Annotated in this window: 55 protein-coding genes (2 of these 55 cut by a window edge); 32 read left to right on the top strand and 23 right to left on the bottom strand. The window is 33.9% G+C overall.

Annotated elements, in window-relative coordinates; translation table 11 throughout:
• The 7 genes from IPN31_13025 to IPN31_12995 all read right to left on the bottom strand — a co-directional run.
• Positions 1 to 454 carry the 5' portion of an aminotransferase class I/II-fold pyridoxal phosphate-dependent enzyme gene (locus tag IPN31_13025; protein ID MBK8682796.1) on the bottom strand. Its footprint begins 569 nt before the window's first position, so only the first 454 of its 1,023 coding nucleotides appear in the window; it begins with the start codon at positions 452 to 454; the stop codon falls past the left edge of the window.
• Positions 451 to 1,086 (bottom strand): rhomboid family intramembrane serine protease, encoded by a 636-nt coding sequence (locus IPN31_13020; GenBank protein ID MBK8682795.1) that lies wholly within the window; start codon positions 1,084 to 1,086, stop codon positions 451 to 453. Before IPN31_13020 ends, IPN31_13025 begins: the two co-directional genes overlap by 4 nt.
• Positions 1,087 to 1,092: 6 nt before the next feature.
• A complete protein-coding gene (locus IPN31_13015) occupies positions 1,093 to 1,566 on the bottom strand; it encodes a 23S rRNA (pseudouridine(1915)-N(3))-methyltransferase RlmH (protein MBK8682794.1) in 474 nt (157 codons plus the stop codon).
• A gap of 233 nt (positions 1,567 to 1,799) precedes the next feature.
• The gene (locus tag IPN31_13010; GenBank protein ID MBK8682793.1) at positions 1,800 to 2,177 is read right to left on the bottom strand and encodes a GxxExxY protein; all 378 of its coding nucleotides are present in this window, start codon (positions 2,175 to 2,177) and stop codon (positions 1,800 to 1,802) included.
• A gap of 332 nt (positions 2,178 to 2,509) precedes the next feature.
• On the bottom strand, positions 2,510 to 2,869 hold the full coding sequence (locus IPN31_13005; protein ID MBK8682792.1) for a hypothetical protein: 360 nt from the start codon (positions 2,867 to 2,869) through the stop codon (positions 2,510 to 2,512).
• A gap of 12 nt (positions 2,870 to 2,881) precedes the next feature.
• Positions 2,882 to 4,438 (bottom strand): signal peptidase I, encoded by a 1,557-nt coding sequence (gene lepB, locus IPN31_13000; GenBank protein ID MBK8682791.1) that lies wholly within the window; start codon positions 4,436 to 4,438, stop codon positions 2,882 to 2,884.
• Positions 4,439 to 4,526: 88 nt separating this feature from the next.
• On the bottom strand, positions 4,527 to 5,972 hold the full coding sequence (locus tag IPN31_12995; protein ID MBK8682790.1) for a hypothetical protein: 1,446 nt from the start codon (positions 5,970 to 5,972) through the stop codon (positions 4,527 to 4,529).
• Positions 5,973 to 6,029: 57 nt separating this feature from the next.
• Between IPN31_12995 and miaB the strand changes: the two genes are divergently transcribed.
• Genes miaB through secG form a run of 5 tightly spaced genes read left to right on the top strand, consistent with a single transcriptional unit; the run spans position 6,030 to position 10,379 of the window.
• Positions 6,030 to 7,472 (top strand): tRNA (N6-isopentenyl adenosine(37)-C2)-methylthiotransferase MiaB, encoded by a 1,443-nt coding sequence (gene miaB / locus IPN31_12990; protein ID MBK8682789.1) that lies wholly within the window; start codon positions 6,030 to 6,032, stop codon positions 7,470 to 7,472.
• 2 nt (positions 7,473 to 7,474) lie between these two features.
• A complete protein-coding gene (locus tag IPN31_12985) occupies positions 7,475 to 8,713 on the top strand; it encodes a sigma-54-dependent Fis family transcriptional regulator (GenBank protein ID MBK8682788.1) in 1,239 nt (412 codons plus the stop codon).
• Positions 8,710 to 9,216: an LptE family protein gene (locus tag IPN31_12980; GenBank protein ID MBK8682787.1), complete on the top strand. Its 507-nt coding sequence runs from the start codon at positions 8,710 to 8,712 to the stop codon at positions 9,214 to 9,216. The genes IPN31_12985 and IPN31_12980 overlap by 4 nt, the downstream gene beginning before the upstream one ends.
• 2 nt (positions 9,217 to 9,218) lie before the next feature.
• Positions 9,219 to 10,001, top strand: a complete 783-nt coding sequence (locus IPN31_12975) for a hypothetical protein (GenBank protein MBK8682786.1) — start codon at positions 9,219 to 9,221, stop codon at positions 9,999 to 10,001.
• A gap of 3 nt (positions 10,002 to 10,004) precedes the next feature.
• On the top strand, positions 10,005 to 10,379 hold the full coding sequence (secG, locus tag IPN31_12970) for a preprotein translocase subunit SecG (GenBank protein ID MBK8682785.1): 375 nt from the start codon (positions 10,005 to 10,007) through the stop codon (positions 10,377 to 10,379).
• Between the two features lie 47 nt (positions 10,380 to 10,426).
• Here secG and IPN31_12965 read toward each other — a convergent pair whose 3' ends face one another.
• The 5 genes from IPN31_12965 to IPN31_12945 all read right to left on the bottom strand — a co-directional run bounded on the left by IPN31_12965 (position 10,427) and on the right by IPN31_12945 (position 15,589).
• Positions 10,427 to 10,990 (bottom strand): DUF4294 domain-containing protein, encoded by a 564-nt coding sequence (locus tag IPN31_12965; GenBank protein ID MBK8682784.1) that lies wholly within the window; start codon positions 10,988 to 10,990, stop codon positions 10,427 to 10,429.
• Positions 10,991 to 11,021: 31 nt separating this feature from the next.
• The gene (locus tag IPN31_12960; GenBank protein MBK8682783.1) at positions 11,022 to 12,194 is read right to left on the bottom strand and encodes a CapA family protein; all 1,173 of its coding nucleotides are present in this window, start codon (positions 12,192 to 12,194) and stop codon (positions 11,022 to 11,024) included.
• 154 nt (positions 12,195 to 12,348) lie between these two features.
• Entirely contained in the window at positions 12,349 to 13,578 is a 1,230-nt protein-coding gene (locus IPN31_12955; GenBank protein ID MBK8682782.1) for an alanine dehydrogenase, read from the bottom strand.
• The gene (gene tsaE, locus IPN31_12950) at positions 13,575 to 13,994 is read right to left on the bottom strand and encodes a tRNA (adenosine(37)-N6)-threonylcarbamoyltransferase complex ATPase subunit type 1 TsaE (protein ID MBK8682781.1); all 420 of its coding nucleotides are present in this window, start codon (positions 13,992 to 13,994) and stop codon (positions 13,575 to 13,577) included. Before tsaE ends, IPN31_12955 begins: the two co-directional genes overlap by 4 nt.
• Before the next feature lie 41 nt (positions 13,995 to 14,035).
• Positions 14,036 to 15,589 (bottom strand): PglZ domain-containing protein, encoded by a 1,554-nt coding sequence (locus IPN31_12945; protein ID MBK8682780.1) that lies wholly within the window; start codon positions 15,587 to 15,589, stop codon positions 14,036 to 14,038.
• A 46-nt stretch (positions 15,590 to 15,635) separates the two neighbouring features.
• Here IPN31_12945 and IPN31_12940 point away from each other — a divergent pair, with 46 nt between their 5' ends.
• From IPN31_12940 to IPN31_12920, 5 genes are read left to right on the top strand one after another with little or no spacing between them, the layout of a single operon-like run.
• The gene (locus IPN31_12940) at positions 15,636 to 16,871 is read left to right on the top strand and encodes an HD domain-containing protein (GenBank protein ID MBK8682779.1); all 1,236 of its coding nucleotides are present in this window, start codon (positions 15,636 to 15,638) and stop codon (positions 16,869 to 16,871) included.
• Positions 16,872 to 16,873: 2 nt separating this feature from the next.
• Positions 16,874 to 17,911 carry a UDP-3-O-(3-hydroxymyristoyl)glucosamine N-acyltransferase gene (gene lpxD, locus IPN31_12935; protein ID MBK8682778.1) on the top strand — a complete coding sequence of 346 codons (1,038 nt, stop codon included), beginning with the start codon at positions 16,874 to 16,876 and terminating at the stop codon, positions 17,909 to 17,911.
• 4 nt (positions 17,912 to 17,915) lie between these two features.
• Entirely contained in the window at positions 17,916 to 19,316 is a 1,401-nt protein-coding gene (locus tag IPN31_12930; GenBank protein ID MBK8682777.1) for a bifunctional UDP-3-O-[3-hydroxymyristoyl] N-acetylglucosamine deacetylase/3-hydroxyacyl-ACP dehydratase, read from the top strand.
• Positions 19,316 to 20,104: an acyl-ACP--UDP-N-acetylglucosamine O-acyltransferase gene (gene lpxA, locus IPN31_12925; GenBank protein MBK8682776.1), complete on the top strand. Its 789-nt coding sequence runs from the start codon at positions 19,316 to 19,318 to the stop codon at positions 20,102 to 20,104. The genes IPN31_12930 and lpxA overlap by 1 nt, the downstream gene beginning before the upstream one ends.
• Positions 20,101 to 20,721, top strand: coding sequence for an ABC transporter ATP-binding protein (locus IPN31_12920; GenBank protein ID MBK8682775.1), 621 nt, complete (start codon positions 20,101 to 20,103; stop codon positions 20,719 to 20,721). The genes lpxA and IPN31_12920 overlap by 4 nt, the downstream gene beginning before the upstream one ends.
• Here IPN31_12920 and rocD read toward each other — a convergent pair whose 3' ends face one another.
• The gene (gene rocD / locus IPN31_12915; protein ID MBK8682774.1) at positions 20,722 to 21,939 is read right to left on the bottom strand and encodes an ornithine--oxo-acid transaminase; all 1,218 of its coding nucleotides are present in this window, start codon (positions 21,937 to 21,939) and stop codon (positions 20,722 to 20,724) included. It lies immediately after the preceding gene.
• 64 nt (positions 21,940 to 22,003) lie between these two features.
• Positions 22,004 to 23,407, bottom strand: a complete 1,404-nt coding sequence (locus tag IPN31_12910) for an MATE family efflux transporter (GenBank protein MBK8682773.1) — start codon at positions 23,405 to 23,407, stop codon at positions 22,004 to 22,006.
• A 198-nt stretch (positions 23,408 to 23,605) separates the two neighbouring features.
• Between IPN31_12910 and IPN31_12905 the strand changes: the two genes are divergently transcribed.
• From IPN31_12905 to maf, 7 genes are read left to right on the top strand one after another with little or no spacing between them, the layout of a single operon-like run.
• Positions 23,606 to 23,998: a cytochrome c maturation protein CcmE gene (locus IPN31_12905; GenBank protein ID MBK8682772.1), complete on the top strand. Its 393-nt coding sequence runs from the start codon at positions 23,606 to 23,608 to the stop codon at positions 23,996 to 23,998.
• Positions 23,999 to 24,001: 3 nt separating this feature from the next.
• Complete coding sequence (gene ccsA / locus IPN31_12900) at positions 24,002 to 26,485, top strand: cytochrome c biogenesis protein CcsA (GenBank protein MBK8682771.1); 2,484 nt, start codon at positions 24,002 to 24,004, stop codon at positions 26,483 to 26,485.
• A 17-nt stretch (positions 26,486 to 26,502) separates the two neighbouring features.
• Entirely contained in the window at positions 26,503 to 27,285 is a 783-nt protein-coding gene (locus IPN31_12895; GenBank protein MBK8682770.1) for a DUF2520 domain-containing protein, read from the top strand.
• A gap of 16 nt (positions 27,286 to 27,301) precedes the next feature.
• Positions 27,302 to 27,637: a 2Fe-2S iron-sulfur cluster binding domain-containing protein gene (locus IPN31_12890; protein MBK8682769.1), complete on the top strand. Its 336-nt coding sequence runs from the start codon at positions 27,302 to 27,304 to the stop codon at positions 27,635 to 27,637.
• Between the two features lie 9 nt (positions 27,638 to 27,646).
• On the top strand, positions 27,647 to 27,886 hold the full coding sequence (gene iscX, locus IPN31_12885; GenBank protein MBK8682768.1) for a Fe-S cluster assembly protein IscX: 240 nt from the start codon (positions 27,647 to 27,649) through the stop codon (positions 27,884 to 27,886).
• Positions 27,886 to 28,839 (top strand): geranylgeranylglycerol-phosphate geranylgeranyltransferase, encoded by a 954-nt coding sequence (locus tag IPN31_12880; protein MBK8682767.1) that lies wholly within the window; start codon positions 27,886 to 27,888, stop codon positions 28,837 to 28,839. The genes iscX and IPN31_12880 overlap by 1 nt, the downstream gene beginning before the upstream one ends.
• Positions 28,836 to 29,399, top strand: a complete 564-nt coding sequence (maf, locus tag IPN31_12875; GenBank protein ID MBK8682766.1) for a septum formation protein Maf — start codon at positions 28,836 to 28,838, stop codon at positions 29,397 to 29,399. The genes IPN31_12880 and maf overlap by 4 nt, the downstream gene beginning before the upstream one ends.
• Here maf and IPN31_12870 read toward each other — a convergent pair.
• The 3 genes from IPN31_12870 to IPN31_12860 form a co-directional block, all read right to left on the bottom strand.
• Positions 29,393 to 30,580: a hypothetical protein gene (locus tag IPN31_12870; GenBank protein ID MBK8682765.1), complete on the bottom strand. Its 1,188-nt coding sequence runs from the start codon at positions 30,578 to 30,580 to the stop codon at positions 29,393 to 29,395. The two genes, maf and IPN31_12870, sit on opposite strands and share 7 nt — an antisense overlap.
• Position 30,581: 1 nt before the next feature.
• Complete coding sequence (locus tag IPN31_12865; protein MBK8682764.1) at positions 30,582 to 31,400, bottom strand: GMP synthase; 819 nt, start codon at positions 31,398 to 31,400, stop codon at positions 30,582 to 30,584.
• 84 nt (positions 31,401 to 31,484) lie between these two features.
• Positions 31,485 to 32,333, bottom strand: coding sequence for a universal stress protein (locus IPN31_12860; protein MBK8682763.1), 849 nt, complete (start codon positions 32,331 to 32,333; stop codon positions 31,485 to 31,487).
• A 119-nt stretch (positions 32,334 to 32,452) separates the two neighbouring features.
• On the opposite strand from IPN31_12860, the gene IPN31_12855 reads away from it, so the two are divergent.
• From IPN31_12855 to IPN31_12845, 3 genes are read left to right on the top strand one after another with little or no spacing between them, the layout of a single operon-like run.
• Positions 32,453 to 32,941, top strand: a complete 489-nt coding sequence (locus IPN31_12855; GenBank protein MBK8682762.1) for an RNA polymerase sigma factor — start codon at positions 32,453 to 32,455, stop codon at positions 32,939 to 32,941.
• Positions 32,938 to 33,792, top strand: coding sequence for a hypothetical protein (locus IPN31_12850; protein MBK8682761.1), 855 nt, complete (start codon positions 32,938 to 32,940; stop codon positions 33,790 to 33,792). Before IPN31_12855 ends, IPN31_12850 begins: the two co-directional genes overlap by 4 nt.
• Positions 33,793 to 33,796: 4 nt before the next feature.
• Entirely contained in the window at positions 33,797 to 34,798 is a 1,002-nt protein-coding gene (locus IPN31_12845) for a hypothetical protein (GenBank protein ID MBK8682760.1), read from the top strand.
• A gap of 48 nt (positions 34,799 to 34,846) precedes the next feature.
• Here the strand turns inward: IPN31_12845 and IPN31_12840 are convergent, their stop codons facing one another.
• A complete protein-coding gene (locus IPN31_12840; protein MBK8682759.1) occupies positions 34,847 to 36,121 on the bottom strand; it encodes a hypothetical protein in 1,275 nt (424 codons plus the stop codon).
• 44 nt (positions 36,122 to 36,165) lie between these two features.
• On the opposite strand from IPN31_12840, the gene IPN31_12835 reads away from it, so the two are divergent.
• The gene (locus IPN31_12835; protein MBK8682758.1) at positions 36,166 to 36,747 is read left to right on the top strand and encodes a tetratricopeptide repeat protein; all 582 of its coding nucleotides are present in this window, start codon (positions 36,166 to 36,168) and stop codon (positions 36,745 to 36,747) included.
• On the opposite strand, the gene folP is transcribed toward IPN31_12835, so the two are convergent.
• Positions 36,748 to 37,584 (bottom strand): dihydropteroate synthase, encoded by an 837-nt coding sequence (folP, locus tag IPN31_12830; GenBank protein ID MBK8682757.1) that lies wholly within the window; start codon positions 37,582 to 37,584, stop codon positions 36,748 to 36,750.
• A 52-nt stretch (positions 37,585 to 37,636) separates the two neighbouring features.
• Here folP and IPN31_12825 point away from each other — a divergent pair, with 52 nt between their 5' ends.
• The 4 genes from IPN31_12825 to IPN31_12810 are packed head-to-tail and all read left to right on the top strand — an operon-like array spanning position 37,637 to position 41,487.
• A complete protein-coding gene (locus tag IPN31_12825) occupies positions 37,637 to 38,197 on the top strand; it encodes a DUF1599 domain-containing protein (protein ID MBK8682756.1) in 561 nt (186 codons plus the stop codon).
• Positions 38,197 to 39,864 carry a DoxX family membrane protein gene (locus IPN31_12820; GenBank protein ID MBK8682755.1) on the top strand — a complete coding sequence of 556 codons (1,668 nt, stop codon included), beginning with the start codon at positions 38,197 to 38,199 and terminating at the stop codon, positions 39,862 to 39,864. The genes IPN31_12825 and IPN31_12820 overlap by 1 nt, the downstream gene beginning before the upstream one ends.
• A gap of 7 nt (positions 39,865 to 39,871) precedes the next feature.
• Complete coding sequence (locus tag IPN31_12815; protein ID MBK8682754.1) at positions 39,872 to 40,957, top strand: ABC transporter permease; 1,086 nt, start codon at positions 39,872 to 39,874, stop codon at positions 40,955 to 40,957.
• 5 nt (positions 40,958 to 40,962) lie between these two features.
• Positions 40,963 to 41,487: a shikimate kinase gene (locus IPN31_12810; protein ID MBK8682753.1), complete on the top strand. Its 525-nt coding sequence runs from the start codon at positions 40,963 to 40,965 to the stop codon at positions 41,485 to 41,487.
• On the opposite strand, the gene IPN31_12805 is transcribed toward IPN31_12810, so the two are convergent.
• Both IPN31_12805 and IPN31_12800 read right to left on the bottom strand, forming a co-directional pair.
• Entirely contained in the window at positions 41,475 to 41,990 is a 516-nt protein-coding gene (locus tag IPN31_12805; protein ID MBK8682752.1) for a phosphoribosyltransferase, read from the bottom strand. The genes IPN31_12810 and IPN31_12805 overlap by 13 nt on opposite strands.
• Position 41,991: 1 nt before the next feature.
• Positions 41,992 to 44,457, bottom strand: coding sequence for a S8 family serine peptidase (locus IPN31_12800; protein MBK8682751.1), 2,466 nt, complete (start codon positions 44,455 to 44,457; stop codon positions 41,992 to 41,994).
• A 67-nt stretch (positions 44,458 to 44,524) separates the two neighbouring features.
• On the opposite strand from IPN31_12800, the gene IPN31_12795 reads away from it, so the two are divergent.
• From IPN31_12795 to IPN31_12770, 6 genes are all read left to right on the top strand, one after another.
• Positions 44,525 to 45,841, top strand: coding sequence for a (Fe-S)-binding protein (locus IPN31_12795; protein MBK8682750.1), 1,317 nt, complete (start codon positions 44,525 to 44,527; stop codon positions 45,839 to 45,841).
• 89 nt (positions 45,842 to 45,930) lie between these two features.
• Positions 45,931 to 47,151, top strand: coding sequence for a T9SS type A sorting domain-containing protein (locus IPN31_12790; protein ID MBK8682749.1), 1,221 nt, complete (start codon positions 45,931 to 45,933; stop codon positions 47,149 to 47,151).
• A 610-nt stretch (positions 47,152 to 47,761) separates the two neighbouring features.
• Positions 47,762 to 51,751, top strand: coding sequence for a T9SS type A sorting domain-containing protein (locus IPN31_12785; GenBank protein MBK8682748.1), 3,990 nt, complete (start codon positions 47,762 to 47,764; stop codon positions 51,749 to 51,751).
• The gene (locus tag IPN31_12780) at positions 51,748 to 53,016 is read left to right on the top strand and encodes a T9SS type A sorting domain-containing protein (protein MBK8682747.1); all 1,269 of its coding nucleotides are present in this window, start codon (positions 51,748 to 51,750) and stop codon (positions 53,014 to 53,016) included. Before IPN31_12785 ends, IPN31_12780 begins: the two co-directional genes overlap by 4 nt.
• 189 nt (positions 53,017 to 53,205) lie before the next feature.
• Positions 53,206 to 54,459: a T9SS type A sorting domain-containing protein gene (locus tag IPN31_12775; protein ID MBK8682746.1), complete on the top strand. Its 1,254-nt coding sequence runs from the start codon at positions 53,206 to 53,208 to the stop codon at positions 54,457 to 54,459.
• Positions 54,460 to 54,639: 180 nt separating this feature from the next.
• Positions 54,640 to 55,896, top strand: a complete 1,257-nt coding sequence (locus IPN31_12770) for a T9SS type A sorting domain-containing protein (protein ID MBK8682745.1) — start codon at positions 54,640 to 54,642, stop codon at positions 55,894 to 55,896.
• Between the two features lie 120 nt (positions 55,897 to 56,016).
• Here the strand turns inward: IPN31_12770 and IPN31_12765 are convergent, their stop codons facing one another.
• Together IPN31_12765 and IPN31_12760 are read right to left on the bottom strand one after the other, a co-directional pair.
• Entirely contained in the window at positions 56,017 to 56,466 is a 450-nt protein-coding gene (locus IPN31_12765; GenBank protein ID MBK8682744.1) for a hypothetical protein, read from the bottom strand.
• A gap of 138 nt (positions 56,467 to 56,604) precedes the next feature.
• Entirely contained in the window at positions 56,605 to 57,054 is a 450-nt protein-coding gene (locus tag IPN31_12760; GenBank protein MBK8682743.1) for a hypothetical protein, read from the bottom strand.
• 504 nt (positions 57,055 to 57,558) lie between these two features.
• Here IPN31_12760 and IPN31_12755 point away from each other — a divergent pair.
• A protein-coding gene (locus tag IPN31_12755) for a (Fe-S)-binding protein (protein ID MBK8682742.1) crosses the window boundary here: on the top strand, positions 57,559 to 57,671 show its 5' end (the start). Its footprint extends 721 nt past the window's final position; the window shows 113 of its 834 coding nt (coding positions 1–113); it begins with the start codon at positions 57,559 to 57,561; its stop codon lies beyond the right edge, outside the window.

The raw sequence follows: 57,671 nt of genomic DNA, 5'->3' as shown, positions 1-57,671 counted from the left end.
TTTGATTTAATGTATAAGTGGAACCTCCGCCTTTATTACAAGAATTTTCAATGCAAACTAATCTGCTTATTGGTTTATGTATATCAATTGGGTTTATACATGTTTTAATTTGATCAGGAGAAAGTATGCCACGTTCTGTATGTATATATTTTATACTGCATCCGGATAAAAAAGCGTAACCACCAACTTCGTATTGATAAATATGAGAAAGCCAATCGCAAATAATTTCATCCATGGGTTGTGTCTGCACTTTCATTGCAATTTGATTGCACATTGTTGCTGTCGGACAAAATAATGCTGCTTCCATTCCAAACATTTCCGCAATCATTTTTTCCAATTGATTAATGGATGGATCTTCGCCAAATACATCATCACCCACAGGTGCATTGCGCATCGCATTTCGCATTTCTTCAGTGGGTGAAGTAACTGTATCGCTTCTTAAATCAATAATCATAATTTAGAAAATATTTGGTCGAAGAATGATTGAAAAATTTCCGGCTTTATAATACCCGGCAAAACAAATCCGAACAGCGCCCCAAAGAGATGTGCATCATGATTTACATTATCCATTTGCCGGCGAGACATATATACTGTGAAAATTAAATACAACACTCCAAATACAACAGGAGGTAACATAATTCCAGGAAGAAATAATAATCCGATTCCACCTTGCCAGGGATTGATAAGAATACCGGCAAATACAATTGCGGAAACAGCACCTGATGCGCCAAGAGATCTATAGGAAGGATCGTTTCTGTGCTTTATATAAGAAGGAATATCTGCTACTATCATTCCGCCAATATAAATTATTAAAAAAATCAATTTAGCTTTTTGATGGAAGTACGCAGGTAATAAATATTTTTCTAAAATATCACCGAACATATACAATACATACATATTAACTGCAAGATGAAGCCAGTCAGCATGCACAAAACCACTAGTAAGAAAGCGATGCCATTCGCCATGTTTTTTTACAAGATATGGATAGAATAAAGATGCCCCTTTCATCACTGCATTATTAAACGCCAGTATAGATGTGATAGCAGTGAGAATAATAATAATTACTGTAATGTTTGTGAATTCCATTTATTGTTATGTATGATGATATGGTTCATTATTAATTATGGTAAATGCTCTGTACAATTGTTCGCAAAAAATTAAGCGTACCATTTGATGTGTGAAGGTAAGTGTTGCGAGGCTACATTTTTCTGGAAATGCATTATATATGGATTTATGAAAACCATAAGCACCACCAATTATAAAAACCAAACTGTTTGTATTACCTACCTGCTTCTGAGCTATAAATTTTGCAAATGTATCGGAAGTATTTTGTTTTCCTGTTGAATCTAAGAGTACTACACTATCGTTAGGGGAGATGTTTTTTAATAGAAGTTCTGCTTCCTTTTTTAACAATGATTCTGTATTTAATGATGCAGCATTTTTTATATCCGGCAATTCTTTAATAATGAATTTACTATATCTATTAATGCGTTGTACATAATCTGTAATTAATGCTATAAGATGTTTATCCTTTGTTTTACCAATTGCTATAAGTGTTATTTGCATGAATAATAATTTTGAATTTACCGGAAAAAATATTTTTACCGCAAAGTGCGCAAAGTTTTTCGCAAAGCACACAAAGTTTTTTAATTCTTTTCTTAGAGTTCTTTGCGGTTATTTTTATTTTTTACCGCAAAGTGCGCAAAGATTTTTTCGCCAAGGACACAAAGTTTTAAATTGGGTACTTTTCCTTAGTGTTCTATGCGGCTATTTTTTTTTACCGTAAATGGCAAAAGCACTTATAAATTATTTACAACTCTTTTTATTCCTTTTTTAAGTAATAAAGTATTGAAGTTTATAATTAATCCAAGTTTAAAGTTTCCAATTTTCATATATGTTAATATTTGAGCTAAATGAATATCGTTTAATGCTTCCAAACTTTTTACTTCAATTACTAATTTTTGTTCAACTAAAATATCTATTCGATATCCAACTTCCAATTTTACTTCTTCAAAAATTAGTGGCAAGGGTTTTTCTTTTTCAGCCAACAAACCTGATTGAATGATTTTATAAAACAAACATTCTTGGTATGCGCTTTCAAGAAGCCCAGGGCCTAATGCATTATGCACTTCGATAGCTAAACCAATTACCTTATTTGATATTTCATTTTCTGTCATGAAGAATAATTTTGATTTTACCGGAAAAAATTTTACCGCAAAGTGCGCAAAGTTTTTCGCAAAACACACAAAATTTATTGATTCTTTTCTTAGTGTCCTTTGTGTTTTATTTTATTTTTTACCGCAAAGAGCGCAAAGTTTTTAATTGGGTTCTTTTCTTAGCGGTCTTTGCGGTTATTTTTATTTTTTACCGCAAAGCACGCAAAGTTTTTTAATTCTTTTCTTAGCGGTCTTTGCGGTTATTTTTTTTTATCATAAAACACACAAAGTTTTTTAATTCTTTTCTTAGTGTACTTTGCGTTTTTTTCCTTAGCGGTCTTTGCGGTTAAATACTACATTGGTCTTTCGTATTGACAACATTCTTCTAAACCCATATACGCTTCTTCAGTTGCACGGGTAGTTTCTGTATCATAACCGGTATTGGATATTAATACATGAATTTGATCAAGCGAATACATTGTAGAATCATATTTCACATTAATCATTTTGCTGTCTTTATTCCAGTCGGAATAATAAATGCCCTCCGTATCCAATGCAGTTTCAATTGTTTTTTTACACATTTCACAATTGCCATACACTTTAAATGTGCTGGATTTTTCTGCATGCGCAGATTTGCAGGATATAAAAGAAATACCTATGAATAAGCTTGCTATTACAGCAAACACATACATCTGAAATTGCTTGTTTTTCATTCAATTACATTTTTATAAAAAACGAAAGACACGATCCCAACGTATTGTTCCGAATCTTTGGAACATTGGTTTTTTACTATCCCAACTCCACCACACCATAGAAGCTTTTCCCACCACATGATCCTCAGGAACAAAGCCCCAAAAACGTGAGTCAAGAGAGCGGTGTCTGTTATCACCCATCATGAAATAATAATTCTGTTTAAAAGTATAAGTTGTAAGTGGAGCACCATCCATCATCGGATCTCCTTTAGAATCAAAGGTTACTATATTATCTTCATAAAATTCAATAATGCGTTGAAAGTATGCATAATTTTCTTTGGTGATTTGTACAGTTGCATCTCGTTTAGGAATATATATCGGACCGAAATCATCAATACTGTTTTTCTGTAAATCTGCATCATGCGGATAATATCTGTTAGGTGAATATTCTCTTTGATCTGCAACATTAAATTTTGATTTTGTAATCACTTCCACCAAATCAACAGAAGGATTATTTTTAAATCTTTCTAATGTTTCTTTATCAATATTTACTATCACAAACATTTGATTATCGGAATACAATCCATTGCGTTCGTAGTCCATTAAATTCACACCTTGTTCTTCTAAAAAATCCGGAGGTACTGTAATGTTTGGTTTAAAAACAATGCGATATGATTTTTGCAAATGTTCGGCTTGAAAAGCTAATTCGCCATTAATATATAAATCTCCATTTACCACTTTTAAAGAATCTCCCGGGACACCCACACAGCGCTTAATATAATTTTCTCTTTTATCAATTGGCCGTGTACCAATCTGATCCGGACGAGGTTTAAACCCAACCGGGTCTGCTCGTTTCATATCGTAATAATCCTGATCGCCAATTGGTTTAAAAATAGTATCCCCTTCAGGAAAATTAAATACAACAATATCATTGCGTTTAATAGATTGAAAACCCATTAATCGCAAATAGGGAAGTTGAATAATTGTAGAATATGCTTTACCACCAATTACCGGCATTGTGTGATGTGCAAAAGGAAATGCAATGGGTGTAATTGGGAATCGTGGACCATAATTTACTTTACTTACAAATAGAAAATCACCTGCTAATAATGTTCCTTCCATCGAAGTAGTTGGAATTGTATATGCTTCAAAAATAAATGTGCGAATAAATGTTGCAGCCACTACTGCAAATGCAATTGCATCTGCCCATTCACGCCAAAAACTTTTCTGGCGATTTTTAAATACTTCAGCAGGTATGCCCACATATTTTGTGTTCGGATCGAAACCTAAAACCGGAAAATAAAATTGAGGGAACATCATAGCAGCAACGCCCGGCCAAAATCCATCTTTGCCAAATGCTTTTACCCATTCTGTTGCCAACAAAAAAACTATTACTGCATTAATTACAGGAATAAATAATAGTATCAACCAGTAGGAAGGTTTGCCTGTAAGTTTAATCATGTACCAGGCATTATAAAAAGGTATCAATCCTTTCCATCCGGGTAAGCCGGCCTTCTCAAACATTTTATACAAACCCACTTCAAGTAAAAGAAAGGACAGGCTAAAGAAAATAACATAGCCGGCACCCATTGAATAATCCATTGGTAAAATTTTTAAGATTTAAAAACTCAGAACAGCCGCCAAAAGTATGGCTTTTTTAAGAATTAACCATTATTAACTACTTAGGCAGATGTGGGTTACGATAGATGTTAATATATAATCTACCCGATTGAAATTTGCGATTGAGTTTCCAATTTTTTTCTAAATATGTCTTTTGTTCCCAGGTAATATTATTCATGATATTGGATTCAATAAAATAATCTCCAACCGGCATTTCGATACTTTCCCAAGCCTGTGCCTTATTTGTGTTTGTCTCTTTTAAATAGGTATATTCTGTTGATTGATAAAAAGGCATACCTGCATAAATAATTTTGGCAGAATCATTTTGTAAAGTAATATTTAAAAATTGCTGTGCCTCCTTTTCTAATGTTTTGAAATAGGGAAGTGATATCACATTGCAATCCCAACTATAACCTGCGGCTTTAATAAATCTATCAGGATAAATATAAAATACACTGCCTGTCATTATTAAAATAATTATTAATAATACCTGAATGCTTTTCTTTTTTGAAAGTGTTGTAATAAAATTTCCGACAATCAATAATCCCATTAAAAAAAGCGGCAGCAGATAGCGTGTTGAAATTGGATTTGTAAATGGTAAAATTGCTAAGCCATAAAAAATAAAAGTAAACATCAGCAACACATAAATTGATTGTAATGCATTGGATGCAGAAATGTTATTACGCATTGCCAAAACAATTATCCAAATACAAATACCACCGAATTCTAATAGTCTGAATACAAAAGCTGCGATATGTATTGGCAAATGATTGATTGAAATAAAAGCACGATGTGCAGACCATATTGTATTGCTGCTTCCCAATATCCATCCTGTTTGTTTGAAGTGATAAACATTCCATAAAATACATGGTAAAGCAGCAACAATATATAATAATATTAATCTCAAACTAATAATTCTTTTTTCTTTTATTCGAAGAAAAATACCCGCAGAAAAAAAGGCTGCAAATAATGGTAAGCCACGCACTGATGTGAGCAGAATGAATGATAGCATGATATAATAAAGCAGATATTTTTTTCTGAGCCAATAATGAATTGCGCCCAAAGTGAAGGCTGTTAACGCAATATCCGGACTCATATAAATTATTTGCGCAAGTGTTACCGGAAATATTAAAAACAGTAAAGCAGCAACATATAATGTGTTATGCTTTAACCACAAACTGCTGATTTGCAAAAAATAGTAATATGCCATACAAGCAAAAGGAAGCATTAACCAATGAGATGCAGCAAGTGATTTCCCAAATACTTTCCAGATGATTGCATGTAATAAAGGTATTAGTGGAGGATGACCTGTATCCACTTCCGTTGCTGTAATAAAAGAATGGAAATCTGATTGATAAATATGTTGAGCAACATAACTTACCAGATGCACATAATCAAATGAAAAGGGAACACTTGTATTCAGCAAAATCCAAATACTATAGTAAATACATCCGGCAACAAACAGCCATGGTTTAATATTGAATTGTGTATTGATTGTTTGCATCACTTTTCAACTGTCAATCCGACAGCGCAATTTCGTAACTTTGCTTTCATTATTAAAATGGAAATGTACGACAGCAATCCGACATTAGAGGGTTTAAAAACCAACAAATTACTATCTGAGGAAAGGCAGGGAGAGGTTTATGCTAATTCCGAAATCAATCCTAACGGTAAGAAATTTTATATAGAAAGCTACGGTTGTCAAATGAATTTCAGCGACAGCGAGATAGTAGCTTCCATACTGCATGAGTCCGGTTATGGTGTAACAGGAAATTTTCTGGAAGCAGATTTAATCCTGATTAATACATGTGCCGTGCGGGATAATGCGGAACAACGGGTGCGCAATCGCCTCAAGGAATTAAAGCAAGTGAAACGCAATAATCCATCTGCATTAATAGGTATGTTGGGCTGCATGGCAGAGCGGCTTAAAGAAAATTTATTGGAAGAAGAAAAATTAGTGGATATAGTTTGCGGCCCCGATGCATATCGTGATTTACCGAAATTATTAGTTTCCGCTAATGAAGGTCAAAAGGCGGTGAATGTGTTGTTGTCTCGTGAAGAAACTTATAGTGATATTAGTCCTTTACGATTGGACTCCAATGGAATTTCTGCATTTATTTCCATTATGCGTGGCTGCGATAATATGTGTTCGTTTTGTGTAGTGCCTTTTACACGAGGAAGAGAAAGGAGTAGAGCCGTTTTTACAATTGTAGCTGAAGCAAGAGATTTATTTGAAAGAGGATACAGAGAAGTTACGCTACTTGGTCAGAATGTAGATTCTTATAAATGGAAAAATCCGGAAACAGAAAACATAGTTTCGTTTGCAGAATTATTGGTAGAAGTGGCGAAGGTTGATCCATTATTGCGTGTGCGCTTTTCTACAAGTCATCCAAAAGATATGACTAATGATGTATTATATGCTATGGCAACACACGATAATATTTGCAATTATATTCATTTGCCAGTGCAATCAGGAAGTTCTGAAGTATTGGAACGTATGAACAGAACATATAATCGTGAATGGTATAAACAACGTATAGAATCTATTCGCAACATTGTTCCTGATTGCGGTATTTCCACGGATGTTATTTCAGGATTTTGTGGTGAAACAGAAGAAGATCATCAAGAAACACTTAGCTTGATGGATTGGGTGAAATATGATATGAGTTATATGTTTTATTACAGTGAAAGACCGGGTACTCTTGCTGCAAGAAAATATGTAGATGATATTCCGGAAGATGTGAAAAAGCGAAGATTGAGTGAGATAATCGCATTGCAAAATTTACATTCCATGGAAAGAAATAATGCGGACATTGGAAAAGTATTTAAAGTATTAGTTGAAAAACCTTCCCGCCGTTCCGATGCAGATAATTGCGGAAGAAGCGACCAGAATAAGATGATAGTTTTTCCGAAAGAAAACAGTTTGCCGGGTGATTATGTTTTTGTAAAAGTTACTACAGCAACATCAGCTACATTAATTGGTAAAATTGTGGAAGGAATCTAAGCATGTCAACAGAAATTCAAAGTATTAAACAGCGATTTGGAATCATTGGAAATAATCCGGGATTAAATTATGCTATCAGTATTGCAGCACGGGTAGCTCCCACAAATCTGAATGTACTTATCATCGGTGAAAGCGGTGTAGGTAAAGAAATATTTTCGCAAATTATTCATCAATATTCAGTAAGAAAACACGGACCTTTTATAGCCGTGAACTGTGGTGCAATTCCGGAAGGAACAATTGACTCCGAATTGTTTGGTCATGTGAAAGGCTCTTTTACAAATGCGGTGGATGATAGAAAAGGATATTTTGAAACAGTGAATGGCGGCACCATATTTTTAGATGAAGTAGGTGAGTTGCCATTGGGAACACAAGCGAGATTATTGCGTGTTTTAGAAGCAGGAGAATTTATTCGTGTAGGTTCCTCAAAAGTGCAGAAAACAGATGTGCGTGTTGTAGCTGCGACGAATGTTGATTTACATCAATTAATTTCCAATGGTAAATTCCGTGAAGATTTATTTTATCGTTTAAATACTGTTCCTATTCAGGTGCCTGCATTGCGTGATCGCAAAGAAGATATTTATTTATTGTTCAGGAAATTCAGTTCTGATTTTGCGGAAAAGTATCGCACTGCTTCTATTCAATTAGAAGAATCTGCAATAGCTGAATTACAGAATTATAACTGGCCTGGGAATATCCGGGAATTAAAAAATGTAGCTGAACAAATTTCGGTGCTTGCAAAAGATCCCAAATTAAATGCGGACGAATTAAATAGTTTTTTACCCGAACAAAGAAGATCACAATTGCCGGTTATTACTACTTCGTCAAATATGAAAGCATCAGGTACAGATTTTTCAGAACGTGATATATTGTATAAGGTGCTTTTCGATATGAAAAAGGATCTAAATGATCTGAAACAATTTGTTTTTACAATGGCTGAAGCAAATGAATTGAAAACTGAATTTGCGCATGGCAACGATTTGTTTAATGATAATTTAAAGCCAAATGTAAAAGCTGTTCTGGAAAAAGATATTTCAGAAAGAAAACCAATAATAATTGATCAGGCAAAGCATTATACAGAGAATTCAGTAGAAGAGAATTTGTCCATATCTGATAATGAAAAAGAATTGATTGTAAAAGCACTTCAAAAACATAAAGGAAAAAGAAAAGATGCTTCACTTGATCTTGGGATTTCTGAACGTACCTTATACAGAAAAATAAAAGAATATAATCTGCCCGGATGAAAACAAGAGTATTGAAAGCAGTTGTATTTATTTATAGTTTGGTAACTCTACTAAGTGGATGTTATACTTTTCAGGGAAATAGAATTGATCCGCAAATTGAAACAGTTACTATTAATTATTTTCCTAATCAATCTAATTTTGTTGCTACTTCTCTAAGCCAAACATTTACAGAAACATTGAAAAATAAATTTGCTTCTGAAACAAGATTATATTTAAAAGATAACGATGGCGATTGGGAATACAGCGGTGCAATAACGCAATATGTGAGTACTCCTATAGCGCCAACAGGAAATGAAACTACGGCATTAAATCGTTTGACTATTGGAGTGAAAGTGGATTTTGTAAATCATAAAAATGAAAAGGAAAACTGGAGCCAGACTTTTTCAAGGTTTGAAGATTATCCAAGCACACAATCGCTAAGTACTGTTGAAAATGATTTGATTCAAAGAATTTCACTTCAGCTTGCAGATGATATATATTTGAAATCTGCTTCAGACTGGTAATCATGAAAAAGGAAACTTTCAATACATTAATTAATAATATCAATTCTCTTACGGAAAGACAGGAGGAAGAATTAAAGTCGTTGGTTCAGCAATATGATTACTTCCCATTGGCTCATATGCTATATGCAAAAAATTTGCACACAGATTCTAATCCTGATTTCGAAAATGCATTGGCCAAAGCGGCAATACATGCATATGATAGAGAGAGATTATTTCATCTCATTGAACGTACGCCCATTTTGCATTTAGATTCGGTTGAGTTAAATACTAATATAGAAACTGAAAAGTTGAACAGTGTTGAATCCATAATTGATCAAAAAATTGATGTGGAAGAAAAAGAACAACAATTATTTGAATCGGCACCTTACGAAATTGAAATGTTAGGCGAACTCTCTAAAATGGATGAAGTAAGTATCCATTTGCAGCCCATCGGTTTAGAAGGTGATGATACCGCAGATGCACATACGTTTACAGGTTGGCTAACATCAATTACCGGTATTTATAATGTGAGAACAGTTGAGCCAGGGGAAAATAATCAACCAATTATTATTGAAGTGGAAACAAGGTTAGAAGGAGGTAATAACTTTAGTGAAGAAGATGCACGGCAGCTTGCTTCAAAAAGTATTGCAATGGGTGATAATGTAATTACCGAAACTTTTGCTCTAGTGTTGGCAATTCAGGGAAATAAGAAGAAGGCAATAGAGGTTTATGAAAAGTTGAGTTTGAAATACCCGGAAAAAAAGCCTTACTTTGCAGGCAAAATTGAAGAACTCAGAAAGAACTAATATATGTTTACTGTAATACTGATTATAATACTTGTTATCTGCGTGATACTGTCCCTGACAGTGTTAATACAAAATCCTAAAGGCGGCGGATTAAGCGGCACATTTGGCGGAGCAGCTACTCAAATGTTTGGTTATAAGCGCACATCAGATGATGTTGAGAAAATTACATGGGGGCTGGCCATCGCTATTATTTTACTGAGTCTTGCCACTGCGGCTTTCACTCCAAGTGCTTCCACTATTCAAAACAACTCATTAACGCCACAGGCAGAACAACCAATTTTCCAAGCACCTCCTGAAAATGAAGATGGTGGATTGGATCAAAATACGCAAACTCCGGCTCCGGATCAAGGAACGCAGGAACCACTTCCAACAGAATAATTCTAATAAACAAAAGATATAAGAAGCATCAGAAATGATGCTTTTTTTTATTCTACAATTTTATTTTTCACTTCGTATTCATGAATAATAATTTCCAACATAGGATTGGCGTCAACAGTATAACCATCTTGTAAATTATAACCATAGAATTTCCCTAAACTTTGCCACCAGATGGCAGTACCTTTGTTTTTTGTTTCCCGCAATATATCATACATAGAACGGCCGGTGTTTCTTTCAATAATTTTTATTAGTACGGTTCCTTCAGTGCGTGATAAATTTTTTAACCGGTCTTCAAATTTTTCTTTTAAATCTTTCTCCAATTGTTTACGGTATTTTTTACTTTCTCTTTTTTTCATATCCATTGTACTTATTTCCACTTCATGCATCAGCATAATAGCAGTATCTGCAATGGGATACATCTTAGCAACAATGTAAGCGTATCTATTAAAATTATAATTGCGCAATGATCTTGCTTCAATGTTTACTGTGTCTAAATACACATGATACTGTGTGTCGGTGGGAGTTTCTTTTTTCTTAAAGATGCCGATTTGTGCATGCGCTTGATAAGTGACAGCACTCAGTAAAATAAATAGGATTAAACGAAATTTCATAAGTGCCATTTCAACGAATTCAATGCCAAAGTTATTTCAAAACGGGTTTTAATTTATCCGTATAAGTATTTAAAATCTTAGCTGTATTTTTTGCAGCCTGCATTATTTCCTCTTTATCTTTTTGGTTTAAATAATTTACCTGGAGATTAGTAGTATCACCTGCCGGAAAAATTACATGGAGTTTTTTTTCAGCATTAGTTCCACGATACACCCATGTTGGAACATAATCTACATCCTGCAAGTTTATTTTATTTGTGTGATTATTTTTTTCAAAATGCAAATTAATTATTACGCCTTCATAAGTAAAAGGATCTCGCTGATTGGAAATAAAATTACCCATGCTGTAAATTATAAATCCTGTATCAATATTGCCGTTATTGGTAGCAAAGAAATCTACCGGCTGCAATACATGCGAATGGCTGCCTAAGATAATATCAGCGCCTGCATCAATAGCAATCCGATTATATTTTTTTTGATATTGAGAAGGCAATCGTTGGTATTCTTCACCATAGTGATAATAGATAATAATTAATTCTGCATGTAACTGTTTTGCTACCTGAATATCTTTTACGATGGTGGCTGAGTCAATTAAATTCACCAGATACATTTTATCTGTGGGCAAATCAATACCATTTGTAGAATAGCTGTAATTTAAAATTGCAACAGAAGTTCCACTTATAGTTGTTAGTTGAATTGAGTCTCTTTCTGCTTGTGATTTAAATGTGCCGGTATGCATTAAACCCACACTGTCCAGCACATCAATAGTGCGTAAAATTCCATTTGTATAAGTATCATTCGAATGATTATTTCCGGTGGTTACAAAATCAAAACCGATTTCTTTTAATGCAGCAGCATAATCATCCGGCGTGTTGAATAATGGAAATCCACTATAAGGAATTTTCTTTCCGGCAAACGTGGTTTCTACATTCCCGATAGCAAAATCCGCAGAGGCGATATAGGATTTAATAAATTCAAAACAGGGTAAAAAATTATAACTGCCATCGGATTGTGCTACATATTTAAATTGAGAACCATGGCACATTAAGTCACCAACGGCTGCAATTGTAAACGTGGAAATACTGTCATCAATTTGTTCTTCAACTTCTATTTTTTCTATCGAGGTATTTAAAAATACAGCAGGTGTCTGCGAAATATAATCGCTGAGAATTAAACATAGTGTAAGAGATATAATTAATAGTTTCACTTGAATCATTATACATCAAAAATATATATCAAAGTACAAACAGCCATCCACTTATTATTCATAATCAATTTATTTTACCTAAATTATATGCAAACAAAGTATATAACAGTATTACATTTTTTTCTGATTAAAACTATATGGTGGTATTTCTGTATCAATGATTGCTGGTCAGCAATAAATTTATTTCGGTGTATTTCATTTCAAATTTTTGTGCAAGATATGCATTCGTCATGTGGCCTTTATAAATATAAATACCATGTCTGATTCCTTCGTTCAATTGAATCAAATTTTCCAACCCGCCGAACTCATGAAATTTCATTAAAGTACTCGCCACAATATTGCTAATTGCGTATGATGCGGTGCGGGGAACTCGTGATGGAATATTGGGAACACAATAATGAATTACATCATGTTTTATAAATGTAGGTTTTGCATGTGTAGTCACTTCACTGGTTTCTATACATCCACCTTGATCAATACTCACATCAATAATTACACTTCCCGGTTTCATTTCCATCACCATACTTTCTGTTACAATTACAGGTGTTCTTCCTGTTTCACTATGGATAGCGCCAACCACTACATCTGTGGTGCGAATATCTTTTAGCAATGTTTTCGGATTAATTGTGGATGTATAAACCCGGGTGCCAATATTATTTTGAAGGCGACTTAGTTTATATACATTGTAATCAAAAATTTTAACAGTAGCCCCTAAACCCAAAGCAGCACGGGCAGCAAATTCACCTACCACACCTGCTCCTAAAATCAAAATTTGTGTAGGAGGAATTCCGGATAATCCACCTAATAAATTTCCACGACCATGCGTGTTATCCGCAAGTAATTCCGATGCAATTAAAATAGAAGAACTACCTGCAATTTCACTCATGCATCTTACAAAAGCATAGGTATTGGATTCATCTTTTAAATATTCAAATGCAAATGCAGTAACTTTTTTATTTACAAGTGTTGTAACAATTTCTTTTTTAAGTGTAGGTAAATGTAATGGTGTAATTAAAATCTGATTCATCTGAATCAAATCAATATCGTCCAAAGTAGGAGGGGCTACTTTTAATAAAATATCCGCTTTATACACTTCCTTTTTATCATACACAATTTTGGCACCGGCCTCACTAAAATCTTTATCACTAAATCTGCTTGCCTCACCAGCCCGACTTTCAATTATGATACGCATACCATTATTCGTTAACATCTCCACACTTTCAGGAGATAGTGGTACTCGATTTTCGTAGAATGAATTTTCTTTTGGTATGCCTATGAAAATAGATTGCTTTTTCCGGCTTTGTTCAAGGCGTTGTTCCATAACTTGTATGCCTGCCTGTGAAGCTAGTTCGGAAGCTACTGTTTTGCGTGGTGAATCACTCATCTCTCTAAATTAATAATTCTTTTGTTCTTAGCAGTTATTTGGATATTTATTTTTTTAAAACCTTGCTGTTGCAAATGTTCCATTATTATTTCGGGCCATTCAATAAAAATATATGAAGGTGATTCCAAATAATCTTCAAACCCTAAATCTTCTAATTCTTGTGTGTTTTTTACTCTGTATAAATCGAAATGAAAAACTGGTGGCTCTGTACCATATTCCTGTACAATTGCAAAAGTGGGACTGCTCACCTGATCAGAAATTTTTAAGGCTCGACATATCGCAGCAATGAGTGTAGTTTTTCCTGCACCCATTACTCCTGTTATAGCAAATTTTTTATTGTGATTGGCAGCAGCTAATAATTCAACAGCAATGTGATCTATTGCTTCCGCATTTTCTACCAACCATTGTTGTTGCATTTGGCAAAACTAATTGAAAGATTGTTGTTTTAAATGCGCAATTAATAATTGGTGTAAACAGCAAATGGAATTATCATTTCTTCCAAAGAAATACCTCCGTGTTGAAATGTGTTTTTAAAATAATTCACGTAGTAATTATAATTATTCGGATAGGCAAAAAACACATCTCCTTTCCCAAAAATAAATGTACTGCTTAAATTCATTTTCGGTAATCCGGCTTCTGCAGGATTTTTTATTTCCATCACTTCCTTTTTATTGTATTGCAGATTTTTACCGCTTTTATAACGAAGATTAGTTGTTGCATTGCGATCTGCTACTACTTTGGAGGGAGTATTCACACGAATTGTTCCGTGATCTGTAGTAATTATAATTTGTACTTTTTTATCGGCTAATTTTCGCAATGCATCATATAACGGCGAATGATCGAACCAACTGCGGGTAAGCGAACGATATGCTGTTTCATCGCTGGCTAATTCCTTCAACACTTCCATTTCAGTGCGGGCATGCGATAGCATATCTACAAAATTATATACTACTACATTCAAATCATTGTGCATCAGATTCAAAATATTTTCTTCAAAATCTTTTCCTTCGGAGTGGTTTAAAATTTTTCTGTAACTGTATTTTAAATCCTTACGATTCCGTACAATATTATCTTTCAGAAATTCTTCTTCGTACATGTTTTTACCACCTTCTTCATCATCATTCAACCACATGTTCGGCATGCGTTTTTCAATTTCACTCGGCAGTAAACCTGCAAAAATTGCATTGCGGCTATACTGAGTTGCCGTTGGCAGCATACTGAAAAAATAATCTTCTTTTACTTGCTTAAAAGATTCACTTATTAAGGGTTCAATTACCTTAAATTGATCAAGACGTAAATTATCAATGAGAATAAAAAATGTGGGAATACCTTCTTTTAAAACTGGAAATACTTTTTCACTGAATAAGGTATGCGACATTACCGGTTTATTTTTTTCACTGCCCGATATCCAGCCGAGATATTTTTTATCAATGTACTTTCCAAATTCCACATTGGCTTCTGTTTTTTGCGCATTAAAAACATCCTTCATTCCGGATGCTCCTGTTTGATCTAATTGCAATTCCCAATACACTAATTTTTTATATACATCATACCATTGATCATAATCCAGATTTTCCTGAAGTGAGAAAAATATATTTTGAAATTCTTTTTGATAAGTAGAGTCTGTTTTTTCTGAAACCAATCGTTTGTTATCAATCAGTTTTTTTATTGTAAGCAGAATTTGTTGAGACTTCACCGGCTTAATCAGGTAATCACTAATCTGTGATCCAATAGCTTCCTCCATTAAATTTTCTGTTTCATTTTTGGTAATCATCACCACCGGAACAGTAGGTCGCTTTTGTTTTATTTGTTGCAATGTTTCCAAACCTGATAATCCGGGCATCATTTCATCTAAGAAAATTAAATTCACATCCGGATCATTGCACATATCAATTGCATCCTGACCATTGCTTACAGGCAGCACACTATAACCCTTATCTTCCAGAAACATTATCTGAGGTTTTAACAGATCAATTTCATCATCTGCCCAAAGTATCTTTATATTACTCATTATCTATTTTATTTTTGCTGAGAGAGGTAAAAGAAAAATTTAAAAAATTCCCGATTTGAATAAAAGAAAAATTCTAAACGATCCAATTTACGGCTTTATTACCATTCCCCATGAGATTATTTACGATATCATTGAGCATCCTTGGTTTCAAAGGTTGCGACGCATTCAACAATTGGGTTTAAGCAACTTAGTTTATCCTGGAGCAAATCATACACGGTTTCAACATGCTATTGGTGCAATGCATTTATTGGGCAAAGCAGTGCATGTATTGCGCAGTAAAGGAAATGAGATTACAGATGCCGAAGCAGAAGCAGCCGCTATCGCTGTATTATTACATGATATTGGTCATGGTCCCTTTTCGCATGCTTTGGAAAATACATTAGTGGATTCTATAAATCATGAACAACTTTCATTGATTTTTATAGACAAACTGAATAAACAATTTAATGGCAGACTCAGCCTTGCACAAAAAATTTTTACTGGGAATTATCATAAAAAATTTTTACATCAATTGGTGTCAAGTCAATTGGATGTGGACCGATTGGATTATCTGATTCGGGACAGTTATTTTACAGGAGTGCATGAAGGTGTAATTGGATATGACCGGCTGATTGAAATGATGGATGTGGCCGACGACAGTTTGGTGATTGAGCAAAAAGGAATTTATTCGGTAGAAAAATTTATTGTCTCACGCCGTATTATGTATTGGCAAGTGTATTTACATAAGACAGTTATTTGCGCAGAACAAATGCTGATTAAAGCATTGAAACGTGCAAAATATCTTTCGAAAAATAATGACCGGTTTTCAGCAACACCTGCACTCGATATGTTTTTATATGAGGATTTCACAGAGCAAAATTTTATTGAGGATGAAAATATTATAAACAACTTTGCCTTATTGGATGATTCTGATATTTATGTAGCATTAAAGACATGGCAATTTTCCGAAGATAAAGTACTTGCCTACTTATGCAGTGCATTAATAAACAGACGATTATTCCGAATTGAATTGGAGAATGATATTATTTCTCAGAAACGTATTTCAGATATTACGAAGCAAGTGCAGGAGAAATATCAGCTAACAGATGCATTTGATTTACAGTATTTCGTTTTTCATGATTCCACCTCTAACTCTGCTTATCAATTGAAAGATCAGAACATTCATATTAAATTTCGGAATGGAAATATCATTGATGTGGTAGATGCTTCTGATCATGTGAATCTGGCCTCCTTATCTGATCCTGTTGTAAAATACTATCTTTGTTATCCGAAAGACCTATAGGCATGGAGTTTTCAGCATTAGAACTAAGTGAGTTCCTACAAGGAACATTAGAGGGCAACCCTGATGTGAAGGTGCGTAAACCCGCTAAGATTGAAGAAGGACAAGAAGGCGATGTATGTTTTCTTTCCAATCCCAAGTATGTAAAATATGCATATACTACAAAAGCTTCTGTATTAATTATTAGTGAGTCGCTCATGTTCGATCAACCTGTAAATCCTTCTTTAATTCGGGTGAAAGATGTTTATACCAGTTTTTCAAAAATATTAGATCAATACAAGACAATGAATATCACATTGTCAAATGGCGTGGAAAAACTCAGTCATATTTCATCAACTGCAACCGTTGGAATTAATGTCCATGTTGGTGCATTTTCTTTTGTAGGAGATAATTCTTCTATTGGAAATAATTCGCAGATAATGGCGAATGTTTATATTGGAAATAATGTACATATCGGAGAAAATGTAATCATCTGTCCGGGGGTTTGTATTTTGGATGATTGCACAATTGGAAATAATTGTTTGATAAATGGAGGAGCGGTAATTGGCAGTGAAGGATTTGGATTTGCACCGCAAGAAGATGGCACTTATAAAAAAGTACCGCAAACAGGAAATGTTGTAATAGAAGATAATGTGGAGATAGGCGCTAATACAACTATTGATCGTGCTACATTGGGGTCAACAATTATTCGCAAAGGAGCCAAGTTGGATAATCTGATTCAGATAGCTCATAATGTAGATATTGGAGAGAATACAGTAATTGCCGCACAATCCGGAATTTCGGGAAGTACAAAAATTGGTCGCAATTGTATAATAGGTGGCCAGGTTGGTATTGTAGGTCATGTTGTAATTGCAGATGGTACACGTATCAATGCACAAAGTGGAATATCTAAAAGTATAAAGCAAAGTGGTCAGGCATTAACGGGATCACCGGCTTTCGATTATAATTTGGCGATGCGTTCTCAGGTTGTTTTTAAAAAACTGCCTGAGCTTATGCAAAAAATTAGTGAGTTAGAACAAAGACTTAAGGCATTAGAGGAATAATAAAATGAAGAAAGATTTTCAACATACCATAAAAGATAAGGTGACGGTAGCCGGTGTTGGCTTACATACGGGTCAAGATGTTATAATGACTTTTAATCCGGCACCCACAAATCATGGTATTAAATTTAAACGGGTGGATATTGATGGTCAGCCTGTTATTGAAGCAGACGTGGACAATGTAGTGGATACAGCTCGGGGAACAACCATTGCAAAGAACGGAACAAGAATAAGTACAGTGGAACATACATTGGCAGCATTAGTAGGGCTTGGTATTGACAATGTGTTAATTGAATTGAATGGAGATGAAACACCAATCATGGATGGCAGTTCCAAAGTTTTTGTAGAAGCATTGGATGGAGTAGGTATAGAAGAACAGGATGTAGAAAGAGAATACATTGTAATAACAGAGAATCTTGTTTTCAAAGATGATACTCGCAGTACAGAAATGACTTTAATGCCTGCAGATCACTATCAGGTTACTGTAATGATTGATTTTAATTCAAAAATTCTTGGACAACAACATGCAACACTCCATGAAATAAGTGAATTTAAAACTGAGTTTGCTAATAGTCGCACGTTTTGTTTTTTACATGAACTGGAAACGTTGTATGAAAACAATCTCATTCGTGGCGGAGATTTAAATAATGCAATTGTAATTGTAGATAAAGAAGTAAGCGAATCCGAAATGGCCAAGCTTAAAAAAATGTTCAACAAGGAACATGTGATGGTGAAGAAAGAAGGATTTTTAAATAATCTGGAATTGCATCATGTGAATGAACCCGCCCGTCATAAATTATTAGATGTGGTAGGTGATCTTGCTTTAGCTGGTAAACCTATTAAAGGAAAAGTGTTTGCCAGCAGGCCGGGGCATCCGGCAAATGTGGCCTTTGCTAAAATGATTAAAACATATTATAAAAACAGAAAAAATATTTCTGTGCCTTCCTATAATCCTAATTCAGAACCGATTTATGATATTAATGCGATCAACAAAATGTTGCCGCATCGTTACCCGATGTTATTGGTAGATAAAATTATTGAGGTGACCGATAAGTATATTGTTGGGTTGAAAAATGTTACTTTCAATGAAGGATTTTTTACAGGACATTTTCCGAATAATCCTATTATGCCGGGTGTGTTGCAAGTGGAAGCATTAGCGCAAACAGGAGGTATATTCGTTTTAAGTCAAGTAGCTGATCCTGAAAATTATGATACTTATTTTTTGAAAATAGATAGAGTGAAATTTAAAAGAAAAGTTTTGCCTGGCGATACACTATTATTGAAAATGGAATTAATGCATCCTATCCGCAGAGGTATTTGTGAAATGAAAGCTTCTGCTTACGTAGGGAATTATCTGGTTACCGAAGGCGAACTTACCGCTCAGGTAGTAAAAAGATCCGAAAGCTAATGAATCAACCACTGGCGTACGTACATCCTCAAGCCCAGGTGGCTGATAATGTAGTTATAGAACCTTATACTTTTATTTCTAAGAATGTAATTATTGGCGAGGGCACTTGGATAGGTCCTAACGTGACGATTATGTCGGGTGCCCGCATTGGAAAAAATTGCAGAATATTTCCCGGGGCAGTTATTTCTGCTATTCCGCAAGATTTAAAATATAATGGCGAAGACACCGAAGTAATTATTGGTGACAACACTACCATTCGTGAATGTGTAACTATTAATCGGGGAACAAAATATTTAGAAAAAACTGAAATTGGTAAGAATTGTTTGTTGATGGCCTATGTGCATGTTGCGCATGATTGTATTGTCGGTAATAATGTAATTCTTGCAAACAGTGTAAATCTTGCAGGCCATATTGAAGTGGATGATTGGGTGATTTTAGAAGGTACAGTGGCTGTTCAACAATTTATAAAAATTGGTGCGCATGCATTTATTGCGGGTGGATCTTTGGTTAGAAAAGATGTGCCTCCATATGTGAAGGCTGCAAGAGAACCGCTTTCTTATGCCGGTGTAAATTCTATTGGTTTGCGTCGCCGTGGTTTTACTCCAGAAGGAATAAATCATATTCAGGAAATTTATAGGATACTTTTTGTGAGAGGTTATAATGTTTCAAAAGCATTGAGCATCATCGAAACAGAATTGCCTGCAACAACTGAAAGAGATCAGATACTTACTTTCATACGCACATCTAAAGGCGGTGTGATGAAAGGTTTCCGCCACATGACTGAATGATGATTCAATTACATGCTGTTTCCAAAAGATTTAATTACGATTGGATATTCCGCAATATTGATTATACAATTCATGCAGGAAAAAAAATTGCAATTACCGGCTCAAACGGTTCTGGGAAATCGACACTGATGCGTATTCTTAGCGGACAACTTTCACCTTCGGAAGGCAGTGTTACTTTTGAAATAAATAATTTGAAATTATCTCCTGATAATGTGTTTTCAAATATCTCTTTCGCTGCTCCTTATCTTGAATTAATTGAGGAATTTTCTTTAAGTGAAATACTGCATTTTCAAAAACAATTTAAGCCCTTGATTAATAATATGCCGATTGAAGAATGTATTGCAATCTCCGGTTTATATCCGCATAGAAATAAATTATTAAAAAATTATTCTTCCGGAATGAAGCAACGAGTAAAACTCACTTTAGCAATTCTTGCAGATATACCCATTATTTTATTAGATGAACCTACCACAAATCTGGATGCTGCCGGTGTAGCTTGGTATCAGGATATGATAATTCGGTTTGCAGGAAATCGTAGTGTAATAGTGAGTTCAAATATTGAACGTGAATATAAATTCTGCGATGAAATAATTGTAATAGAAAATTATAAATCCTGATTAAAATTCATCCACTGTTTTGCGGATGATTTCTATACAATCCCACATTTGTTCTTCTGTAATTATAAGCGGTGGTGCAAAACGTATTTTATCCCCGTGAGTTGGTTTTGCAAGTAATCCGTTGTCTTTTAATTTCAAACAAAAATCCCATGCATCTTTTCCTTTCACCTCCGGAACAATAATCGCATTTAGTAATCCTCTTCCTCTAACCGTCTTCACAATTTCAGAATTCATGTTACTTAATTCACTGCGCAATAGTTCACCCATCTTTTCCGCATTTGCTGCAAGATTTTCATCTAATAACACTTGTAATGCTTCCATACCAACACGACATGCTAAAGGATTTCCACCAAAGGTAGAACCGTGTTCGCCGGGTTTAATACATAACATTATATAATCATCTGCTAACACGGCAGACAAGGGCAATACGCCACCTGATAATGCTTTGCCAAGAATCAAAACATCCGGCCTTATATTTTCATAATCGCATGCCAACATTTTACCTGTTCTGCATAATCCGGTTTGAATTTCATCGGCCATAAATAATACATTATGTTTTTTACACAATGCATAAGCCCCGGCAAGATAACCGTCTTCGGGAACTACAACACCTGCTTCACCTTGAATGGGTTCTATTAATAAACCTGCAACATTTGGTTTTTTTAATTCAGTTTCTAATGCATCTAAATCATTATAAGGAACAATAATATATCCCGGCATATACGGACCAAAATTGGAGGTAGAACTGGGATCGGTAGAGAATGAAATAACACCGCTTGTACGACCGTGAAAATTACTTTCTAAAACAATTATTTCCGCTTGATTAGATTCTACTCCTTTAACAGAGTACGCCCATTTTCTGCATAATTTAATTGCTGTTTCCACTGCTTCCACACCGGTATTCATCGGCAGTAATTTATCATATCCAAATAAATTGGTAACATACTTTTCGTATTCACCTAAAACATCATTATAAAAAGCTCTGCTGCTTAAAGTTAATTTCTGCGCTTGTTCTGTAAGTGCATTAATAATTCTTGGGTGACAATGACCTTGATTTACTGCGCTGTAGGCAGATAAAAAATCAAAATATTTATTTCCTTCCACATCCCAAACAAATACGCCTTCACCTCGTGCAAGCACCACCGGTAATGGATGATAATTATGTGCGCCGTATTTGTCTTCTAATTGTATAAAATAATTTGATGTAAGTACTTCCATAAAAAAATAATTTAAAAACAAAGTTACTTAATAAGGTGCAGTGTATTTTTATTATACAGCATTATTATACTTTAATCGTTTTCCATTTACCTTGTTTAAATATAATAAAACTGATAATCGCAATTGCGGTTTCTGCTACAGGAATTGCTATAAAAACACCTGTTGGTCCCAACGCAAATGTATGTGAAAGTAAATATGCCAATGGAATTTGAAACATCCAGAATCCAAAGAAATTTATGATGGTCGGAGTTCGAGTATCACCCGCACCATTAAAAGCCATGGTTATTACCATACCAACTCCATAAAATATATAACCAGCACTAATAATGCGCAAAGCCAATACTGCATAATGAATTTGTTCGGTATTAATTGCAGGTGTAAACAGTGAAATAATTGAATGACTGAAAAACAAAAAGATAAGTGAAACACTTCCCATAAAAATGGCATTGTATTTAGCAGTTTTCAAAACACTTTCTTCTGCTCTTTCTGTTTGTTTTGCACCTAAATTTTGTCCCACAAGTGTTGCTGCCGCATTGCTCATTCCCCATGCGGGTAAAATAAAAAATAGCACAAGACGAATTCCAGTTTGATAACCTGCAGATGCATCGCTACCGCTTTGTGCTACAAAGGCTGCCAATACAACCCAACTTGCAGAAGCAATTAAAAATTGGACTGTTGCCGGTGATGCAACTTCAATTAATGAAATAATAATTTTTTTGCTCAAGGTAAAATGATGCTTCATAATTTTTACAACTCCTTTTCCTTTTGCAAGATGATATATTTGATATGCTATTCCAATACCTCTGCCGATTACAGTTGCAATGGCTGCTCCTTCAATTCCTAATTCAGGAAATGGTCCTATTCCAAAAATTAAAAGATAATCCAGAATTATATTACAGATGTTAGCAATCCATAAACTGCGCATTGCAATTGAAGCATCACCTGCACCACGATAAATTCCATTTATTACAAACAAAAACATTATCACAGCACTCGAGCTGAACATTATACGAGTATATCCGGAACCACTTGCAATAGCTGAAGGTTCGGCACCCATTAACCGAAGTATTTCTTCTGAAAACATAGCTGCAGGAATACTTAGTATCAACGAAGTAATACAGGTTAAAGCAATTACCTGCACCGCAGTAAATGCAGCGGCTTCTTTATTTTTTTCGCCAATTCTTCTGGATATCACTGCTGTAGCTGCTGCACTCATTCCAATTGCTACCGAATAAATAATTGTATTTACACTTTCTGTTAGTCCAACAATTGAAACAGCATCAGCTCCCAAACGATTTACAAAAAATATATCTACAACAGCAAATACGCTTTCCATCATCATTTCTAAAATCATCGGCACACTCAACATAAAAATTGCTTTGCGCACACTGCCTGTTGTATAGTCCTGTTCCTCACCGGATAATGCTTTTTTTAGCAGCACAAAGAAGTTTGCAAATCTGTTTTGCATTTTAGAAATCAAGTAATATTTTTTTATTGGTTTTTGTTGAAATAACTCTGGAACAAGCCAAAATTTTCGGTTAGCGAAAATACTATTTTATGAATTATTCGTTAGTCGCTTTTAACCTTATAAGCATATCTTAACATCAAACTCGAAAGGTGCTGAACATTTTGAATTAAATTTGCATTAACAGTAAAAAAAGATACAGTGAAGCGATCACATATAATATTATTATTATTTCTTGCAATTTGCATTGGTGTATTAGCATCCCAATTGGGTAATGTAAGTGCTTATTCAGATTTTGATGATGCAGGAAGAAAAGCAGGTAAAGAATTGCGCTTAAAGGGCACTCTAAATAAAGAAATGCCAGTAGATTATGATCCAATTAAAGATCCCAACACTTTTAGTTTTTATCTCGTAGATCAAAATGGTATTTCAGGTAAAGTGGTTTGTTTTGATGAAAAGCCGAGAGATTTTGAACGAAGTGATGAAGTAGTTCTAACAGGAAGCATGAAAGAAGATGTGTTTTATGCTAACGACATTCTTGTGAAATGCCCGAGTAAATATGTGGAGACGGAAGTAGATAAAAGTGAGATTTAAACAATGAATGAAAACTTATCTACCGTTGCCATAAATCCATTCTATGGTCAAGCAGGTCATTTCTTTATAATACTTGCATTTGTTGCCGCAATCATCGCTTCTATATCCTATTTTTTTGCGGTAAAAAAAACCGATGAAATTGAAAAGGTTAAATGGAAAAAGCTTGCTCGATATGCATTTTTTACACACGCACTTTCCATTCTTGCCACTGTAGTTACTCTATTCTTAATGATATTCAATCATCGTTTTGAATATTATTATGTGTGGTCTCATTCCTCTCTTGATTTACCCATTAAATATATTCTTTCTTGTTTTTGGGAAGGGCAGGAAGGCAGTTTTTTACTCTGGACTTTTTGGATGATGATGTTAGGCACCTTCCTGATATTCACATCTAAAAAATGGGAAGCACCGGTATTAACTTTTATAAGCATACAACAAGTTTTCTTAGTTTCTTTTTTATTGGGAATTTATATTGGTGAAATAAAAATTGGATTATCTCCATTTTTATTAATGAAAGATGCATTGACGCAAGATCCAGTTTTTATGTTCGAGAATTACATGGATTTTATTAAAGATGGTACTGGTTTAAATGCATTATTACAAAATTATTGGATGGTAATTCATCCACCTGTTTTATTTCTTGGTTTTGCTTCTGTTACCATTCCTTTTGCATTTGCATTTGCAGGCTTATGGACAAAAAAATATTCTGAATGGATAAAGCCAGCATTGCCTTATAGTTTGTTTTCTGGAATGATATTAGGCACCGGCGTTTTAATGGGCGGTGCATGGGCGTATGAGGCACTTAGCTTTGGTGGCTTTTGGGCTTGGGATCCGGTAGAAAATGCTTCACTGATTCCATGGTTAATTACTGTTGCTGGCATTCATTTATTATTAATTGTAAAAGCAACAGGTCATGCATTACGCACAACATTTATCATGTTATTCCTCGCATTCTTTTTTGTGTTGTATGCATCCTTTTTAACCCGCAGTGGAATTTTAGGAGACTCCAGTGTTCACTCTTTTGTTGTGAGTGGTTTGGAAAATCATTTGTTGATATACTTAACATTTTTTACAGGCCTCGGAATTATTATGATTGCCCGCAATTGGAAACATATTCCTACAAATAAAAAAGAAGAAGAAGTTTCATCACGTGAGTTCTGGATGTTTATTGGTTCATTGGTTTTTCTTTTTTCAGGATTGCATATCATCTTCTTTACAGGTATTCCGGTGTATAATCAAATATTCCTGCATATGAATGATTGGTTTGGAACAGGTCTGCGCACTGATTTTGCTCCACCTGCTGATCCAATTCATTATTACACTGCAGTGCAAATTTGGGTTGCAGTTATTATCGCAATTTTTACTGGATTTGCACAATTTCTCAAGTATCGAAAAACGGATATAAAGAAATTTTTTAAAGTGATTATTATTTCGATAGCGCTTGCAATTGTTTTGATGTTGATTTCTGCAAATGCACTTGACTACCCTGTGTTCACAAAAGCAACATTAAATATTTTTGGCAAAGCAATTTCGCTTTATACAATTTATCCTTATACCTTATTATTATTTGCCGGCAGTTTTGCTATTCTGGCAAATGCACATTATTTAATTGCTGTACTAAAAGGTAAAATAAAAATAGCCGGAGGTTCTGTTGCACATATTGGTTTTGGAATTTTATTATTGGGAATATTAATTTCAAATGCAAATCAACAAGTATTATCTATTAATACGCAGGGAATAAATTACGGAGAAGAGTTTGATCAAAAATTTAAACGGGATAATATTTTACTTTATCAAAATGTACCCGTAACAATGGGAGAATATATTGTAACTTATTTAAGTGATTCTTCGGATAACAGGGAAACGTTTTATAAAGTACGATACGAGAAAATTAATAATAAAACCGGTGCGGTTGATTACACTTTTGATTTATATCCGTATTTACTCATGGATAAAAAATCAAAACAGCTTACACCAAATCCGGATACAAAACATTATTTGACACATGATGTGTTTACTCATATTTCTTCGATACCATCACAAGATGCAAGAAGCAATCAACCAATAACAGAAGAACACACAGTTGCTATCGGTGATACCATATTTTTTTCTAAAGGTTATTTGGTTTTGAATGATATTCGCAGATATACTGATGATAACAGTATTTCTGCAGGTGCATTATTTGTTGGCCACACAGGCGACTCCACAGAAACAGTGGAGCCGAAATTTACAGTTGCAGATAATCAAATATTGAGTGAACCGGTTGCAATGCAACATGCAGATGTGCAACTTACTTTCGATTATATAAATACAGATGATCACACATTTAAAATTACTACTATAGAAAAAAATGTGCAGAACAACTGGATAATTATGAAAGCCATTGTTTTTCCGATGATCAATTTAGTGTGGTTAGGAATGACTATTATGGCAATCGGATTTTTTATTAGTATGCTTCGTCGCCGAACGGAAATGAAGACTACCTGATTGCTTACCTTTAAATCATGAGTAGCACTCAAATCTCTATAGTTGGAACAGGAAATATTGCCTGGCATTTGGTGCAAATGTTTTGCAATGCAGGATTACAAATTCAACACATTTATGGTCTTGAATTTAAAAAGGCTTCCGCATTAGCAAATATATGTAATGCAACAGCGAAACAATTAAAAACAGAAAACTCTGAATCAAATAATTCGATTGTATTTTTTGCAGTAGCAGATGATGCAATTCGTGAGGTGGCATCCACATTTAATGTAGAAGAAATTGTATCAGTGCATGTATCAGGAGCCGTGGAAAGCAAGGTATTGCATTTTGAAAAAAATCAATTTGGTGTGTATTATCCATTGCAATCATTTTCAAAAGAAGTCCATACAAATTATAATGTAATTCCGGTATGTATAGTTGCACAAGATAAGCAAGTAGAATTAATGTTGATAGAGATAGCAAATAAAATTTCTAATTCGGTTTGTACGATAAGCGATGCGCAAAAAAGTAAATTACATCTTGCCGCAGTAATCGTAAATAATTTCACTAATTTTTTATATGGAGAAGCTTTCCGTATCATTGAAGAAGCAGGATTAGAAAAAAATATTCTTTTTTCATTAATGCAGGAAACAATTGAAAAATTAAGAATTGGTTCACCTGCTGAAATGCAAACAGGTCCTGCCCGAAGAGGTGATGTAAATACAATGCAAAAACATCATGCATTATTAAAATCAAATCCTGAACTTATGAAATTGTATGACGTTCTAAGTAATAGCATACAAAATAAATTTTTGGATAATTAAATTTGCAATTACAGTTATGGGAAATATTACAGTTACATTTTCTTTTGAAGACGGCAGCGAACCGAAGCGGATTGAAGCAAAAAAAGGTAATACAATTTTAGAAGTAGCATTACTCAATGATATTAAATTAAATCATAATTGCGGTGGCGTGTGCGCATGTAGTACATGTCATGTATATATTGAAAAGGGTATGGATAGTCTTGAAGAGATGACAGATAAAGAAGAAGATTTTGTGGATAGAGCACGAGATCCAAGATTAAATTCACGATTAAGTTGTCAATGTGATTTATTGGACGACGATTGCGAAATAGAAGTTTTAATTCCGGATCAATCCACTATCATTGCATCATAAAAATGAAATATGAAGTTTGACGAACCACCAATTTATTGGGCAGATCATGAAGATATAGCCTTGAAATTATATGAGAAATTCGGTGAAGAATTTGATGAATCAAAAATTTATCGCATCCGATTTACTGAATTAATTGAATGGGTTTTGGAGATTGAAGGCTTTTCGGGGAAAAGAGAAGATTGCAATGAAGGTCATTTAGAAATGATTCAGAGTGCATGGGTTTATGAATGGCGTGATAATACCAGATAATGCAAAAAATAATAAATTGGATACAAATGATGCGCCCGGCAAATCTGCTGATACTCGGCGTTACCATGTACTTTATCAATCAATTTATTTTGTTACCGGTATTTGATAAGTATGGATTGTATTTCACACTTAATTCTTTTCAATTTTTTCTGTTAGTACTTTCTACACTTCTAATTTGTGCAGGCGGCTATATCATTAATGATTATTACGATGTGGAATCTGATGCTATAAATAAACCACACCGGCATTTTATTGGAAAAAGTATAAGTACAATTCAAGCATTGCGTGGTTATTGGTTGCTTACCGGAGTCGGAGTGTTACTCGGTTTATTTCTTGCAATTAAAGTGGGTAATATTCGCCTTGTTACTATTCATGGAATTGCAGCTTTGCTATTATATTTTTATTCTGCTTCGTATAAACGCATGCCATTGTTGGGGAATGTGGTGGTTGCATTATTAATTGCAATCAGCATTTTATTAGTAGGTGCATTCGAACCTGCTATTTATAAATTAGTGCGTGAAGGAGATTATTATGCAGCAAGAATTTGTTGGAATATTATTTTAGGATATGCATTATTTGCATTCCTTATAAATGTTGCCCGAGAGTTGATTAAAGATCTGGAAGATATGGAAGGAGATGGTAAAGCAGATATGCGCACCACGGCTTTAGCATGGGGGCAGCAAACTGTAAAAATTATTGCTGCTTCTATTTTATTCTCTCTCATTTTATTTACTACTTATTTATTATGGATCAGAGATATTGCAGGATTGCACAACTGGTTTTTGATTTATGGAATTCTGCTGATTATAAACTTACTGGGGCTGATTGGATTTCTTTTTGGCTCCTTCACAAAAAAAGCTTTTCATAGACTTAGTGTTTGGATAAAACTCACCATGATACTCGGTATTTTATTTATGCCTTTATATTATTTTGGATATTATTCCGGTTTATGAAAATAATCTTATCTTCTGCGTCGCCACGACGTCGTTCCATTTTAAAAGATGCTGGTTTTGATTTTGAAATATTAGCAATTGATGTGGATGAATCCTTTCCTCCAAATCTAAATTCTAAACAAGTACCTGCATTTATTGCTTCAAAAAAAATGGATGCCGCCCGCCAATCAGTTGCAACAAAAGATAACATAATTATTACTGCGGATACAGTTGTTTTATTAGGAGATGAAATAATTGGTAAACCAATAAATGTTGAGGATGCTAAACACATTCTTCGCAAACTTTCGGGTAAAATGCATAAAGTAATAACTGCTGTTTGTATTTGTAAAAATGGAATTGAAACTTGTATGGAATCAGAAACGAATGTGTATTTTGATACTATGACAGACTTGGAAATTGAAAATTATATAACTGCATTCAAACCATTTGATAAAGCAGGAGCGTATGCAATTCAAGAATGGATTGGTTTAAATAAGATTTTAAGGATAGAAGGAGATTACTATAATGTCGTTGGTTTCCCAATGAGTAAAGTATATCCTTTTCTAAATGAAAATCAATAAAAGAAACCTACCGAACCGCCAACCCATTCACGATTTTTATTGAAGTTTACTCCAATCATTTCGCCTTTACTTAATCGCACAAGATTAATAACCAACTCAGGTCTTTTTGCTTCCGGCTTCCAGATATACATTAAGCGCACTTCAAATTTTGCCGGATCATCCGGAGTTTTAATTACAGGAGCATAATTTACTTTTTCCTGCAGAATAAAATTTTCAGGTGATTGTACATTTTCAATATCTTCTTTGGTTACATGAAACTTTACACCACTTCCGGCAAAACTGTACAACGGTTTCAAAACATAATTTTCCAAATCTTCAGGTATAGATTTTAATGTATGCAGATAATAAGTTTTTGGTACGTATTTACTTTGAATTAACGGTAAAGAAAATTTACTGATTCGAAAAAACCAATTCGGATGACTGCACCATTCTACATTTGCTTCATCGGTTAGATTCCATTCATATTTCAAATCTGTACGCAACAACAACTCATCAAATATCAAACGATTATAAATTCTATATATAGGAGTACGCTTTCCATTTTTTAAATAATATAAATCTTTACCTTCTTTTTTTATTTCTGTAATACAAATAGCTTCAATACCCGTAATTTCTTTTGTATCTGAAAAATCCACCCATGTTTTTTGTTCGTTAGGTTTCACATCCAACAGAATTACATTCTCAGGTTTATGATTGCCGAGTACGGATTGTTTAAAAATTTCTCTATAAGATGCATCATCATGCCCATTGAATAAATGCGTCATCTCCACAGGCACTTCCATATATTTTTTATACGCATTAGCCATTGCATGTTGATGTGCATACAAGGATGGGAAACCCTGCATTTCAATTAATTTCGGAATTATTTTTCCATCCTCATCCGTGCAAATTCCAAAATCTAAAGCGAGATAAACAGCATGATCATCTTCACCCGGAACATTCAGGTTTTTTGGTATTGAACGATCAGTACGTTTTTTAAAATTATCTTGTACTATAACATCAATTATTTCTTCTCCGGCTGCAATTAAATCCTGCTTTAAAAATTCCGGAATAAATGCAGGTGTTTCGCATACTTTAAATTCTATGCGTTTATTAAATTTCTTCCATAAGCTTTCAAACATAGAAATATATTTTTCCTCTGTGAAAGCTTGATTATATGCTTTGCGAATTTCAGGTATCATCTCATTCAGTTAATAGAAGTTCATCATGTGCATCACGTAAAAATCCGGGTATCAAAGTCTCCCGGGTAAGGGGTAATTTATATGGATCACTCAGACAGCGAATCATTTCTTCTAACTTCCACTCGCCGTGATTTTTTACTACATGTTCTTTTTTTTCTTTGATATTAAAATAACGCAACATACCATCGGCATCTGCCTCCGGATGAAATTGAGTCATATACACATAGGGATTCATTTTTACCGCCATCACTGCTCTTTCTAAATCCACATGATCTCGACGTTTATCAATAGCAAGAATTTCTGCACCTGTATTTAAAAACAATTTCGTGTTGGGTTCTATCAATTGCCAGTCACGGGAATCCACAGCATAAAATGGATCAGAAAGAAAACGAAAATATTTATCCTGTTTACCATTTTCCGTACGCTCCAAATTAAACACACCAAATGCAGTGGATTTTCTTTCACACACATTTCCTAGTTGCAGATATCGTGATAATAATTGAAAGGAATGACAGATAGCGAATATGTATTTCTTTTTGATATTTCCATTTGCATTATGCGCCCATATTTTATCCATCAAAGAAAAATATTTTGTTTCCCATTCTTTGCCTTCGCCATCGTAGGGACTACCCGGGCCACCGGAAGAAACAAATATATCGTAGGTCATATCGGGAATTTCTGTCTTGGCACGCACATCAAATACTTTCCAATCAAAATCTAAATCCTTATTGCCTACCAATTCTTTTAGGTTGCGCATCCCTTCGTTGGGATAATTATCATACAAATCCAGAATGGCAACTTTAATTTTTGAAACAGACATACTTTTATTGAAACGTCGAAATTAGAATAGAAAGTTTGGAATGCATAAACAAATTATACTTTCATTTTAATTTCAACAAATATTTTATTCGTGATAAATTATTAATGGAATCTCGCTGTGTGAACTCATTTTTTTTGTATAGCTAATATTGAATAAACTGTTCATATAGGATTTTTGTCGCAACATACCTAATAGGTCAATTCTATTTTCTTTTACAAAATAATCCATACCATCTAGAACATTTAAATTTTCTATTAGTTGAAAACTAATGCGTTTTCTTTCAACTTCATTGCTGTATTGAGTAATAAAATCTTGAATTATTGAATTTTCAATCTCAAGATTACTATCATGCACATGAAAACATTTTAATTCCGCTTCAAAAATATCTGCAAGAAATAATAATTTGTCAATAACTTCATTATCTGCAAACGTTAGATCGGTAGCATATGCTAAACGTTGAATTTGTCGGAATGAAAAATCTTTTGGCACTGTAAATACAGGACTATTACTTTTTTTAAGCACAGATGAAACAATGCCTCCAAATAATAAACGATCCATTCCTGTTGTATGCACCACAGGTATTACTATGCAAAATACATCTTCCTTTTCGGCAAGTGCCACAATCTCATCGGCAACAAAACCCATTCGCAATACTTCAGTTACCGGAATGCGATTGCCATACCCTTTATTATATCGGTTAATTAATGAGTCTTTAAATTGCGCAATTCTGTTTGTAGCTGCTTCCTCAGATAATCGGATTAACTGATCGGGCATGGTATCAAAACCACCATCTTCTATACTTGTAGTCACCATGGGCATACTGTACACATGTAATAACAAAATTTCGGAATTTGTCTTCTCAGCAAGATATAATGCCATCTCAAATGCATCGGCACTTTGTTCACTGAAATCAGTTGGAAATATTATATTCATCACTCAAGTGTTTCCGTAAATTTACAAGACAATATGAAAGTCAACCATGATTTTAGCAATCAGACAATTTTTTTTTATCAATCTGTAACTTTTTAACAACTCAATCGCCTTATTAACGGATGACAACCTCAGAATACAACAAATGCGTGGATTTATGCGCTGACGGAGTGTTCAGGTTTATTCGAAAAAATGTACTGAACGATGAGGATGCTCAGGATGTGGTTCAGAATGCATTTGAAGTTCTTTGGAAAAATAGAGAAGCGATTAACCCGGAAAAAGCGAAATCCTATTTGTTTACCGCAGCGTATCACAATATGATTGACTTTTTTCGCAAGCATAAACGTACAAGTTACGTGGATGAAATGGATGAAAGTGCAAAAGGCGGCACATCCGACTTGCAGGTAGGTGTGAAAGAAGCAATAGAAGACGCATTGGCAAAACTGCCGGAGATTCAAAAAAATGTTATTCTGTTGCGGGATTATGAAGGTTATAGCTATGTGGAGATTGGAGAGATTCTGGAATTAACGGAAGCACAAGTGAAGGTGTATATTTTCAGAGCAAGACAAACATTAAAAAAATATTTAGTGAGCATATATCATTTAATATGAGAATAGATAAACATAATTATGAGGAGTGGATGGTAGATCATCTGGAAGGGAATTTAAGTCCTGAACAAGAGGTGATTTTTCAAAATTTCTTGAGTGAACATCCTGAATTAAACGCAGAACTGGAAATGTTTAATAATACATTTTTAGTGGCTGACGAGTCTGTGATTCATCCGGATAAAAATGCACTGAAGAAAAAGGAAGCAAAAATAATTGGGTTCAATACGTATTTCAGATATGCTTCGGCTATCGCTGCTGCATTATTGTTATTTGTTGCTATACGGTTTATGTTGATGGACCATTCCACCACAGGAATTAATTACTCAGCCGAAATGGAAAAACCGGATGTGAATAAATCTACAACTGTGGAAGTAACAGATACAATGGAAATAAAATCTTCCACAAATAATGGAGAAATATTTTTTGCCGAAAATAAAAAAGAGAAAAATTCTGTAGTGAAATTAAAGGATTCGAAAAAGGAATTATTGCCAAATGAAAAATCTGTATTAGAATTATCGGCAACAGAAGAAATATTATTTGCTGAATCAAAAAGTCTTACTGTTACGCCGCATTACCCAAGATTAAAAACAACAGATTTTTCTGAACAATACGCTTCGTTATATAATTATTATTTCGATAACATGATGAAGAAAACACAGATTGAAACAGAATCGCCACCAAGTATTGTTGATCGCATTAATAACGCCGTTGCTTTGGCAAATGATTTTGGAGGAATCTTGGGCATTTCAAAAAATCAAAATACAGAAAATGCATTATCAGAACCACAAGTGAAAACTACAACTATTAAAATATTTGACCTTGAATTTTATAATCGAAGAAAAGTAAATCAATAACAAAATGAAACATTTAATTTTAATTTGCATCGCAACTATAACTACTGTTTTTGCTCTTGCGCAAGAAGACTCCACTGTTGTTAAAACAAAATCAGCAACAATTACAGTGTATGAAGATGACGGTTCATCTTACACTATAGAAATTCCGGATATTGAACAATTAGGAGACCTGCGTGATCTGGAAAATTTAGAAGAATTAGAAGACATTGACTTTGAAGAATACGATGTTACAATAGTGCCCGATACTTCTTTTAGTGATTCTACTTCTGTAAGTATCGGTGATTGGAAAATTGTGATTCGTGAGAAAGAAAACAGCGACGATATAGATATTGATTTTGGCAGAAACCGAAAAGTAGTTTACAGCGATTATCGGGATGTAGATGTATTTCAAACTGAACCGCTATTAATGTCAATTGGATATAATACATTCATGGATGCCAATAAAAATATCAGTGTGCCTGCACCATATCAGGATATGGAGTCCTTAAATTTTTGGGGATCCACAGATTTAAATCTGGATTTATTTCGCTCTCGTGTAAACATGTTTCATGGCTACCTGAATTTTAATTTTGGTACTGCTTTGGAATGGCATCATTTCCGATTTACAAAAGATTTTACACTTTCTAATCCAAATGATACATTGATGTTGACAGAAGAAGATATTAATTATGATAAAAATAAATTCAACACAATGCATATTGCCGTTCCACTATATATTGGTACGGAATCAAAGCCCTGGGATACAGATAATTCATTTCACTTTATGGTGGGATACAGTCCGGGATTACGAGTAAAAACAAAAACAAAACATAAGTTAGATGGCAGCAAAGAAGTGTATAAAGAAGATTTTAATGTGCAGACTTTTCGCCACGAAGTAAATGCAGTAATTGGCTATGGGAAATTTAATTTATATGCAAGTTACGATCTTAATCCATTGTTTATTGAAGGTCGTGGGCCAGAAATTCATCCTTTCTCAGTGGGTATAATTGTACGCAGAGGATTTTAATTCTTGTAGAAATAATCATAATGAAGAGAGGCAGATGTCTCTCTTTTTTTATTGTATTAACCAAACGAAATTACGTGCATGTTCAATATATCCTCCATTGCCCCAAATAACTTCTCCTGCAACATTGAGTTTTTTGCTTTTCCAGATTTCAATGCCTTCCCATTCATCACCACAACGATTAGTAACTATGCCACCATCCAGAATTAATTTTCCTGTAGGTTTAATAATAATTTTTGCACCTACCGGAAGTGATACCTGACATTGAATAGTTAATGTAGCTCCTTCTTGAATTTCAATATCACCTAATAGATCACGACCCTGATTAAACACCACATTATCATCACGTTTAATTAAAGTTTTTTTATCCCAATGATATTCACACCAATCTTCTATTAGCACTTGTCGTTGCAGTGAATTTTCTTTCCAGAAATTATAATGCACTCTACCTAACTGACAAGGCGTAAGCGCACAAGTGCAAGTATTATAATCCATCACGTTATTGCTGTTTACTCCATCGCATGGTGGATCATAAGCTCCATAACATCCTGGATTTAGCGGTGTGTCATCACAGCCATCGTTTCCTCTCCATGTATGATTTAATCCTAATGAATGCCCGATTTCATGATTTAATAATCCGCCATACATACCGGTTCCTTTATTAAATGTGCCCCCTTCATTGTCATAAAATGTGGTGTAGTTATTATAATAGCCACCAAACATTTTTACATTATGTCCAAAAGAAATTCCGCCGGCAGTTACATTATAATTTGGATTTAACCGTATGCTATCAGGATGATGTTCAATCAAGTAAACGTTTATAATACTGTCATCACCTACCGAATATTTAAACACATATTTTTCATTTTGAGAATACAATCCCGAAGGTTTATTTTTTATAAAATAACAAGCAGAATCATCTCGATGAATATAAATGCCATCTTCACCGGTTTCCGGATTTCCCTGCAATACATAGCGATATTGGGTTTGTAACACAGCGGTATTATTCCCAACCGGTAAATTCATTTTTTCATTATTTGCTAATTTGTTATTTGCCGATTCAATTAATTCGGGAATATATTTTTTGGCTTGTGCTTCATTGAAATTTCCTTCGCCATTTGAGTCTTGTATAATATGAAAATTCACCCTGATATAACGTATCGAAGTATATTGATCCGGCCCGTAATTATCAGATAGATTACATTCAGACTGAGCCTTTGTCAATTCATATTTAAGTACATCAGTCTCATTGATAAAATATTTTTCATAACGTGGTGAACATGCGAAAGTGAATAAACAAATAATACAGACGATATAAATTCTCATTGTGATAATGGTTAATTAAATTTGCCGACTAAAATAAACGATTAATGATGAAGTTCGAAAAATATTTGATTGTAGTGTTCGCTTTTTCAACCCTACTAATTGCTTGTACCAATAAAGAAAAGTCAAGGCAACACATTTCAGATATGCAAATTCAGGTGGATAGTATGTTGGCAGTTGCAGAGGTGTTAAGCCCCGAACAGAAGGCTAAAGTGGATGAATTGATTAAGGAGTATGTAGCCTATTCAGAGAAATATCCTGAAGATTCTTTAGGTGCTGCATATTTATTTGAATCAGCAAGATTAAATGCACGCAAACCTGATTTTCAAGCTGCTATTGAAATGTTTAGAAAAGTAGTTGATAAATATCCCGCTGATGATCTTGCACCAAAAAGTTTATTATCTATAGGTGGCATTTATGACGTTACGCTGAATGATTATCCAAAAGCTGAAGTAGCATATAAGGAATTATTAGAGAAATATCCATTACAAGCTCAGGAATATGGTATTGATATCGTTTTAAAAACTTTGGGAAAAAGCCCGGATGAAATATTAAGAGAGTTGCAGGCAGCAAGCGGAGATTCTTCGGATATATCTAATTTGCAAACGGAAGAAAATAAAAATCAGTAATTAATTAGAAGCACCTGCATTACTAAATGCAGAAACAATTTGCAACACTTCTTTTGCTTCTTTTACATCATGTACTCTGATAATATTTACTTTATTAAATAGCAGTAAAGCATTTAAAGCAGTAGTACCATTTAACGCCTTTTCGGGATTTACTTTTAACAATTTACAAATCATTGATTTGCGGCTGATGCCTGCTAAAATTGGTTTACCCAATAACTGAAACTGTTTAATATTGGATGCCAATGCATAATTATCTTCGGTGTTTTTTCCAAAGCCAAATCCCGGATCAATAATTACATCGTAAGTATTCAACGAATGCAATAGTTGTAATTTTTCAATAAAAAAAGTAAATACCTCTTCTACCACATTTTCATAAACCGGTTTATCCTGCATTGTTGAAGGAAGGCCCTTCATGTGCATCAAAATATAAGGAACATTCAATGCAGCAACTGTATCTAATAGTGTTGTATCAATTGCACCTGCAGAAATATCATTGATAATATCTGCTCCGTGATGCACTGCTTCTTCCGCCACTTTTGCATGTACAGTATCAATTGAAAGCCATGTTTGCGGAAATGTTTTTTTTATTTTTTCCACCACAGGAATTACACGTTTTAATTCAGTATCTACATCAATAATTTTTGCTCCCGGCCGGGTACTCATTCCACCCACATCAATGATGTCAGCACCATCTGTAAGCATTGTTTCCACTGTGTGTAATATATCGCTCAACGATTCAAATTTTTCACTTCTATAAAATGAATCCGGAGTTACGTTTAGTATTCCCATAATGCGAGGTGTGGAAAAATCCATGATTCTTTCACATGAGCGCAACATGGTAAGCGCTGGGAAATATGTAGTTTTGGCGTGCATATTTTTTGTGAAAATAATGAATCCTATATCAAGTCAAACAAGTGCTCAATACGATGAAGTAATTGAAACTTGCCGTGCTATATTCCAAAAAAAAATAAAGGACTACGGTACTTCCTGGAGAATATTACGGACAGAATCACTTACAGACCAAATATTTATTAAAGCTCAACGCATTAAAACAATTGAGCAGAATGCAACCCGCAAAGTAAATGATACTGTGGTGGATGAATTTATTGGTATTATTAATTACGCAATTATTGCATTGATTCAAATGGAACTCACCGATAAAGATCCAATGTCAATGGAAGAAAATAAAACCATTGCATTATATAATCATCAGGTGCAACGAATTAAAACATTGATGGAAGATAAAAATCATGATTATGGTGAAGCATGGAGAGATATGCGTATCACCAGTTTTACTGATTTGATACTGATGAAATTATTGCGTATAAAACAAATAGAAGAAAATGATGGAAAAACACTCATATCAGAAGGCGTGGATTCCCATTATTCAGATATGGTGAATTACAGTGTATTCGCATTGATTAAACTTAAAGAAAAAGGACAGTTATAATGAATAAAGTATTGTTCCCGACAAGCAGAATTTTAGTTGGATGTTTATTTATTTTTTCAGGTTTAATAAAGGCAAATGATCCGGTTGGTTTTGCCATTAAATTGGAAGAATATTATGAATTGTTTGCTAATGCAGGTAATGCTTTTTTATTCTTCAAATCAGATTTTATAATTAATACGGTTGTGTTTCAGGCTTCTTTGATTTGTATAGTGGAAGTGGCGTTGGGTATTGCATTACTCCTCGGTTTATCAGGCAGATTAGTTGCGTGGCTGTTGCTGTTAATGATATTATTTTTTACTTGGTTAACAGGATATTCTGCAATTACCGGAAAAGTAACAGACTGCGGATGTTTCGGCGATGCTATTCCGCTTACTCCATGGCAATCATTTTATAAAGATCTGGTGTTGACTTTTCTCATTCTAATTATTTTTTACAACAGAGAAAAAATAAAGACTCTGATTCCAAAAGTTCCTGCTTTTGCATTATTTCTGGCTGCTACAATCTTTACCACATGGGTTGCAGTTACGGCAATTCGTCATGATGTATTTAAAGATTTTAGACCTTATGCCATTGGAAATAATATTGAAGAGTTAATGCAAATTCCTGCAGATTCTAAAAAAGGAATTGTACAAATGACGTATGCTTATCAATCAAAAGAATCAGGTAAAATTGAGAAAGTAAAAATTAGATCTGATAAAAATGATTACAGTGTGTTAACCGAATATGCAGATACCACAAAATGGAGTTTTGTGGAAAGAACAGATAAAGTAATTGAAAAAGGATTTATACCAAAGATTGTTGATTTTGCGGTAATTGATCTGGATGAAAATGATGTAACCGAAAAAATTCTGAATGAAGATGACTATATGTTTATGATTGTAAGTGCTGATTTATCCAAAACAAATAGAGAAGTATGGCAATCTATAAATACCTTGCAAAAAGCAGCAGAAGGAGATGGGATTTTTACATTTGGTTTTGTTTCAGCATCGGCAGATGATATTGAAGCTTTCCGACATGCAAATCAAACTGCATTTCCATTTTATAAAGGTGATTATAAAGTTACACTCACAATTATGCGGGTGAATCCCGGAATTGTATTATTAAAAAATGGAACTGTAATAGATAAATGGGCATGGCGTGATTTACCAAACTATCAGTATATTAAAGCAAAATATTTTAATGAGAGACAACCCGGAGAAATTACTTTTACCACGGATAGTAAAGTTGAATTATTTACAGAGGGAGAGTCCGTTATCGATAAAATTGATGGCAGCATGGAGCCTTATAATGAATTCTTTTTAGTGGATGCCGATGGCAATGATGTAACACTTAACGTTTTTAGCGATTCATTGCCGGTGTATATGTTTATCGTAAATGATCTCACACAACTTTCGCAAGATGTTTTTGGAAAACTATTGCCATTAATGCAAGAGTTATCTGCAAATGGAAATAAGTTTTTTGTTGTCAGTCAAAGTGATTTCGCATTATTAAATCAAATGAAAGAAGCAACTAAATTGGATTACACAAATTTAAATTGCGATGGAGAAGTGCTGATGAAAATAGTACCGGAAAATACCGGATTGGTAATTCTCAATTACGGAGAAGTAGTAGCTAAATATTCACAAAGTAATTTACCTGAGCCGGGAAATTTCAGAATACCTCAATAAGATTATCTTGATACATTTTATCAAACAACGGTTAGTGAGTGGATTATTTGTTTTATTCGGTGTGGTTGTCCTGGTATTTTTTATTTTTCAATTAGTGCGTTTTAATCCTGCGTATGCTGTAGCCGGTGAATCAGCAAGCGAAGAAACTATTCGCAATATTTCAAAAGAATTGGGTTTGGATAAACCGGTGCTTACTCAATTTGGTGTGTACATAAATAATCTCTTGCCACTTTCAATACATAATAATCAAGATACAGAAAGTGCTATTTATTTTGATGATACTAAATATCATTATATCCAATTATTTGTTATCGGCAATTACAATATCATTTTAAAAAGACCTTATCTCGGCCGTTCATTTCAAACCAACAGAAGTGTAGCTTCTTTACTTTGGGAGCGCATTCCAAGTACTTTAATTCTTGCTGTTGCTGCAATGGTATTGGCAACTGTAACAGGAATTATATTGGGTGTAATCGCAGCAATAAAACCACATTCATTAACGGATAAAATTTGTACTGCCGGTTCTGTTTTGGGAATTGCATTACCTTCTTTTTTTGCAGCTATTGTTTTGCAATTAGTATTTGCATATTTACTTGCAGGTATAACAGGGTTTAAAATGACTGGAAATTTATTTGTAGCTGATTCTTATTCAGGCAAAGAATTTTTATCAATTCGCAATTTAATATTACCTGCAATTGCTTTGGGCATACGGCCTATTGCGGTGATAACTCAAATTACAAGAAGTAGTATGCTGGATGTATTACATGCAGATTATATTCGAACTGCGTATGCAAAAGGTTTAGCTCAACGCATTGTTGTTTTTAAACATGGATTGCGCAATGCCTTAATTCCGGTAGTAACTTCTGTAACAGGTTGGTTTGCTTCCTTGCTTACAGGTGCCTTTTTTATTGAAGTAGTTTTTAATTATAATGGTTTGGGATTTGAAACCATAAATGCAATTAAAACAAAAGATATTCCGGTGGCAATGGGTGCTGTTTTATTTACTGCAACTATTTTTGTGGTGGTGAATTTACTTACCGATATCTTGTATAGCGTAGTAGATCCAAGAGTGAAATTGCAATCATCCAAATAAAAAATATGCGTATTTATTTAGTGGGATTTATGGGCAGTGGAAAAACTAAAAACGGTAAAATACTTGCTGCAAAAACGGGTATGCAATTTATAGATCTGGATGATTTAATTACGCAACTTGAAAATAAATCTATTGCCGAAATCTTTGCTGCAAACGGAGAAGATTATTTCAGAACATTGGAAACACAAATACTTTTATCTACTCAATCTTTTGAAAATGCAATAATATCCTGCGGGGGAGGAACACCTTGTTTTAATAATAATATGCAATGGATTTTGGAAAATGGAAATTGTATTTATCTGACAGCACCTATTGAAATTTTATTTGGCAGATTAAAAGAAAAACAAAGCAAAAGACCTTTGTTAAAAAATTTTACTGATGATGAATTACGGCAATATATTGAAAGTAAAATTGAAGAGCGCAAACCATTTTATAACATGGCACCTGCAATTGTGGATACATCTCATTCTGATAAAGAAAAACAACTGTTGAAATTAGTGAAGCGCTGGAAAAATGATCAACTCAAATAAATACCTTCCTCACCTTCTTTGCTTATAATTACTGTGATATGTTCCTGCAAAGTTGTGCTTAATGATAAGCCAACAAAGTCCGGTTGAATAGGAAATTTTTTATGTGTTCTTTCCACCAACACTGCTATCTGAATTTTATGCGGAGCTAATTCAAGAAAGGGTTTTATAGCATGAATTAATGTTCTTCCGGAATTAGAAACATCATCTACCAATACAATTACTTTATCCTGTACATCTTCCTTGCTCAACGAAATTTTTGCAGGACTTTCTGATGGATTATTTTTATTCACATCAATATGACTCAATTTTATTTTTCCTGGAATAATATGTTCTAAAGCATCATAAATTTTAAATGCCAAAGCATACCCTTCTGAGTTGCGCCCGATACCTGCAATAATAATTTCATCCTCATCATAATTGTCTTCTGCAATCTGATATGCAATGCGTTTTATTTTCTGCTGCATCTGCTCCTTCGTGAAAATTAAAGTATAACTGTCATTCATATTAATGGTTGATTACAATTGATTTTTGAAATTGTTGATTATTGATTTGAATTACAAGTATATAAAATCCCGAAGGAATATTTTCAATTGAAAAAGTAAAATCAGAATTTTCAATCATTTTACTTGTAATGAAAACACATTTTCCTAATGCATCATACATTTGCAAATCAAGATTTCCCTGAGGTAAGTTTTCCAGCGTAAAGTATGTATTGGCGGGATTTGGAAACACTTTTATATCTGCGACTGCATACCTTAATGTTGGTGTTGAAAATAATAATACTGAAGACCATTCAGACACTCCAAACTCTTCACAAAATGCACGCACCTGACATTGATATCCATTGCCGGGAGTTAAAAAATTAAAATTGATAATGTGAGATGTCAATTTATGCTTATACATATTCCCAGTAGAATATTCCTTTATTTTAACTTGATATCCTGATGCATTTGGAATTAAATCCCAATGTAATTGAGCACTTGTGGGAGTAATATTATCTACCTCAACATTTACAGGTGCATTTAAATAATTTTCGGCTTCGCAACCCCAACTACCTGTAAGTGTACGGAATGCATTTGCCTTGCCATAGCCCCATGCATTATTTGGTAATTCATCACCTGTGAATTCATCTTGCTTTGCATTTTTAAGAATTGCATTTTTTACTTCTTGCCAGTTTGCATTCGGATTCTTTTGGAAATATAAAGCCGCAATTCCTGTTACAACAGGCGAAGCGAATGATGTTCCATTTTGTAAATAATGCATGCCGTCAGGAGATATATTATTTGCAGCACCTAAACTTATTAACCAATCAGTAAGTACCGTTGATCCCGTTGTCAAAACCATAGAACCCGTTGCCGTAATATCCGGCTTAATACGATTATCTCTTGTAGGTCCAAAACTTGAAGTTGCAGCTAAATCATTTGCAAAATAGGGAAGCGTAATATTTTCTCCATAATAATTTGTCATCGTATCTCTGTTCACATAACTACCTACTGAAATAACTTTATTACTGCATTGCCAATAGCCAACAATATTCTGAGTGAAGTCCGGAAATTTATAATGAATTATATCCGGCAACATAATATCCGCAGGCAAATCTGTAATAACATAATTGGAATATCCGGTGTAAGTTTCTGTTGAATAGATATCAAATTTTCCATTGCCATGTGTTGTAAATCTCCAGTAATAATTTGTGTATGCAGGCACAATTACAACTTCTAAAAAGTAAGTACCATTTAAAGATTGGATATAGGTTTTTATATTGCCAATAAAAGTTACGCCATCATACAAATCATAATTAGTTGAATCAATATTTCCATCTGGAAGATTATAATCATTCATCACATTATAATCCGGAGAAGCGCCACGAAAAATCCATCCTGTAGGATTATCAGCACCAATAGAAAAATATACATTGTTAAAATCCGCAGTATCTGCAAATGCCTGAAAATAAATTGCATTGGTATAACTCAATTTTTTAAACCAGGTAAAATGTGCGGTATCAGAAACAGTATAACCCAAATGAATTTGTGCATTACCACCATTACCTGCCGCAGCCACCAAAGCCCTTCCCGGAGTTTCGGTAATTAAATTATTTATTGCTTTTGTTGTTAAATCTTTTCCATCATGTGAGCCATCATAACTTCCAAAACTTGTATTGATTACACAAGGCTTTCCGAGTTCCGCCGCTTTTTGATAGATATATGCAATAGCATCTACAGTACGAGAAAAATAATCATCATTAAAATCAAGCGCAACTAAAATTAAATCTGCATTAGGTGCAACACCATGAAATTTATTTGCCGCATTTCCACTCGAAGCAGCAACGCCTGTAACACCGCTGCCGTGACTATACCAATAGTTATAATCAATATGCGGACATGTTCCATCGGCAATTGAAATACTATCACATTCAATTCCATAACCATAATCATCAGGTGCAGGAAATACATTGGATAGTGTTTGATCCCACAAATATTTTATTCGTGTATTTCCAAATGCATCTGTAAAATCCGGATGATCAAAATCGAAAGGTGCATCAATAATTCCTATCACCACACCGGTTCCATCATACGATTGATCTAATGGCCAGGTTCCATTATAAGCAGAGTCCACATTGTTTTGAATTACCATCACATCATTTAATAAATGCATTTTGGATTTCGGGCAATCAATAAGAGATACAAAAGACAAGTTGCGCAATTCATTTATAGTTGCAGTATTTAATTCAGCAGAAATAATATCTCCGCTTACAAATTTTATTTTCAATTGTTTTGATTGCAGATATTGTTGAATCGCATTTGGCTCACCCTGAATTAAAACCGGCAATAATACATCCGGATTGCGTTGGGTTTTTAATTCTTTATTTAATGCTAAGGTGATAGGGCTAATTTTAGTTTGTTGTGCATGCAGGCTTGTTGCTAAAATCAGCAGCATCCACATTGTACAAATATTGAAACTAGTTTTCATAACATTAAAATTGTGTTTACAGTCTTAAAATTAAGTGTAAATTAGCGACTGTTCAGGTTGCACAACTATGCATATACTTCCACAAATAATTTTCCTGTTGGCTTTCGGAGCCACCTGCTTTTTTGCCTTCAGGCGTTACAGCGCAATTCGCAGAAATATTTTATTAGGCAGAGATGAAGATTTAAGTGATAATAAAACCCGACGCATTGGCAATATGTTGCTGTTTGCTTTAGGGCAAAAGAAAATGTTCCGCAATTTAATTCCGGCAGTGCTGCACTTTTTTATTTATGCAAGTTTTATAATTGTAAATATTGAAGTGATAGAAATAATTGTGGATGGACTAAGTGGTACACATCGTTTTTTTGCACCTTATCTCGGCGGTTTTTATCCATTTATGATAAGTGTTATTGAAATACTTTCTGCACTTGCTTTCATAGCGACTTTAATTTTTTTATGGCGAAGAAATATTATTAAAGTAAAACGATTTACTCAAAGTGAAATGAAGGGATGGCCGTTTAAAGATGCCAATCTGATTTTGATATTTGAATTAATTCTGGTTACTGCAATACTTACGATGAATGCGGCAGATTATCAATTGCAAAGTATGGGAGCTGTACATTATTCAGCTACCGGTAAATTATTTGTATCTCAATTTACTTCTACATTGTTCAATGGATTTTCTGAATCTGCTTTAATTGGAATTGAACGCACTGCATGGTGGCTGCATATAATTGGTATTTTATTTTTTCTTAACTACATACCTTATTCAAAACATCTGCATATTTTTCTTGCATTCCCCAATAGTTATTTTATGCGATTTAAACCAAAAGGTGAAATTGAAAATATGCCTGTAATTGCCAATGAAGTAAAAACTATGTTGGATCCTTCAGCAACAGTTACAGAAATTATTAATCCACCAAAAACATTTGGCGCAAAAGATATTACTGATCTTACATGGAAGCATTTAATGGATGCATATAGTTGTACGGAATGTGGACGTTGCACTGCGGCTTGTCCTGCAAATCAAACCGGAAAAAAATTATCTCCAAGAAAAATCATGATGGATACCAGAGATAGGGCAGAGGAAGTGGGAAGAAATATAGATAAGCACGGAATGGATTTCACCGACAACAAATCTTTATACGGTGATTATATTACGGCAGAAGAAATCAGAGCATGCACAACTTGCAATGCTTGTGTGGAAGAATGTCCGGTAAATATTAATCCGCTAAGTATAATTATTGAATTGCGACGCTATGCAATCATGGAGTTAAGCGATTCGCCCGAACCATGGACGCAAATGTTTAATAATTTAGAAAACAATTCAGCACCATGGCAATTTAATCCTGCCGACAGATTGAAATGGAAAGATGAAATGAAATAATACATTGTCATCCATATTTTTTTTTATAAAAAATACAATTAAAAAAACTGTGAAGCAATGGCGCCAACATACTTAAAGCTTTTGAAGTTATGATTACTAAATATCAAAAAATATTATTTTGCTTAATAGTAACATTACATTTTCAACTTGTAACTATTGCTCAATGGAATATTATTTATAGTTCAGAAGATGTGTTGACTAGTGTGGATTTTTATAACTCTGAATTTGGAATAATTGGCGGACCTTATAACATATTCTTAACCTATGATGGAGGTGAAACTTGGATTGATAAAAGTGATATCTATGATGTGACGGTTATTAACAAATTAGCAATTATTGATGATACTACTTTAATAGTTGCAACTACTTTACCTACAGGAATACTTGCATCTTCAGATAGTGGTTTAAGTTGGAATTTTATTAATGCGCCTAGTGACGTGGATATTTATAGAGAATTTGAATTTTTTAGTAAAGACACAATTATTTCCCTTTTTGAATATTTCCCCTTTGTGTGTCGCACTTATTCGTTTTTCGATACGCTATCCTGCAATGTTGCTATAAGCCCTTTTTTATTATTTGATATTTCATTTCCAACATCTCAGGTTGGATATGTGTGTGGTCAAGAAGGTATTTATAGAACCTTGGATGGGATTTTAACTTGGGAGCAAGTATTTAATAGTTCTACTACCAAAATACAATTTATAAATCCCACCATTGGATTTGCACTTTATGGAAACGAATTCATAAAAACAGTTGATTATGGAAATAATTGGTCAACAACAGATTTTGCAGAAGAAATAAATCCTATTGATATAGAAGACTTTACAATAGTAGATGATTCAGTATTTTTTATAATAGGAACTGCAGTTGATAAAGGTAAAATCGTTAGCTCTTATAATAATGGAACTGATTGGATAATAAATGATATTCCTACTCAAATAAAGTATTTATTTGATATTGATTGTTTAAATAAGGATACTTGTTATGCTATTGCTTCTTCTTTTATTGAAGGTGTACATATGTATTATTTACTTAAAACAACAAATGGTGGTGGTATTTCAACTTTACATAATCTAAATCCTAATTTCAATTTCACTCTCACCCCCAACCCCGCCACTTCCATTCTTCAAATACAATTATCATTAAAAGAAAATAATTACACCATCCAAACATTTAATTTAGTTGGAGAATTAATGCCTGTAAATTTTCAAAATAATCAAGCAGATATTTCACAACTACCGTCAGGTATTTATTTTACAGAAATAATAACCGAACAGGGAAGAGCGGTGCAGAAATGGGTGAAGATGTAAGTTAGCAATTGACAGTTGACAAATGGACAGTTGACAATGAAAAAAAAACTTAGACTATTGACTTTTGACTATTGACAAAAAAGTGTTTCGGGTTTCAGGTTTCAAATTAAAAAATTATCGTTCGTCTTTGCATTAAAAGGCTATTGGCTTTTGGCGATAACTTTGACTATTGACTATAGACAGTTGACAGTTGACAATGAAAAAACTCATCAACGAAATTCATAATTGATTACTCATCATCACGGATTTTTTTTATTCACTACTCACCACTCACTATTCACTAATAAAAACTCATCACTTATCACTCATTACTGATTTTTTATTCACCATTCACCATTCACTTTTTAATATCTCATCATTGATCACTCATCACTAATTTTTTTATTCACCTTTCACTATTCACTTTTTAATATCTCATCATTGATCACTTATCACTAATTTTTTTATTCACATTTCACTATTCACCACTCACTAATAAAAACTCATCATTGATTACTGATCACTGATTTTTTTATTCACTATTCACCACTCACCATTCACTAAAAACATTTGCATTTCTAAAAATAAAACCTTACACTTGTAAATCCAATCACCTTAAAAACTAACTACCATGAGTAATTTTATACTTAACAAAGTTTTCAGAAACTCGCAACTCGCAACTCGCAACTCGCAACTCGCAACTCGCAACTCGCAACTCGCAACTCGCAACTCGCAACTCGCAACTCGAAAAATTCTCTTATATTTAATACTCTTTCTCATATTTAAAACGGGCGATGTGCAAGGTCAGCAATACATGTATAAAATGTGGGAGCACAGTCAGGGGCTTCCCGATACAGTAAGTTGGATGGCGCATGTGCAGGATAATGATGGTAATACTTTTATTACTGGTAATACATTAGTTGCAGGCGAAAAAGCAAACATCATAACTACAAAATATGATCGCAGTGGCGATGAAATCTGGCAGGTTACTTACAACAGCACTTTTGATGATAACGATTACGGTACAGCAATTACTTTAGATGATGATGGTAATGTTTATGTAGCAGCCGCAAGTTTTATTTCGGCAACAAATCAATACGATTATCGCACAATTAAATATAATAGCACAGGTACATTGCAATGGACAAGTACTTACAATGGCACAGGAAGTTTATATGATATTCCATCCGATATAATAGTTGATGCATCGGATAATGTATATGTTACCGGTGGAAGTTTTGGTAGTGGAACAGGTTGGGACTATGCAACAATAAAATACAACAGCAGTGGTACACAACAATGGGTAAGTCGCTATAATTATAATGGCAATGATGATGCAGCAAGCGGACTTGCAATTAATAATAGTGGCAGAATAGTAGTAACCGGAGGTAGTGCACAAGCAGTAGATAACTGGGATTTTGCAAGTGTAAAATACAATCAGAATACAGGCGTACAATTAGATGTGCAACGCAACACAGCAAGCGGACTTGGTATTGACAGAGTATATGGATTTACTATTGATGGTGATGATAATATTTATCTCACAGGTAGAGCCGCAATAAGTGGACAAGGCTATAATATGCGCACTGTAAAAATGGATAGTTTACTCACGGTGCAATGGAGTAAAACTTACGATGCAGCCAATGGCGATGACGTAGGATATGCAGTACAAGTGGACTTAGCAGGTTATGTATATGTAACCGGAAGTATTACAAATGCAGAAGGCATATTAAATGGATTTACAGTAAAATATAATAGTGCCGGCACCGTCCAATGGTCAGCAATAGAAACAGCAAACAACGGAAGTGATTTAGCAACATGGAATACAGATTTAAGTATCAGTGAAGACAACGATATAGTAATTGCAGGCACAACACATAATGGTGCAAACAGCGATATAATAATGTATATCTATAACAGCGATGGCGAAAAACAATGGACAGAAACATGGAACGGAACAGGTAATGGAGACGACACTCCTTACTTTGTACATGCAGATTTTAATAATCAAATTTATATTGGTGGTAAATCATTTTCAGGTACAAACGATACCTATATATTGGTGCGCTACAAACAAGTAAATTATACCACACCACCCGATGATGATACAGATAAACCAATTCAACTTACATGGTTTGAAAACAAAGGACAAATAATAGATACAGATGAAAATTTAAGAAGCGATATTAAATATTATACACAGCGACATTACCCCGCACTGTATGCAAGTGATGATAGTTTATTTATGGTGTTCAGCCGCATAGATACTAATACAACCACAGACGATACACTTGCAAGAATAGACATTGGATATTACAACAGCAGCAGCACAAAAGAAATACATCATGCTACAAGCAACGGAGGAGAATATTTAAATTATTTTCTTGCACATACAGGAGCACAAGGAATTACAAATGTGCAGCAACATGAAAAATTATACATAACAGAATTATATCCGAAAGTGGATTTAATGTATTACTTCGATAATGCAGGAATAAAATATTATTTGATAATAAAACCCGGATACAGCGCACAACAAAATCCGATACAGATGGTAATAAATGGCGCAACAAAAACAATAAATGCAGATACCACTCTTACACTCACAACCGACATTGGTGAAATAACTTTCCGCACGCCCGATGCATACCAAATAGATGATGATGGAAGCCGTATTGATTTAGGTTGGGACGCCACTTATACAAGTGTGAGTGATAGAATTGGTTTTGGATTGGGTAGTTATACAAGTAGTAAGGTGTTGGTGTTGGAGATAGGGGTGGGGATGTTTTTAGGGGGTGGCGGTGGTTGTGAACCAAATGTAATTTGGGGTACCTACTATCAAGGAGGAGAAAATGAAATACTAAGTGATGTTAAGATTAATAGCAATCCTATTGATTTTGCACTATACATTTCTGGAACTACAACCACTTCTGCATCTGAGTTTCCTTCCGAGTTGATTTTTATGAATGATTTGACGGGAACTGCTTATGATTTGATTATTCAGAAATTTAATTTAAAGGACGAAGACCCAACTTATGATAAATATGAAGGAAAGTGGGCGGTATATGTGGGTGGGTCAGAAAATGAGAATTATTACAATTCAAAAAATTGCCAATTATCAATAGGCAACAATGGTAAATTAATTTATTTTATTGGGCCAACATATAGTGATGATTTGCCTGTATTAGATAATTACACTGGTGATCCAGATAATTTATTCGATAATGACATTAATGCTGATCTTGATGGATGTGTCGGATTACTATCAAGTGAAGGGAATTTGTTATGGCTCTCGTATTTAGGAGGGGCAAGCGGAAATACAACATTGACCCAGATACAAACAAAACCCGAAGGCGGTTTTTTGGTTACTGGATCTTCAAGCGGTGGAACTGATTTTCCATTTTTTGATCCCACCGGAACAATGCCTTATTCTTCATCAGGTAAAAAAGGTTTTATTATAGAAGTTGATCCATATCATCATTTGCAGATGGGTACTTTATTCGGAAGTTCAATCTATGATATAATAAATGATGTTTCAATTAATAACAGTGGTGAGATAGTCATTTGTGGAAATACATCAGGATCATCAATGCCAGTAACTATAGGAGCTTGTGATAATTCTTTTGCAGGTGTAGTTGATGTTTTTATAGCTAAAATTCAGTCTGATGGAACTGATAGAGATTTAGATTGGTGTACTTATTATGGGGGTGCAGGTACTGACAGAGCAAATGCATTAACTATAGATGAAGATAATAATGTATATGTTACAGGAGAGACCTATAATTATGATTTAGCTGCCGAATATAAATTTCCATTGATAGATGCAGGAGAATATTTTGATGATTTATATATAGAAACCTCTGTAGGCGAACATAAAGGATTTATTTTAAAGACAGATATAGATGGAAATTGTGAATGGGCTACTTTATTTGGAGGTGATTCTGAAACTTATTGTAGAGATATAACCTCAGATGGTCAAAATATTTTTATTGTTGGTAACGAAGAAGATGCTGGGGATGATTTTCCTCTTAATCCCTCTGATTATAGTGGTGTTTATTTTGATGACATAGAAGGAGTAAATGGTCATACATCTTTTGTTTCTATGTTTAACAAAAATACAAGTTTACGTTGGTCAACATTTTTAGGTGATGATGCGCACAATGGTGCTGTTGCCGCATCTATAAATCATGAATATCGAGATGAATTATATGTTGTAGGGTTTTTTAGTAATTCTTATTTATATTCTGGTTATTTACCATTATGTGATCCAGGAGAGGACGCCTTTTATGATGAAAGTATTGCGGGTGAATTAAACCATGGATTTATTAATGGATTTGATGTGAACATGTTTGAGGATATTGAAACTCATTTAACTCAAGTAGAAGTAAATTCTTCCTACAATATCTATCCTAATCCTACAGATCACTTGCTTAATGTTTATAAATCAGATAAGGCAATGTTTACGGTTGAAATATATAATTTGATGGGTAAATTGATTTATAGAAATCTCGACTTCTTAAACACTTGTGTAATCAATGTTTCATCATTTTCTTCTGGTACTTATCTTTTGAAAATTACATCAGATACTCAAATTGCTAATTATTTATTTGAAAAATTATGAACAAAATTATTCTATTAATATGTGCGATAATTATTGGCTCGTACTGCTTTGGACAATGGCAATTAATTGAACCGTTGCCAAGTGGTTTTTCAGGGTTTAAAGGAATTCAGTTTGTAAATAATAATACCGGATTTGTTTGTAGTTATAATGGTGTTGGCAAAACCACAGATGCAGGTGAAACTTGGTCATTTAATACGGAGCATATAGGGGATTTTACAGAAGTGCAATTTATTAATCCCGACACTGGTATTATTTGTTGTGATCCGGTAGAAGGAAATGAAATTATGATGACTTTGAATGGAGGAGAAACCTGGACATTTCCAAATGTAGAACCCTATAACTTTACGGTAACTGATGTAGCTTTTTTACCAGATGGAAAAACTTTAATTGTAGATTGCAATTCTGGTGGAATAGTATATCTTCATACTATAAATGATTTGTATTCGGCTTATTCCGGCACACTCCCTATGCTAAATGGAATATATTGTTTTGATATGCAATTTGTAAATCAGGATACAGGATATATTGCTGGATATTTCGATTCTGAAACAGGAGGTGATGGATCGTATACAATACGAACTAACGATGGTGGACTTACATGGAATAATTCATTAGAAATTGACGGACCTGATCTTGGTATTTCATTTCCTTCTTCTAAAACTGGATATGGATTTTCTAATAATTATCATTTATGGAAAACTAATAACTATGCTGACACTTGGGAAGAACTTCCCTGGATATTTAATGAAGATATACCTGGGTTTACATTTACTAAAGTTTACTTTTTTAATGATTCGGTTGGATTTGTAATTACACAAAATGGCGAACCAGATCATTATGAAGTTTTAAGAACAATAAATGCAGGTGTTAGTTGGGATACAACGCTATTTGAAACTTCGGAATATGACAATACTTGGTTTCTTGATCTTTTTTGTACCAGTAGCGATACTTGTTATTTAACATCAACTTCTGGAATTTTTAAAACAACAAATGGTGCGGGTTTACCAGTTTTGCCTTTATCTATATATGATGGAGAAATTAACTCTTTCACTCTCACTCCCAACCCCGCCACTTCCATTCTTAATCTACAATTAGCATTAAAAGAAAATAATTACACCATCCAAACATTTAATTTAGTTGGAGAATTAATGCCAGTAAATTTTCAAAACAATCAAGCAGATATTTCTCACCTACCACCCGGAATTTATTTTACAGAAGTAATAACCGAACAGGGTAGGGCAGTGCAGAAATGGGTGAAGATGTAAAATGAAATTATGAAGGAATTTGCAAATTATAAATCAATAACCACCGCAACGTCCCCAAGCTGCGCAAGGGAGACGTTGCGGGAACGGAAAGTAAATCTATTGATATTATTAAATTAAGTGAAGGATTTTATTTAATAAAATTTATAACAGAAGCAGAAATCTTCACAAAATCCTTAATAAAATTGAATTATGAATAAATTATTAATTCTAATTTTTTTTCTGTTAAATTGTTCCTATGGTTTTTGTCAATGGGAACCAGTTTTTCATAGGGAAGGATCTCCTTCTTTTAAAGAATTATTTTTTTTTAATCAAGACACAGGTTTTATAATAACCTATAATAGTCTAATTATTACTTATGATGGTGGTAATAATTGGGAAGAACAATTTATGGATAATGTTTACTTTCAATTTGCGGATGTCGTTTCAGATTCTTCTGCTGTCATTTGTTGCAATTATGAATTTGATAGTCTTTTTGTTACAACAAATAGAGGTATTACCTGGATAAAATACCCAACAAATGTGGAATCATTACTACCCTTAACTGATATAGATTATATCAGTTTGCATAAATCAGTTGCTATTACGGATGATGCTCCTATTTATGTATTTCAAGGTAATTATCCTTATGGAACACTATCAAGTTTTTCATTGATAGAAGCTACAGGTGTAACAAGTGTTATTACTATGGTTAACGAAGACACGGGTTATGTTTGTGGTGAAATAATTGGTTGGGATAATATAGGAACGGTATATAAAACTACTAATGGAGGCTACTCATGGTTTAGTAATGATGATATGTATGGACCTACCTATTTTATGCAATTTACAGATTCAAATACTGGATTTGGCTGGGGTTACGATGGTTTTTGTAGTACAACAAATGGAGGCCTTAATTGGAGTTTCCATGAAATAAATATTGGTATAGTTTATAAATATCGTTATGAAGGGATACAATATTTTATTAACAATTTATCAGGATTTTTATTTGTTTCAGATATTTTGTTTGATGATAGCAGTCTAAGAAGTTTAGCTAAAACAAATGATGGTGGATTGAATTGGTATCGAACTGATTTTAGCTTATCAGATATTGATTTTGGATATCGAGATATATATTGTTTGGATGATGATACCTGCTTCATACTTACTACCAACACAATATATAAATCCGTGAATGCAAGTGCACCGGATTTAACCATAAATATTTTAAATGAAAACCTGATATCATTGCATTTATTTCCCAACCCCGCCACTTCCATTCTTAATCTACAATTATCTCTAAAAGAAAATACATACACAATCCAAACCTTCAATTTAGTAGGAGAATTAATGCCAGTAAATTTTAAAAATAATGAGGCAGATATTTCTCACTTACCACCCGGCATTTATTTTACAGAAGTAATTACCGAAAAAGGCAGGGCGGTGCAGAAATGGGTGAAAATGTAAAATGAAATTATGAAGGCATTTATAAAATATAAATCGTTAACCTCCGCATCGTCCCCAAGCTGCGCAAGGGAGACGATGCGGGAACGGAAAACTTTATAACGCTCTTAATCAATATCCACAGAGATTCACCTAAGGGTGGTAACTCTGTGGGAGCAGAATAACAAAGCAATTCATTAAATTATGAAAATATATATATACCTTCTGCTGACAACATTACTCATTTCATCAGAAGTAAAAAGTCAATGGGAATTTTATCATGAATTTCCGGAATTAAGTAGTAATATTTATGATATTGAAATTGTAAATGAATCAACAATTTTTGTAAGCCGTGAATATCAAATATTTAAAAGTATTGATTTTGGAAATTCATGGATAATGATATATGACACAGCAGGTGCTGATGGAGCTGGTTTTTATGATATTGAATTCTTAAATGAGAATTTTGGATATGTATCAAAAGCTGCAGGCACTGGTGCCTGCCTCGCAACCGAAGATGGTGGAGAAACATGGGAAGCAGTAATACCTGTAGTAGGTGAATATTCGCCTGCAACCAATAATCTTTGCATAGCTGCACCCGGTCATATTTATCTTACAGCAGGTGAAGGATATTATGAAGGGAAAGTTTTATATACTAAAAATAATTTTATTACACTAGAACAAGTGCGTCCGGCAGAGTTGAATTTTTATCAGCAAGTCGCAGATATTGATTGCATAAATGCAGATACTTGTATTGCAATTCATGGTACCCCATACTGTTGTTCAGAAGGAGTCGAAATGGGAGTTTATAAAACTACGAATGGTGGTATTGATTGGGAATTAAAAAAGTTATTATATCAGGGAATGGATATTGAATTTACAAGTTCAAATGTACTTTATACTTTTAATTATGCCAATATAATTAAATCGCTTGATCAAGGAGAAACTTGGGATACTTTAAAAAAACATGTTCCTGGTGGAAGTTTTGAATCTATGAAATTTCTTAATGATTCAGTCGGCTATCTTGCAGAATGGATATACCCTGAGAATAAAGTTTATTTTACAGAAAATGGTGGTGAAACATGGATAGAAAATACAATAGACAGTATGCCAGCAGGAAAAATTACTGCAATTGATTGCTGGAATGTGGATTCTTGTTTTTTTGGTTCAAGCCGTAAACTGTATAAAAATTTTAGCGATCCTGTTTCAATTATGGAAAATGGAAATACATCTAATAGCATTTTTAAAATTTCCCCCAACCCCGCCACTACCATTCTTCAAATACAATTACCATTAAAAGAAAATAATTACACCATCCAAACATTTAATTTAGTGGGAGAATTAATGCCTGTAAATTTTCAAAATAATCAGGCAGATATTTCTCACTTGCCACCCGGCATTTATTTTACAGAAGTAATAACCGAACAAGGTAGGGCAGTGCAGAAATGGGTGAAGATGTAAGCAATTGAAAGTTGACAATGGACAGTTGACAATGAAAAAAAACTCATTACTGATCATATTGGTATTAGTAAAAAACCCCGTTGTTGCGGGGTTTTTATTTTATAGTAGAATTAATCTGAATTAATTATCAGAATTTATTTTACCATTATTATCACAAACCGGGGGACATACTCCGGATGTTTTTCTTGAGGTACTATAAATGGAATTCGTAAGATCATTTCCTGAATCATCCACACCTACAATTACAGAAGCATCGGCACCAGCATCATCTTTTGCAAAATAAATTCTGAAAGAAGCAGCATCGGGATTTTCATTGCGGATAATATCTATTGCATCCAACTGATCTACATCTATTATAGTGCCTTTAAGTATAGCATTTGTTGCCGAAGCACTGCGCATATAATTTTTGACGTATGTATTTGCCTTGGTAATAGAAATAGATTCATTATTTCCCGGAATAGGATTGTATTTGTTTGCACTGATAAAAATAAAGGATACACTTAACACACATAACAGAGAACTTGCAATAGCAAGTCTTTTGTAAAAGGTAATTGTTTTTGACTTTTTCATTAGTTGGTTTTTAATGATTAAATAATTGTTCACGAAATAAATGTAGTATTAATTTTCTTAATTTAAATTACAAGCATTCACAATTAAACTCAACTTTCAAATTGCTTGAATATTAATCTTAGGAAAAACTATTTGACTTTATCTTTCAGAAATAATAGGGCTGATTACATCACACACCGGCGGGCATAATCCTGTGTTGAATCGTTTAGTACAATAAATAGTATTTACTAAATCATTTCCGGCAACATCTACACCTACAATGAGAGAAGCATCTGATCCGGCAGCATCTTTTGCATAATAAATTCTGATGGAATTGAGTGCAGGATTATTAGTGCTGAGAAGTGTAATGGCATTTAACTGTTCTGCACTTATTACCATGCCTTTAAGAACAGTATTGCTTTTTCTCGCATTGCGTATGTAATTTTTAAAGTAAGTATTTGCTGTGGTAATTGAAACAGTTTCAAGATTCCCTGCTTCTTGTGGATACTTATTTGCGCTAATAAAAATAAAGGAAATACATACAACGCATAACAATGAACTTGTAATTGCAAGTCGTTTGTAAAATGTAATGGGGTTTAACTTTTTCATTTGTTGGGTTTTGTTTGTTAAATTATTGTTCACGAAATAAATGTAAGGTTTATTTACCAAAACCTTTGCTCTTTGCGATAAATCCATGTGCCCTTTGAGGTAAAAAAGTGAATAGTGAATAGTGAATAGTGAATAGTGAATAGTGAAAAGTGAATAGTGAATAGTGAATAGTGAATGGTGAGTGGTTAGTGGTGAGTGGTGAGTGGTGAGTGGTGAGTGGTGAGTGGTGAGTGGTGAGTGGTGAGTGGTGAGTGGTGAGTAATGAGTAATGAGTGATCAAAGTTAATGATCAGGGATATGTTTTACTAGATACCCAATACTATTTAAATAAGTAATGAGTAAATGTAAAGACGAAAGATAATTTTGAACTTGAAACCCCGAAATCTGAAACTTTGATTTTTTTTCATTGTCAATTGTCCACTGTCAATTGTCAACTTTTAAACTTTGCGGACTTTGCGGTAAAAAGCCACTACGAAAAAGAGAATTTGTTTAAACCTGAGGAATATGTTTTTACATTTGTATCATTCTAAAAAATGTAATGTGAAGGAAGGATTAAATAATGTTCCGGTATTAGCAGAGTTGTTTGCCGGTGGCGAATCTCCGGAAATTTTATTCTG

The sequence above is a fragment of the Bacteroidota bacterium genome (genome assembly GCA_016715425.1).
GTDB lineage: Bacteria > Bacteroidota > Bacteroidia > Chitinophagales > BACL12 > JADKAC01.
This window is presented reverse-complemented; position numbering and strand designations above follow the sequence as displayed.

Excerpts from the sequence above, each read along its gene's own strand:
- IPN31_12880 (MBK8682767.1), top strand. The coding sequence starts at position 27,886 with ATGCAAAAAATAATAAATTGGATACAAATGATGCGCCCGGCAAATCTG.
- IPN31_12890 (MBK8682769.1), top strand. The coding sequence starts at position 27,302 with ATGGGAAATATTACAGTTACATTTTCTTTTGAAGACGGCAGCGAACCG.
- IPN31_12945 (MBK8682780.1), bottom strand. The coding sequence starts at position 15,589 with ATGAGTAATATAAAGATACTTTGGGCAGATGATGAAATTGATCTGTTA.
- rocD (MBK8682774.1), bottom strand. The coding sequence starts at position 21,939 with ATGGAAGTACTTACATCAAATTATTTTATACAATTAGAAGACAAATAC.
- miaB (MBK8682789.1), top strand. The coding sequence starts at position 6,030 with ATGGAAATGTACGACAGCAATCCGACATTAGAGGGTTTAAAAACCAAC.
- IPN31_12850 (MBK8682761.1), top strand. The coding sequence starts at position 32,938 with ATGAGAATAGATAAACATAATTATGAGGAGTGGATGGTAGATCATCTG.
- IPN31_12805 (MBK8682752.1), bottom strand. The coding sequence starts at position 41,990 with ATGAATGACAGTTATACTTTAATTTTCACGAAGGAGCAGATGCAGCAG.
- iscX (MBK8682768.1), top strand. The coding sequence starts at position 27,647 with ATGAAGTTTGACGAACCACCAATTTATTGGGCAGATCATGAAGATATA.
- IPN31_12910 (MBK8682773.1), bottom strand. The coding sequence starts at position 23,407 with ATGCAAAACAGATTTGCAAACTTCTTTGTGCTGCTAAAAAAAGCATTA.
- IPN31_12980 (MBK8682787.1), top strand. The coding sequence starts at position 8,710 with ATGAAAACAAGAGTATTGAAAGCAGTTGTATTTATTTATAGTTTGGTA.
- lepB (MBK8682791.1), bottom strand. The coding sequence starts at position 4,438 with ATGGGTGCCGGCTATGTTATTTTCTTTAGCCTGTCCTTTCTTTTACTT.
- IPN31_12955 (MBK8682782.1), bottom strand. The coding sequence starts at position 13,578 with ATGAGTGATTCACCACGCAAAACAGTAGCTTCCGAACTAGCTTCACAG.
- IPN31_12795 (MBK8682750.1), top strand. The coding sequence starts at position 44,525 with ATGCATATACTTCCACAAATAATTTTCCTGTTGGCTTTCGGAGCCACC.
- folP (MBK8682757.1), bottom strand. The coding sequence starts at position 37,584 with ATGTTGCGCTCATGTGAAAGAATCATGGATTTTTCCACACCTCGCATT.
- IPN31_12895 (MBK8682770.1), top strand. The coding sequence starts at position 26,503 with ATGAGTAGCACTCAAATCTCTATAGTTGGAACAGGAAATATTGCCTGG.
- IPN31_12865 (MBK8682764.1), bottom strand. The coding sequence starts at position 31,400 with ATGTCTGTTTCAAAAATTAAAGTTGCCATTCTGGATTTGTATGATAAT.
- tsaE (MBK8682781.1), bottom strand. The coding sequence starts at position 13,994 with ATGCAACAACAATGGTTGGTAGAAAATGCGGAAGCAATAGATCACATT.
- lpxA (MBK8682776.1), top strand. The coding sequence starts at position 19,316 with ATGAATCAACCACTGGCGTACGTACATCCTCAAGCCCAGGTGGCTGAT.
- IPN31_12825 (MBK8682756.1), top strand. The coding sequence starts at position 37,637 with ATGAATCCTATATCAAGTCAAACAAGTGCTCAATACGATGAAGTAATT.
- IPN31_12860 (MBK8682763.1), bottom strand. The coding sequence starts at position 32,333 with ATGAATATAATATTTCCAACTGATTTCAGTGAACAAAGTGCCGATGCA.
- lpxD (MBK8682778.1), top strand. The coding sequence starts at position 16,874 with ATGGAGTTTTCAGCATTAGAACTAAGTGAGTTCCTACAAGGAACATTA.
- IPN31_12845 (MBK8682760.1), top strand. The coding sequence starts at position 33,797 with ATGAAACATTTAATTTTAATTTGCATCGCAACTATAACTACTGTTTTT.
- maf (MBK8682766.1), top strand. The coding sequence starts at position 28,836 with ATGAAAATAATCTTATCTTCTGCGTCGCCACGACGTCGTTCCATTTTA.
- IPN31_12840 (MBK8682759.1), bottom strand. The coding sequence starts at position 36,121 with ATGAGAATTTATATCGTCTGTATTATTTGTTTATTCACTTTCGCATGT.
- IPN31_13010 (MBK8682793.1), bottom strand. The coding sequence starts at position 2,177 with ATGACAGAAAATGAAATATCAAATAAGGTAATTGGTTTAGCTATCGAA.
- IPN31_12785 (MBK8682748.1), top strand. The coding sequence starts at position 47,762 with ATGAGTAATTTTATACTTAACAAAGTTTTCAGAAACTCGCAACTCGCA.
- IPN31_12920 (MBK8682775.1), top strand. The coding sequence starts at position 20,101 with ATGATGATTCAATTACATGCTGTTTCCAAAAGATTTAATTACGATTGG.
- IPN31_12790 (MBK8682749.1), top strand. The coding sequence starts at position 45,931 with ATGATTACTAAATATCAAAAAATATTATTTTGCTTAATAGTAACATTA.
- IPN31_12780 (MBK8682747.1), top strand. The coding sequence starts at position 51,748 with ATGAACAAAATTATTCTATTAATATGTGCGATAATTATTGGCTCGTAC.
- IPN31_12870 (MBK8682765.1), bottom strand. The coding sequence starts at position 30,580 with ATGATACCTGAAATTCGCAAAGCATATAATCAAGCTTTCACAGAGGAA.
- IPN31_12765 (MBK8682744.1), bottom strand. The coding sequence starts at position 56,466 with ATGAAAAAGTCAAAAACAATTACCTTTTACAAAAGACTTGCTATTGCA.
- IPN31_12995 (MBK8682790.1), bottom strand. The coding sequence starts at position 5,972 with ATGCAAACAATCAATACACAATTCAATATTAAACCATGGCTGTTTGTT.
- IPN31_12810 (MBK8682753.1), top strand. The coding sequence starts at position 40,963 with ATGCGTATTTATTTAGTGGGATTTATGGGCAGTGGAAAAACTAAAAAC.
- IPN31_12760 (MBK8682743.1), bottom strand. The coding sequence starts at position 57,054 with ATGAAAAAGTTAAACCCCATTACATTTTACAAACGACTTGCAATTACA.
- IPN31_13020 (MBK8682795.1), bottom strand. The coding sequence starts at position 1,086 with ATGGAATTCACAAACATTACAGTAATTATTATTATTCTCACTGCTATC.
- IPN31_12930 (MBK8682777.1), top strand. The coding sequence starts at position 17,916 with ATGAAGAAAGATTTTCAACATACCATAAAAGATAAGGTGACGGTAGCC.
- IPN31_12985 (MBK8682788.1), top strand. The coding sequence starts at position 7,475 with ATGTCAACAGAAATTCAAAGTATTAAACAGCGATTTGGAATCATTGGA.
- IPN31_12800 (MBK8682751.1), bottom strand. The coding sequence starts at position 44,457 with ATGAAAACTAGTTTCAATATTTGTACAATGTGGATGCTGCTGATTTTA.
- ccsA (MBK8682771.1), top strand. The coding sequence starts at position 24,002 with ATGAATGAAAACTTATCTACCGTTGCCATAAATCCATTCTATGGTCAA.
- IPN31_12835 (MBK8682758.1), top strand. The coding sequence starts at position 36,166 with ATGATGAAGTTCGAAAAATATTTGATTGTAGTGTTCGCTTTTTCAACC.
- secG (MBK8682785.1), top strand. The coding sequence starts at position 10,005 with ATGTTTACTGTAATACTGATTATAATACTTGTTATCTGCGTGATACTG.
- IPN31_12775 (MBK8682746.1), top strand. The coding sequence starts at position 53,206 with ATGAATAAATTATTAATTCTAATTTTTTTTCTGTTAAATTGTTCCTAT.
- IPN31_12855 (MBK8682762.1), top strand. The coding sequence starts at position 32,453 with ATGACAACCTCAGAATACAACAAATGCGTGGATTTATGCGCTGACGGA.
- IPN31_12975 (MBK8682786.1), top strand. The coding sequence starts at position 9,219 with ATGAAAAAGGAAACTTTCAATACATTAATTAATAATATCAATTCTCTT.
- IPN31_12820 (MBK8682755.1), top strand. The coding sequence starts at position 38,197 with ATGAATAAAGTATTGTTCCCGACAAGCAGAATTTTAGTTGGATGTTTA.
- IPN31_13015 (MBK8682794.1), bottom strand. The coding sequence starts at position 1,566 with ATGCAAATAACACTTATAGCAATTGGTAAAACAAAGGATAAACATCTT.
- IPN31_13005 (MBK8682792.1), bottom strand. The coding sequence starts at position 2,869 with ATGAAAAACAAGCAATTTCAGATGTATGTGTTTGCTGTAATAGCAAGC.
- IPN31_12965 (MBK8682784.1), bottom strand. The coding sequence starts at position 10,990 with ATGAAATTTCGTTTAATCCTATTTATTTTACTGAGTGCTGTCACTTAT.
- IPN31_12770 (MBK8682745.1), top strand. The coding sequence starts at position 54,640 with ATGAAAATATATATATACCTTCTGCTGACAACATTACTCATTTCATCA.